Raw genomic sequence first — 55603 nt, forward strand, 5'->3', positions numbered from 1 at the left:
TGCGGCTTCCGTCCGAAGCCGGGTGGCGTCGCCGTATCCGCCACCCAGGATGCCGAATCCGCCGGCCTCGCTGACCGCGCGGGTCAGCCGACTGCCTGCGATCGTATCCATGGGAGCCGACAGGATCGGATGTCTGATCCCGAGGAGCTCCGTCAGCGGCGTGGCGAACGGCATGGGTCCTCCCTCACTGGACAGGAAGACTAGGCGCAAATAACATTCTTCAAAATTGAATTCTATAGAATGCTGCCATCTCAAAAGAGAAACGCGCCATGGAACTCAGCGATCTCCAGACCTTTGCCACTGTGGCCCGCACCGGCGGCATCACCCGCGCCGCCGAGGAGCTGAACACGGTGCAGTCCAACGTCACTCAGCGCGTGAAGGCGCTGGAGGCGGAGATCGGCACGGCGCTGTTCGAACGCCACAGCCGCGGCATGACGCTGACCGGCGCCGGCAAGCGTCTCTTGCCTTACGCGCAACGGATGGCCGCGCTCTCGCGCGAGGCCGCATTGGCCGCGCGGGATGATGGCGAGCCCAAGGGACCGCTTGCGATCGGCTCGATGGAAACGACCGCGGCGGTGCGGCTGCCGCCCCTGCTCGCCGATTTCCACCGCCGCTTTCCCGCCGTGCGGCTTTCCTTGCGCACCGCGCCGACCGCCGACCTCGTCGCAGCCGTGCTCGACGGCGCGCTCGACGGTGCCTTCGTCGCCGGCCCGATCGCGCATGCCGACCTCATCGTGACGAGCGCGTTCCGCGAAGAGCTGGTGCTCGTGAGCGCGCGGCGCTGGGCTTCGCTTGCCGAGCTGCGCGCCGGCACGCCGGAATCCGGTCCGACCGCGCTGGTGTTCCGCACCGGCTGCACCTACCGCCAGCGGCTCGAACAAGTGTTCGTCGAGTTCGGCTGGCCGTCGGCCGCGCGCTTCGAGCTCGGCACGCTCGACGGCATGATCGGCTGCGTTGCCGCCGACATGGGCGTGACGTTGCTGCCGCGCGCGGTCGTCGAGCGCAGCGCGATGAATGGCAGCATCGCGATCCACGCGCTGAGCCCGGCGCACGCGCGCGTCGAGACAGTGTTCATTCAGCGTCGCGCCGGACATCAAACCAGCGCACTGAGCGGTTTTGCCGACTGCCTGAAGAAGGACGAGGCCGTCATCGCAGCCTGACGCGGTGACGCCGCATAGAGCGGAACGGCTTCAGGTTGAACCGATCGGTGCGGCTCGTTCACCTCTCCCGCAGGCGGGAGAGGTCGACGCGAAGCGTCGGGTGAGGATTTTCTCCTCTTGGGGACTGTCCCATTGTGGAGGCACCCTCTCCCCAGCCCTCTCCCGCAAGCGGGAGAGGGAGCGCACCCTTCGTTGCAGCAATCGGGCTTCATCCCATCTAGAGCCGAATATCCTCATAAGATTCGATCCGCCGCGGGCCGACCGCGGTCGCCTCGTGCGAATCCGCATCAGCGAGATTGCCGAAGTCGAGCTTGGTCAGTTTCGCGAGGTCCGCGATCGAGACCTGAAACACGCTGACGTCCTCCTCCGACATCCGCTCGCGCAGGTCCATCTCCTGGATGCGGTCGATCTCTATGACCAGCTTTCGCTGGCTCATCAGGAAGGCCGCCGCCTTGAGCGCGTCGTCGTCCTCGTTGCGCCGGATCAGGATCTTCCAGAAATATTTCGGGATCTGGACGCCGCCGAAGCTCGGATCCTTGTGCGGCCGGCCCGCTGGATTGGGCAGATCGGACCCGTCGGCGTCCGGCCCGTCGAACACAGGGCCGTTCATGACGATGCCCTTCTCCTCGCCTTCGAGCAGGACGTCGCGGGTATAGTCCTCCAGTCCCGCCCAGAGCTGCTTGCCCTGGTTGAACGAGAAGAACTGCGGCGCGCAATTGGTGAAGTGGAAGGAATCGTCACCATGCTGCTTGGCCGCGGCGACGGTGTCGCCCCAGGTGGCATCCAGGCGGCGTACGAGATGACCGCGGTCGAACGGATTCTTGCTGCGATCCGCCTCGAACGTGGCCTGCTTGCGGTAGAACTCGTCGCCGATCTGGGCATCGTCGTCGATGCGCGGGTCGCGCAGCCAGGAATCGCCCTCGCGCTTGCCGACGTCCTGCTGCTTGCCGCCGTCGATATTGACGCAACTGAAGAAGGCCAGCCGACGATCCTTGTTCATGACCACGCTGTAGTTGAAATATTTCAGCTCGGATTGCTTGGAACTTCCCTTGAGCATCGCGATCCTGGATTTGAGAGAGGCAGGAATCTTCGGCAAGGGCACCGAGAATTTGCCGGTGCCGAGGAAATTCGCCTTGTATCCTGGACGCGATTTCAGCGTGCTCTGATCGATATGCACGGCTTCTATCGGCAGGCCGTTGTTCGCGCTGATGTGCGGCAGCAGGCCGGCCGGGCGGGCTATCAAAGGCGCGCCGCCATTTGCCATGCCGCCGTTCGGCGCCCCTCCGTTGCCTCCCGCAGGTCCCGGCGCGGGTGCGAACGGCGCGAACGGGATGTCCTTCTTGAACATCGGCAACGGCACGCGGATCGGGACCACCAGCGAGGTCCCATCGAGGGACTGCTCGACCCAGACATTGGCGCTGAAAGCAGGCGCGGCAGCCGGCGCCCGGACCTTCGCAGTCTCATGCCGGATCGGCGGCTCCTCCTCGTCCAGCACCGGCTTGATCAGGCGATGGGAGCCGACGGCAACCTTGAGATCGGCGACGATCGCGCTGATGCGGATGCCTTCGTTGGCGATCCAGTCGATCAGGGATTCGTCCATCGACGGCTTCCACACCTTGCCGTCCTTGGTCAGGGTATGACCCTGCGCATTCTTCCGGGGAACACCGCTGTGGTGCAATGCGACCACCTGCCAGAAGCGGTTGAACGCCGGCGAGCCCGACGACCCCGCCGTCGTGTCGGTGTTGTACCAGAGGAAGTCGCCGACATATTTGAGCAGCTTGTTCTCGCGGACGCAGACCTGCTTCATCTGCCCGCTGGGATGCTGGATGATGGTGAGGTACTCGCCGGGGTCCGCCTTGCCGGGCGCGGCGCTGAGCGGCAGCCATCCGAAGTCCTCGAGCTCCTGCCCGCCGGACAGCGAGGTCGGCGCCACTGCCACCACCGAAAAATCCAGCCTGTCGTTGGTGTAGAAGAATCTGCCCGGCTCGAATCCGAACCGCACCGGCGCGCGCTCGTGTCCCGAAATGTCGAGCTCGTAGTTGAAGTCGCCGATCGAATTGGCCGCATCGGCCGGCTTGCCGAAGACATGATTGTTGGTCAGCAGCAGGCCCGGCCCGATCAGAAAGCCCGAGCCATAGCCGAGCAGGTTCGACTTGAGATCCCTGAGCTGGATGCGGCAGACCGAGCGCGAGGCGGCGGTCCCCTTGGCGAGATAATTGATGCTGTCGAGATCATTGCCCTGGATGATCCGCTCCAGGCCGATCTCGGCCTTCTCCATGTCCTGGGTCTCGGCGAGCAGCTGGCGCTGGCGCACGCGCATCTTTTCGACCGACATCTCGATCGGACCGTCGCCCAATTTCCGGTTCAAGGCTTCGGGTGAGAACTCGGCTTGCTTGAATCGCCTTTCTGAGCCCGCGATCAGGCTTGGCTTGATGAGCATCGTGACCTCTCAAATGACTGGGCGAATATGGGACGCGGTCGGGGCGCCAGAAAATTTGCGCCAAGATCGCAGCGCGGGCCGGATTGCGGGCCGCGGCCGATCGTTTTGGAAAATCGCGGGCATATACCCCGCACCACTCTAAACCTGCACATTCATTGGCACGCAACCACAGGCATCATGCCATGGTCTGGGCGTCATCAGTGTGAGATTTGCCACAAATCATGGATGTGGCCGCCCGTCGCAATTTCGCGCGTCGTGGGGCCGTCGGACGATCTACGCCCTGCGCTGCCACCGCCGCAGTGCCACGACGGCCCAGATCGCCTCGACCAGGCCGAACGGCCAGGCACCCTGGAGAAAACCATAGGCCGAGCCGAGCGCGCAGGACGCGGCGAACAGCAGCACGAACCAGTGGCTGCGATCTTCCAGGGCGTAAGTGACCAGCATCGCCGAGACGGCGAACAGGCCGAATAATGTCAGCGCATCCATTGTTTCGGGTTCACTCCGCGGCGTGACGCGTGATATGCGCTTCGCATGCCGGCTATTATCCTGCCTCTCGTCGATGCTGCAACCCACTGGCCCGCGCGCGGCGCGCTGGTCGGGCTCGACTTGGGCACCAAGACCATCGGCGTTGCCGTGTCCGACCCGGACCGGAGACTGGCGACCGGCGTCGAGACGGTCCAGCGCACGCAATTCAAGCGGGACGCGGCCCGGCTGCTCACGATCGCGGCGGAGCGTAAAGCGACCGGATTCGTGCTCGGCCTGCCCATCAACATGGACGGCAGCGAGGGCCCGCGCGCGCAATCCACCCGCGCCTTCGCCCGCAATCTCGCCGGTCTGACCGCGCTTCCCATCGGCCTGTGGGACGAGCGCCTCTCGACCGCGGCGGTCGAGCGCGAGCTGATCGGCATGGACGTCAGCCGCGCCAAGCGCGCCGAGGTGATCGACGAGCACGCTGCCATCTTCATCCTGCAAGGCGCGCTCGACCGTCTCGCCAATCTCCGCACCGGTTGACCCATGCCGGTCGTCATCGCGGCGCTGCTGCCGGTCTTCATCCTCATCGTGCTCGGCGTCGTGCTGAAGCGCAGCCTGATGCGGCTCGACACGCAATGGCACGGGCTGGAGCGGCTGACCTATTTCGTGCTGTTCCCGATGCTGCTGATCCAGACCCTGGTGAAGGCCGACCTTTCCAAGGTACCGGTGGCCGGCGTCGGCGGCGCGCTTCTCTTGGCGGCGCTGGCGATGTCGCTGCTGTGCCTCGCGCTGCGCCCCGCCCTGGCGCGGCTCGGCGTCGACGGCCCCGCCTTCACCTCGATCTTCCAGGGCGCGACGCGCTGGCAGACCTTCGTGGCGCTGTCGATCGCCGCCAATTTGTTCGGCGATGTCGGGCTGGCGCTCGCCTCCGTGGCGATGGTGGCGATCATCCCCCTCGTGAACGTGTTCAGCGTCTCGGTGCTCGCTCGCTATGCATCGCCCGAAAGGCAATCCGCCCGCGCCATCGTCATGACCTTGGTGCGCAATCCCCTGATCTGGGCCTGCATCATCGGCCTCTCCGTCAATGTCAGCCACTTGCCGCTGCCGAGGTTATGGCACGAGGTGGCGGATGCGCTCGGCAGTTCCTCGCTCGCCATCGGCCTGCTCGTTACCGGCGCCGGGCTGCATCTGGAAGGTCTGTTGCGCCCCAGCGCCGGCGCTGCCATCGGCGTCGTGCTCAAGCTGGTGCTGATGCCTGCGTTGGCCTTGGGGCTCGGCGTCTGGTTCGGGCTTTCCGGCAACAGCCTTGCGATCGTCGCGATCTGCTCGGCGGTGCCGACCTCGTCGAGCGCCTATGTCCTCGCCCGCCAGATGGGCGGTGACGCCCCATTGCTGGCGCAGATCATCACGCTGCAGACCATCTGTGCGGCGATCACGATGCCGGTTGCGATCGCGCTGGCGGCCTGATCAAGCGCCCAGCCACATCGTCAGCACCACAGCGGTCAGGTTGTTCAGCGCGTGCAGCACGATCGTCAGCCAGAGCGAATTGGCACGATAGCGCATGTAACCGAACCAGAGGCCGATGGCGAGGACCTCGGCGAGGAAGTAAAGGTCGTATTGCAGGTGGACGATGGTCCACACCAGCGACGACAGCAGGATCGCGCCCGGCACGCCCAGGAAGCTCGCCGACCAGCCGCGAAACAGAAAGCCGCGCGCCAACACCTCTTCCGACATCGGCGCGGCCACGCTGAAGGCGAACAGCAGCAGCAGCGCCGCGCCCTTGTCGCGGCCCGATTTCAGCAGATCGGTCATGAAGCCCGGCGTCGCCTCGCGGCCGAGCGCGCGCGACATCGTCTCCCAGACCAGCACCAGCAGGATGAGGCCGACCGCGCCGAGCAGCAGCTGCTTCCAGGACGGCCAGTGCAGCGCGAGATAGTCGACGAAGGACGCCTTCTTGATGGCGATGGCGAGCCACACCGCCAGAAGTGTCGCCGGCAGGCCCATGATGACCGAGAGCGCAAGCGTTTGCGGCTCGCGGCCGACGACCTGGATCGAGGCGAGCTCCATCGGCAGGCCGCGCTGCGCTGCCACCAGGACGACGGCGCCTATCTGTCCGACGAACATCGCGACGAAAATGAACACGCCCCACAGCGCCGTGCCCCAGAACTTCCAGACGGACGGCGGCGCCGGCGTGATGGTCGGCGGCGGATGGTCGGGATTGAGGGAATCCATCAGGATGCTTTCGTTGGAATTTCACCGTCATTCCCGGGCGATGCACAGCATCGAACCCGGAATGACAGAATGAATGATCACGGCAGCGCCCGCTCCAGCAGCGTGCGGACCTCGCCGCTGTCCAGCTCCACGGCGCCGTACATGCTGGCATGATTGGCCGCGAGACGCGTCACCGCGAACAATTCGGCACTGCGCGGCGAGACGCCGTTCAACGCCGCGGCCGCGGCCAGCAGCGCCAGCTTCTCGACGGCAAGCCGCGCGACGCGCTCGCCGTCGGCACGCCGGAAAGTCTTGCCGATGAAAGCGACCGTCTCGCTTGCCCCCGGCAGACCCTTGCTCTCGGTCGCCAGCGACTGCAGCACCGCCATCGCGGCCTCCGGCTCGCGCGAGAGCGCGCGAAGCACGTCGAGGCACATCACGTTGCCCGAGCCTTCCCAGATCGCGTTGACCGGCGATTCCCGATAATGCCGCGCCAAAATGCCGTCCTCGACATAGCCGTTGCCGCCGAGGCATTCCATGGCCTCATAGAGGAACGGCGGCGCGCTCTTGCAGGTCCAGTATTTGATCGCCGGCGTCAGCAGCCGCATATAGGCAGCCTCCGCCGCATCATGCGGCGTGCGATCGAAGGCGCGGCAGAGCCGCATCACCAGGGCCGTGCTCGCCTCGACATGCAGCGCCATGTCCGACAGCACCGCCTGCATCAGCGGCTGATCGGCCAGATGCTTCTGGAACACGCTGCGGTGACGGGCGTGATGCAGCGCATGCGCCAGCCCCGAGCGCATCAGGCCGACCGAGGCGATCGCGCAATCCTGCCGCGTCAGCTGCACCATCTGGATGATGGTGCGGATGCCCTTGCCCGCCTCGCCGACGGCTTGCGCATAGGCGCCTGTGAATTCGACCTCGGAGGAGGCATTGGAGCGGTTGCCGAGCTTGTCCTTCAGCCGCTGGAACTGGATCGCGTTGACCGATCCATCCGGTGCAAAGCGCGGCATGAAGAAGCAGGTCAGGCCCTGCTCGGCCTGCGCCAGCACCAGGAAGGCGTCGCACATCGGTGCCGACATGAACCATTTGTGGCCGGTGATGCGATAGGCCTCGCCATCGCGCACCGCGCGGCTCATATTGGAGCGCACGTCGGTGCCGCCCTGCTTCTCGGTCATGCCCATGCCGAGCGTCATGCCGCGCTTGCCCCACCACGGTGCGAAGCTCGGGTCGTAGCTCCTGGTCGACAGCACCGGCATCACCTTGCCGAGCAGGTCCGGCTGCGTCGCCAGCGCACCGACGGAGGCACGCGTCATCGTGATCGGGCAGAGGTGGCCGGTCTCGACCTGGGCTGCCATGTAGAATTTCGCCGCACGAATGACTTCGGCGGCATCGCCCGCCGGTTTGCCGTTCGCAGTCCATGTCGAATTATGGACGCCGGCCTGGGCGCTGTGCGCCATCAGCTCGTGATAGGCCGGGTGAAACTCGACCTGGTCGCGGCGATTGCCCTTGGCGTCGAAGCTGCGCAGCTTCGGCGTGTTCTCGTTCGCGAGGCGCCCGCGATCGGCCATCGCGGCCGAGCCCCATTGCCTGCCAAACTCGGACAGCTCGCGTTCCGCCGCCGCGCCGCCATTGGCCTTGACCGCCTCGACCAGCGGCCGGTCCACGGCGAACAGGTCGATATCCTCGAACGGCGGTGACTGGTTGAAGACCTCGTGGGTCGCAAAGCTCGGCTGGGTCATTTTGCTTCCATAGAATCTATCTCGGCTCGGGCGGTGCCACCTCTCCCATTGGGAGAGGTCGCGCCGGAGGCGCGGGTGAGGGGCTACGCTCAATCGAGGGACCTGATCCCCTCACCCGGCGCTTCGCGCCGACCTCTCCCCTTGGGAGAGGTAACCCTGCTCGCAGGTGCTTCCGTTTCAATCGAACTCTACCTCGTCTGCGGCTGGATCGGGAAATCATAGGCCGCCCCGCCGGCTCCAGGCAGGGAAAAGTGCCACCACTCCTTCGAATAGTTCACAAAGCCTTGCCTGGCCATCGCCGTCACCAGCCGCTTGCGCCAGCTGCGTTGTTCGGCCGTGATCGACGGTGCCGCGGTATGGCCCTTCGTGTCGGTGCAGTCGTAGCCGGTCCCCATATCGACACTGCCTTCGGGTGCGCGCGCTTCGACCGGCGCGGTGCAATCGGCATAGGTTCTCGACGGATCGTACTTGGCGGAATTGTCAGCCTTCAGATCGACCAGCGTCAGATCGAGCGCCGCGCCGGTGGAATGTTGCGAACGGCTCGCGATGTAGCCGAGCCGGAACAGCTCGGTCTTGGGGATCTTCGGATTGTAGCGCCGCTCGGCGGCGGTCTCGTGACCGTTCTGCGACCACTTGACCATGTCGATCGAGGCCCGCGCCGGCCGGTAGCAATCGAACATCTTGAGCGAGAGATTCTGTGCGGCGAGCTCCTGCTGCACCGCCTTCAGCCGCAGCCCGACCTCGCGCTTCACCACGCATTCACCGGCATTGTAGCCGGCCAGCGGCCGGCCGACGAAATTGTTCGAGGTGGCGTAGCGGATGTCCTGGATGATGCTGGGGTCGAGGTCGCGCAGATAGACGAAATCGCCGGGCAAGCTCTGCGCCCGCGCCGGCGCGAGCACCGATATCGCAAGCAGCATAGCGAGCGCCGCGATTCCTGTCCTTGCGGTCATTGCACCGGATCCGAGTTGACCAGAAGTTTCGTGATCGCGGTGTCCGTGTATTTGTTACCGGCCCAGACGTCGTCGATGATGAACTGCATCCAATGGGCCGTCACCGGCGGTCGCAATGTCAGCAGTTGCGCCGACAGCCTGTCCTCGAGAATGAAGACCTGCGACTCGCCGCCGGAGAACAGCACCCGGATCTGACGAACCCTGTTGTTCTTGGAAAAGATGTCGGAGTTCTTCTGGTAGCCGTTCTGCACATGGATCGACTTGACGCGCCGCTGCGTTTCGAACTCGACCGTGATCCATTCGCCGATGCCGTTGCCGGCTGCACCCTCGACCCAGGCCGTCCCCGTCGAGGCATCGAACAGGTTGGTCGCGCCGTATGAATTGCCGAATTGCGGCTTCAGCATCGAGCTGACGCAATAGGTCTCGAAGCCGCTGCGGGCGCAGCTTTCACCCGCCGCGGACGGACGCGGCGGCCGCATCGTCGCGCGCTCCGCGGCCGCAGGCTTTGCCGGCGGCTTCACCAGCATGCCTGCCACGCGCGGCATCGCGGGTGACGCCTCCCAAAGATAGATGCGTCCGCCGAGCGTCTGGTCGTAATAGGCCGGCGTCTGCTCATGCGGTGCCGGTTGGCCGCCAACGTCCGTCGCGGTCAGCGCCAACGCCGCCACGCGCTCGCGCACCTCGACCGCGAGATCGCCGAGATGCAGCTCGGGCCGCTTCAGCTGCTCGACGAAGATCCGCGTGAACACCGAATTGTTCGCGGTATCGCTGCCGCCGAGCTGGTCGAGCGCGGTCTGGCCGATCCCGGCCGAATAGAGCGTGAAGATGCCGCGCGCCGGCCGCGCATCCGCGAGCCCCCGCGTATTGCCGATCGAACGGCCGGCGGCGCGCGGAAACGGATTGTCGCGGCAGGCGTCGATGACAACGAAGGCGACCCGCACCGACTTTGCCTGGAGCTCCGCGATCAAGTCGGGCTCGGCGATCGAGGCCCCGCGCACCCGCGCTTCAGCGCCTTCGCTCACGGTCGGAACATCGCTCGGCACCAGGTAGTTCACCCCCGCGATCGCCACACCGTGCCCCGCATAGAACACGGCCGCCGTGTCGCCCGGCTCGAGCCGCGCCGTGAAATCGGCGAGGCGGTCGATCATGGCCTGGCGGCCGAGATTGGTCCCCAGCACGATGTCGAATTGGAGTGCCCGCAGCGCGTCGGCGACGCTGGTCGCGTCATTGGCCGCCTTCTTCAATTGACGGTCCGCCGGCAAGTTCGGATAGAGGTCGTTGCCGATCACGAGTGCGACGCGCTTCTCCGCCAGCGCCGGTGTCGCCATGCCGACGAGGCACAGGGCCGCCAGCGCAGCGACATTGCGCGCCAGTCGATTAAAATACCGCATGCTCGTCATGATCCGGCCCGTGACGCGACGAAGAACACAAGTCTAGCGCAAAGCGGCAGCTCCGAACACAGGCCGGCGGCGGCGTGTTGCCCGTAAAGCACCGTGGATAAGTCCGCAGGCCGGATTTGAAGCTTGCTCCCCCCGTCATCCCCCCCTATAGCTCTGCTTTTAATGACATCGAAATCCACCTTCGTCCTCGGCCACCGGCATTTGCTGGGCATCGAGGGCCTGTCCGCTGCCGACATTACCGGCCTGCTCGACCTGTCCGAAGAATATGTCGAGCTCAACCGCCAGGTTGACAAGAAGCGCACCGTCCTGCGGGGACGGACGCAGGTGAACCTCTTCTTCGAGGCCTCCACCCGGACCCAATCATCGTTCGAGCTCGCGGGAAAGCGGCTCGGCGCGGACGTCATGAACATGTCGGTCTCCTCCTCCTCGATGAAGAAGGGCGAGACCCTGATCGACACCGCGATGACGCTGAACGCGATGCATCCGGACATCCTGGTGATGCGCCATCACGCCTCCGGCGCGGTGGAACTGCTGGCACGCAAGGTTGACGGTTCCGTGATCAATGCCGGCGACGGCGCGCACGAGCATCCGACCCAGGCCCTGCTCGACGCGCTCACCATCCGCCGCAACAAGGGCCGGATCGAAGGGCTGGTGGTCGCGATCTGCGGCGACGTGCTGCATTCGCGCGTCGCCCGCTCCAACATCATCCTGCTCAACACGATGGGCGCCCGCGTCCGCGTGGTCGGCCCGACCACGCTGCTGCCGCCCGGCATCGAGCGGATGGGCGTCGAGGTCGCGCGCGACATGCGCGAGGGGCTCAACGGCGCTGATATCGTCATGATGCTGCGGCTGCAGCGCGAGCGCATGAACGGCTCCTTCGTGCCGTCGTCGTCGGAATATTTCCACTATTTCGGGCTCGACCAGAAGAAACTCGCCTACGCCAAGCCGGACGCGCTCGTGATGCATCCCGGCCCGATGAACCGCGGCGTCGAGATCGACTCGATCGTGGCCGACGGCGCGCAGTCCCTGATCCGCGAACAGGTGGAGATGGGCGTCGCCGTGCGCATGGCGGTGCTGGAAGCGCTCGCCCGTAACCTGCCGAACGCGTGATGCCGATGCTGATCGATCGCCGCCCCGTCCTGCTTGCCAACGCCCGCGTCGTCGATCCCTCCAGGGATTTCGACGGTGTCGGCGACGTCCTGATCGCCGACGGCACCATCCGCGAGACCCGCCGCGGCATCGGCGCGGCCGGCGTCCCCGAGGGCACCGACATCGTCAATTGCGCCGGCAAGATCGTCGCGCCCGGCCTCATCGACATGCGCGCCTTCGTCGGCGAGCCCGGCTTCAGCCATCGCGAGACCTTTGCCACCGCGAGCCAGGCGGCCGCGACCGGCGGCATCACCACCATCATCTGCCAGCCCGACACCTTGCCGGTGATCGACAATTCGGCGACCGTCGACTTCGTGATGCGCCGCGCCCGCGACACCGCGATCGTCAACATCCAGCCGATGGCGGCGCTCACCAAGGGCATGCTCGGCCAGGAGATGACCGAGTTCGGCCTGCTCAAGGCCGCGGGCGCCGTCGCCTTCAGCGATGCGGCCCGAAGCGTGACCAATGCGCAGGTGATGCGCCGCGCGCTGACCTACGCACGCGATTTCGATGCGCTGATCGTGCATTTCACCGAGGACCCCGATCTCGTCGGCGAAGGCGTGATGAACGAAGGCGAGTTCGCCTCGCGCCTCGGCCTGATGGGTATCCCGAATGCTGCCGAGGCCGTGATGCTCGAACGCGACATGCGCCTCGTCGCGCTGACCGGGGGCCGCTATCACGCGGCCTCGCTGAGCTGCATCGACTCCCTCGACATCCTCCAGCGCGCCCGCGACGCCGGGCTCGCCGTCAGCGCCTCGGTCTCCATCAACCACCTGGCGCTGAACGAGAACGACATCGGTCCCTACCGGTCGTTCCTGAAGTTGTCGCCGCCGCTGCGCAGCGAGGACGACCGCCGGGCATTGGTGGCGGCCGTCGCCTCCGGCCTGCTCGAGGTCATCATGTCCGACCACAATCCGCAGGACGTCGAGGTCAAGCGGCTGCCGTTCGCCGAGGCCGCGCCCGGCGCCGTCGGTCTCGAGACCATGCTGCCGGCGGGCCTGCGGCTCGTGCACAATGGCGAGCTGGACCTGAAAACGCTGATCCGGGCGATGTCGACCCGCCCGGCCGAGCTGCTCGGCCTGCCTGGCGGAACCCTGCGCGCCGGCAGCCCGGCCGACGTCATCGTGATCGACCCCGATGTGCCATGGGTGGTCGATCCCGCCGACCTCAAATCGCCCTGCAAGAACACCCCGTTCGACGAGGCCCGCTTTACAGGCCGCGTGGTGCGCACCATCGTCGGCGGCCGGACGGTGTACGAGCATGTCTGACCTGCGCGATCCCGCGACTTTGAAATCCAGCCTTTGGAGAGGCCGCCATGGGGCTTGAAGCATTCCTGCCGGTGGCCTTCGTCATCGGCTACCTCCTCGGCTCGATTCCGTTCGGCCTGGTTCTGACCCGGCTCGCCGGCACGCAGGATATCCGCTCGATCGGCTCCGGCAGCATCGGCGCCACCAATGTGCTGCGCACCGGGCGCAAGAGTCTTGCCGCCGGCACCCTGCTGCTCGACGCGCTCAAGGGCACCGCGGCCGTCGTGATCGCCGGCTATATCGCAGGTCCCAACGCCGCCATGGTGGCCGGGCTCGGCGCCTTCCTCGGCCATCTCTTCCCGATCTGGCTGAAGTTCAAGGGCGGCAAGGGCGTCGCGACCTATATCGGCGTCCTGCTCGGCTTGTTCTGGCCCGGCATGGTGGTGTTCTGCCTGCTCTGGCTGGCGACCGCCTTCACCACCCGCTACTCCTCGCTCTCGGCACTGGTGGCGGCGTTCATCACGCCGATATTCCTGTGGTGGTTCGGCCACCTCGCGCTCGCAGCATTGTTCGCGGTGCTGACGCTGCTGTTGTTCTATGCGCATCGCGAGAACATCAAGCGCCTGCAGGCCGGCCAGGAAAGCCGGATCGGCGAGAAGGCGTAAGCCGCGTCAAGCAAGGCAACCAAAGCCAGGGCATCTACGGATACCGAAGCCCCCTCTCTGCATTATATCTCGAATCCTGTTCGCAACTCGTCGCCGACTCGCAAGGCGAGGTAGCGAACGGGTTCCATGCCTGTCATCCTGACGGGCCAAATGGCGTGACGCGGTTGCTCAGAATGGGCGAGACGAACGACGGCATGCACGAGGAGTCCGGCCCGCAGGGCACTGCGGCAAGCCGGCTGCTGTCGACGACCAATATCTGGTCCGATGCGCCCACACCGCCTCCTGCGCCAGCGCCCGTTGCCGTTCCGCCGGCGGCGCCCTCACTTGCCCCCGTCGCACCAAGTCCTGTTGCGGTCGAGCTCCGACCTGCGGCCGCCCCGGCTGCATCAGTGCAGGCGCGCCCGGCCCGATGGCCGCCGCGGCAATTGTCGCTGGCGCTGCAGGGCGGCGGCACCTTTGCCGCCTTCACCTGGGGCGTGCTGGAGCGGCTGCTGGAAGAGCCGATCGAGATCGACACCATCAGCGGCGCCAGTGCCGGCGCCATCAATGCGCTGCTGCTCGCCTCCGGCCTCGCGGAGGGCGGCCGCGAAGCGGCCCGGTTACGGCTGAACCGGTTCTGGCTTCGCCTGATGCACGAGGCCTCGTTCCGCTCTCTGATGCTGCTCGGCGGCTTCTCGCCGGCGGGAAGCTCGGTCGCATTCGGTCCGACCCTGCGCTCGGGCCAGTTCGATCCGTTCGATCTCGATCCGCTGCGGCTGGCGCTGTCGCGCGACATTCATTTCGCGGCGCTGCAAGATCCAGGAGCACCAAAGCTGCTGATTGCGGCGACGCGGATCCGCGACGGCCAGCAGCAGATCTTCCGCAACGACTCCATCACCGCCGACGTCGCGCTGGCCTCGACCTGCCCGCCCCTGGTTCATTGCGCCGTCGAGATCGACGGCGAGGCCTATTGGGACGGCGGCTTCGGCGGCAATCCGCCCTTGCTGCGGCTGGCGCAGGAGACGACGACGGCCGACGTCCTGCTGGTCCAGGTCACCCCCGCGCGTGACAGCTACGTGCCCATCACCCTCGCCGCGATCGACCGCCGGCTCGACCAGATCGCGGCCAACGCCGCCCTCAATGCCGAGATGGCGGCGGTCGCATGGGCCCAGTCGCACGCAGCCCCTTCGCTGCGGCTCACCCGGATCGCGGCTGAAGACTCCGTCGACGGCCTGGCGCAGCGTTCATCGACCGACCTCGGCCGCGGCTTCATCCGGCTGCTGCACCGGAGCGGTCGCGCCGCCGCCGAGCGCTGGCTCGGGCAAGATGCAAACGCCGGCGTAGCGCCTCCGGCGTCCGCAAAGGCCCTGGCTGCCTCCGAACCCGCGCTAACCTGACTTCGCCAGCGCCTGCTCCAGGAACCATGCCGTCGCGAGCGCCCGCGCATCGCTGCCGAAGCGCGCGATCACCTGCACGCCAACAGGCAGGCCGCCGACCTTCAGCACCGGCACATTGACGCAAGGATTGCCCATCAGCGTCCAGAGCCGGTTGTAACGGGGATCGCCTGTGGTCGCGAGCTCCTTGGCGGGCGCGGTGCCCGGCGCCGAATAGGTCAAGAGCACGTCGACGCCCTCGAACACTTCGCCGAGCTCGCGGCGGCCGCGGCGGCTGATCCGGCGCGCCTCGTCGTATTCGTTCGGCGTCAGATGGGTCGTCGCATCGAGGCTGGCCCGCAGCATCGGCGCGATCTCGTCGTGACGCTCCGAGAACTCCCAGGCCAGTGCGCGATGCGCCTCGAAATCCTGGACGATGGGGTGGATGCGCCAGGCCTCCTGCACGGCCTCAGGCAGATCGATGGTCTGCACGCTGGCGCCGGCCTTTCCGGCCGCCTTGATCGCAGCCTGCAAGCCCTGTTCGGCCGCCGGCTCCACGCCGCCGGCGAACTCCTGCCTGACCACGCCGATGCGCGGCGCCTTCGCCGGAACGATGCCGGAAAATTCGGTGCGACCGGTCATGGCCAAAAGTCCGCGCGCGAGATCCTCCGCGCGGGCGCCGAACAGGCCGACCGTGTCGAGCGCCCACGAATAGCACTTCACGCCAACCGTCGGCAGCATGCGGAACGACGGCTTGATCGCGGCGGTCCCGCAATAGGCCGCCGGCCGGATCACCGAGCCGCCGGTCTGGGTGCCCAGCGCCAGCGGGATCATGCCGGCGCCGACCGCCGCCGCCGAGCCCGCGGAGGAGCCGCCAGGCGAATGGCCGGGATTGTGCGGATTGAGCGTCGGCGTCGGATCGCGCGAGGCGAATGCGGTGGTGGTGGTCTTGCCGATGATGGTGGCCCCTGCCCGCTTCAGCATCATCACCACAGGCGCGTCGCTGCGCGGCTGCCAGCCGCGATAGATCTCCGAGCCCATCTCGGTCGGCATGTCAGCGGTGTCGATGATGTCCTTGATGCCGACCGCGATGCCGCGCAGCGGACCGGAGCCTTGCGCCTTCGCCGACTTGTCGTGGCGGACGAAGGCGTGGACGTCGTTCTCCCTGGCTTCGATCGCCGCATGCGCCTCGGCGATGGCGGCATCGGGCGACACCTCGCCCGCTTCAATGCGGCGCTGGAGGTCGGCGAGTGAAATCATGGCAAGATCCTTCTTATTGGCCTTGCTTTTAGCATCGGGCCGAGACCGCGCAAGCGCACGTCGCTGTTGCGCAACGCCCTCAGGTTGTTCCATGCTGCGCCTGCAAGGAGCCGCCGTGGACGCCATCAATCCGAGCGTGGAGCTGACCGAGGCTGAGCGGATCGACCGCCTGCGGCTGATCCGTTCCGACAACGTCGGCCCGCGCACCTTCCGCTCGCTGGTCGATCATTTCGGCAGCGCGCGCGCCGCCCTGGAGCGGCTGCCTGATCTCGCGCGCCGCGGCGGTGCGCAGCGATCGGGCCGCATCTGCAGCGCGGACGAAGCCAAGGCCGAGCTGGCCGCAAGCCGCAAATTCGGCATCGCCTGGCGCGCGCCCGGCGAGGACGGCTATCCGGCCCGGCTGGCGATGATCGACGACGCGCCGCCGCTGCTCGCCGTGCGCGGCGACGCCAAGACCCTGGTGCGGCCGATGATCGCCATCGTCGGCTCGCGCAACGCCTCCGGCGCCGGGCTGAAATTCGCGGGCCTGCTCGCGCGCGAGCTCGGCGAAGCCGGCTTCGTCGTCATCTCCGGGCTCGCGCGCGGCGTCGACCAGGCCGCGCATCGCGCCAGTGTCGACAGCGGCACCGTCGCCGTCCTCGCCGGCGGCCATGATTGCATCTATCCGCCCGAGCATGGCGAGCTGCTCGCGGCGATGCTCGATCACGAAGGCGCCGCGATCTCCGAGATGCCGCTCGGCCATGAGCCGCGTGCCCGCGACTTCCCGCGCCGCAACCGGCTGATCTCGGGCGCTTCGCTCGGCGTCGTCGTGGTCGAGGCGGCGCACCGCTCGGGCTCGCTGATCACCGCGCGCATGGCGGCCGAACAGGGCCGCGAGGTGTTCGCCGTGCCGGGCTCCCCACTCGATCCGCGCGCCGCCGGCGCCAACGACCTGATCAAGCAGGGCGCGACCCTCGTCACCGAACCCGCCGACATCATCAACGCCGTGCAGCCGATCATGGAGCGGCCGTTAATGATTGACGCGGGCGAGCCCGACAGCGAGCCGTTCGAGAGCGATCCGCAAGGCCACGACCGCGACCAGATCACCGGCCTGCTCGGCCCGGCCCCGATCTCGATCGACGATCTCGTGCGGATGTCCGGCGCCTCGCCCGCGATCGTGCGCACGGTGCTGCTGGAGCTGGAGCTGGCCGGAAAGCTCGAACGCCACGGCGGCGGGTTGGTATCGCTGCTGTAGAGCTGGGCCTTTTGGCCAAATGGATTCCGGGCTCCCTCGCTCCACTCGGGCCCCGGAATGCCCGGGAAGATCGTCGGATGTCCGCTAGCCGTTGTTGCGCCGATCGAACTGCGTACGTGCAGTCTCGATCTGCGTCAGGTGGTCCATCGCCCACTGCCCTAGCGCTTTCACCGGCTCCTGAAGCCCACGGCCGAGATCAGTCAGCTCGTAGTCGACGCGGGGCGGTATGGTCGGAAAGATCGTACGCGTGACGAGGCCGTCGCGCTCGAGACCTCGCAGCGTCAAGGTCAGCATGCGCTGCGAGATGCCGTTGATCATGCGCTTCAGCTCGTTGAAGCGCTTCGGCCCGTCGCTCAGCATCATGATGACGAACACGCTCCATTTGTCGCCGACGCGGGACAGGACCGAGGCCACGCCGCGACAATCGGCATGATCGGGATCGGGCCGTGGCGGAGCAGGCAAATCGGCGTGCGTCGGTTTCAGTAATGTGCCCATGGCTCAAAAAAGTGCGTTCTTGCGGGGATTTCGGCGGTCACTCATGTAGTTCGAGTTACAAATCTATACCATGGGTGACCCAAATGAAACTGCTCCATCTCGACTCCAGCGTCCTCGGCCCGCACTCCGTCTCCAGGCAGGTCTCCGCCGCCATCGTCGACCGGCTGCGCCAGGCGACGCCTTCGCTCGACGTGGTCTATCGCGACCTGACCCTGACCCCGCTGGCCCACCTCTCCGGCTCGCACCTCGCCGCCGCGCAAGGCGCCCCCGCGCCGGCAGAGCTTGCACCCGACCTGGCCGCAAGCGCGGCCGCGCTCGACGAGTTCCTTTCTGCCGACATCGTCGTGATCGGCGCCCCCATGTACAATTTCACCATTCCGAGCCAGCTCAAGGCTTGGATCGACCGCATCCTCGTGGCGGGGAAGACATTTAAGTATGGCGCCGCGGGGCCCGAGGGTCTTGCCGGCGGCAAGCGCGTGATCGTGGCGATCTCGCGCGGAGGCTATTACGGCGCGGAGACGCCGTACGCGGCCGGCGAACACCTCGAAAGCTATTTGCGCTGGGTGTTCGGCTTCATCGGCATCGCCAGCGTCGAGTTCATCCCGGCCGACGGCATCCAGGTCGGCCCGGACCACCGCGAAAAGGCGATCGCCGGTGCGCTCCAGTCGGCAACGACTTTGCGCGCAGCCTAGCGCTGGGGCACGCGGACCGTCCGGCGCAACACGCATCTTGCGCCGGACGGAAGAAAGGTTCGTTGGCGGAAGCGATCAGCCCCGGTAGATCGGCGCGCCGCTTGGAGAGGCCACCGCGCCGCCATCGACGAAGATCTCCTGGCCCTGCACATGCGCGGCATCGTCGGAGGCGAGGAACAGCACCGTCTTCGCAACGTGATCGGTCTCGCCGATGCGCCCGAGAGGCGTCGACAGCGCGATCCGCCTCTCGAACGCCTGCTCGGCTTCCGGAGTCGCGGTCGCGGGTCCCCAGATCGGCGTGCGGATCGCGCCGGGCGCCACGACATTGACGCGAATGCCGCGCGGCGACAGCTCCGAAGCCATGATCCGCGCCATCGCCCGCACCCCGGCCTTGGCGGCGCCGTAGGCGGAGTAGCCGGGAATGCCGAGCACGGAGATCACCGAGCCGTTGAGGACGATCGAGGCGTTGTCGTTGAGATAGGGCAGTGCCGACTGCACCGTGAAGAACACGCCGGTCAGATTTGTGCTGATGACCTTCTCGAAGACTTCGGGCGCCGCCGAGCCCAGCGGCGTGCCGCCGGCGATGCCGGCATTGGCGAACACGATGTCGAACTTGCCGAATGTCTCGGCGCCCTGCCTGATCGCGGCTTCCGTCGCGGCGATGTCGGTGGCATCGGCGGCGAGCGCGAGCGCGTTCGGCCCGAGCTGCTTCGCCGCAATTTCCAATGTCTCTTTGTTGCGCCCGGTGATTACCACCTTGGCGCCCTCGGCCACGAACAGCTTTGCGGTCGCAAGGCCAATGCCGCTATTGCCGCCGGTGATCAGGGCCGTCTTGTTCGTCAGTCTCACGCTCGCCTCCAATGGTTGCATCATAAAACTAGGTTGCCATCTAGGGCATATGGTTTTATGATGCAACCACACAAGCGCGTGATCGGCGTTCGAATCGTGCGAACGCGACAGGACCGGAACGATGGTGAAACGAACGAGCTTCGAGGGCGATTCCTGCCCGATCGCGCGCTCGCTGGAGGCGATCGGCGATCGGTGGTCGCTGCTGATCATCCGCGAGGCGCTGTTCGGCGTCCGCCGCTTCGGCGAATTCCAGAGCAAGCTCGGCATGGCTAAGAACATACTGTCCGTGCGGCTGCGTTCGCTGGTCGATCACGGCATTCTCGCCACCGCCCCCGCCTCGGACGGCAGCGCCTATCAGGAATATGTGCTGACGCCGAAGGGCCGCGGCACCTTCCCGATCCTGGTGGCGCTGCGGCAATGGAGCGAGGAGTTCGACGATCGCCCCGAGGAGATCGCGACCATCCTGGTCGATCGCGAGAAGGGCCGCCCGGTGAAGAAGCTGGAAATGCGCGCGGCGGATGGGCGCCTGCTCTCGCCGGCGGAGACGATGCTGAAGCCGCGGCCGTCGCGACGGCGGTCGGCGTAACGGCGCGCGAAGGCTCAGGTCTCGTGCCCCTGACGCAGCGCAGCGTCCCTTCGACGATGCGCTGCAGAGCCGGGGCCCATGTTGCGGCGAGACGTGAGGCTTGCTGGGTCCCGGCTCTGCGCAGCAACGCCAAGAGCGTTACAGCGCGTCCGGGACAAGAGAGAGATGGCCGGCGCCGCTACGACAGCTTGCGCTTGCTCCGCAGCCTCAGATGCTCGTCGGCCTCGAGCTTGGTCATGCCCAGCAGATAATGCAGCACGGCGAGCTTGTGCTGCTCGGCGAGCTTGCGTAGCGCCCCGACCTGCTCGGCGATGAAGGCGACGGCCTCGTCCGCGCCGCCCTCTCCCGGTTCCTCGTGACGCGAGCCTCGCGGCGCGCCGACAGGGGCGCGCGCCCGTTTCTTCCCCGGCCTAGTCACCAGACCCCACCCGAATCCATGCCCCAGGCGACATTACGCCGACATCGGCCGCAACTCCAAGGTGGTGTTTTGCAACTTTTTCGATATGAAACTTTTCCCATTCGGCGCACCTTCGGCACCCGTCGATTTGACAGCGGAGGCCTCACCACCCATGTTCGGGTCGAAACGGCCGACCCGAATCCTTTCGTTTTCGGCCCCAGATTTTCCCGTAAGTTACTGGAACTACATGAATATCGTCATTGTGGAGTCGCCGGCGAAAGCCAAGACGATCAACAAATATTTGGGCTCGTCCTATGAGGTTCTGGCCTCGTTCGGCCATGTCCGCGACCTGCCCGCGAAGAACGGTTCCGTCGATCCCGATGCCAATTTCAAGATGATCTGGGAGGTCGACCCCAAGGCGGCCGGCCGGCTCAACGACATCGCCAAGTCCCTGAAGAACGCCGACCGCCTGATTCTCGCCACCGACCCTGATCGCGAGGGTGAGGCCATCTCCTGGCACGTGCTGGAGGTACTGAAGGAAAAGCGCGCGCTGAAGGATCAGAAGATCGAGCGGGTGGTGTTCAACGCCATCACCAAGCAGGCGGTCTCGGACGCCATGAAGCATCCGCGCCAGATCGACGGAGCGCTGGTCGACGCCTATATGGCGCGCCGCGCCCTGGATTACCTCGTCGGCTTCACCCTCTCCCCGGTGCTGTGGCGCAAGCTGCCGGGCGCCCGCTCCGCCGGCCGCGTGCAGTCGGTGGCGCTGCGCCTCGTCTGCGACCGCGAGCTCGAGATCGAGAAGTTCGTCGCGCGCGAATATTGGTCGCTGATCGCCACCCTGCTCACCCCGCGCGGCGATGCGTTCGAGGCCCGCCTCGTCGGCGCCGACGGCAAGAAGATCCAGCGCCTTGATATCGGCACCGGCGCGGAAGCCGAAGACTTCAAGAAGGCGCTGGAAGCGGCGATCTACGCCGTCACCGCGGTCGATGCCAAGCCGGCCCGGCGCAATCCGCAGGCGCCCTTCACCACCTCGACGCTGCAGCAGGAAGCCAGCCGCAAATACGGCTTTGCGCCGGCGCACACGATGCGGATCGCGCAGCGGCTCTATGAAGGCATCGACATCGGCGGCGAGACCACCGGACTCATTACTTATATGCGTACCGACGGCGTGCAGATCGATCCGTCCGCGATCACCCAGGCGCGCAAGGTGATCGGCGAGGATTACGGCAACGCCTATGTGCCGGATGCCCCGCGCCAGTACCAGGCCAAGGCCAAGAACGCGCAGGAAGCCCACGAGGCGATCCGCCCGACCGACATGTCGCGCCGCCCCGCGAGCATGAGCCGCAGGCTCGATGCCGATCAGGCGAAGCTCTATGAGCTGATCTGGAAGCGCACCATCGCGAGCCAAATGGAATCGGCCGAGCTCGAGCGCACCACCGTCGACATCACGGCGAAGGCAGGCTCCCGCATGCTGGAGCTGCGCGCCACCGGCCAGGTCGTCAAGTTCGACGGCTTCCTGGCGCTCTACCAGGAAGGCCGCGACGACGAGGAGGACGAGGATTCACGCCGCCTGCCCGCGATGAGCCCGAACGACGCCCTGAAACGGCAGTCGCTCTCCGTCACCCAGCATTTCACCGAGCCGCCGCCGCGCTTCTCGGAAGCCTCGCTGGTCAAGCGCATGGAAGAGCTCGGCATCGGCCGTCCCTCGACCTATGCCTCGATCCTGCAGGTCCTGAAGGATCGCGGCTACGTCAAGCTGGAGAAGAAGCGCCTGCACGGCGAGGACAAGGGCCGCGTCGTGATCGCGTTCCTGGAGAGCTTCTTCAGCCGCTACGTCGAGTACGACTTCACCGCGGGCCTCGAGGAGCAGCTCGATCGCATCTCCAACAACGAGATCTCCTGGCAGCAGGTGCTGAAGGATTTCTGGACCGGCTTCATCGGCGCCGTCGACGAGATCAAGGATCTGCGCGTGGCGCAGGTGCTCGACGTGCTCGACGAGATGCTGGGGCCGCACATCTATCCGCCCCGCGCCGACGGCGGCGATATCAGGCAGTGCCCGAATTGCGGCACCGGCCGGCTCAATCTGAAGGCCGGCAAGTTCGGCGCCTTCGTCGGCTGCTCGAACTATCCGGAGTGCCGCTACACCCGCCAGCTCGCCGCCGATGGCGAGGCCAGCGCCGACCGTTCGCTCGGCCAGGACCCCGATACGGGTCGCGATGTCTGGGTCAAGGCCGGCCGGTTCGGACCCTACATTCAGCTCGGCGAGCCGAAGGATTATGAGGAAGGCGAGAAGCCCAAGCGCGCCGGCATCCCGAAAGGCACCTCGCCTGCCGATGTCGATCTCGAACTCGCGCTGAAGCTGTTGTCGCTGCCGCGCGAGATCGGCAAGCATCCGGAAACCGGCCAGCCCATCACCGCCGGGCTCGGCCGCTTCGGGCCGTTCGTCAAGCACGAGAAGACCTACGCCAGCCTCGAGGCGGGCGACGAGGTGTTCGACATCGGCCTCAACCGCGCGGTGACGCTGATCGCCGAAAAGGTCGCCAAGGGCCCGAGCCGGCGCTTCGGCGCCGATCCCGGCAAGGCGCTCGGCGACCATCCCACTCTCGGCACCGTCACCGTGAAGAGCGGACGCTACGGCGCCTACGTCACCGCCGGCGGCGTCAACGCAACGATCCCTGCCGAATTCGAAAAGGACACCGTCACGCTCGCCCAGGCCATCACCCTGATCGACGAGCGCGCGGCCAAAGGCGGCGGCAAGAGCGGCGGCAAGGCCAAAGCCAAGAAGGCGGCAAAGCCGGCCAAGGCCAAAAAGACTGCAGAGAAGGCCGCGGACGGCGAGGACACCCCGCCAAAGCCGAAGAAACCGGCCGCGAAGAAGGCAGCCAAATCGAAAACCGAATCCACCAGCAAGGCGCGCGCCGCCGTGCCGTCGACGGCAAAAACGTCGCCGACCAAGGCCGCCGCCGCCAAATTATCGACCAGCAAGGCTCCGGCCAAGAAGAGTGCCGGCAAGACTTAGGTAGCAAGACTTGAGATCAAGAATTAGAGGTTAAGTGAAACGCAAGAATGACCATGGCTTTCCCGACCGGCAAGCCATCGTCGCCTTCATCAAGGCAAATCATGGAAAGGCCGGAACCCGCGAAATCGCACGCGAGTTCGGCCTGAAGAACGCCGATCGCGCCGAGCTCAGGCGCATGCTGCGCGAGCTCGCCGACGACGGGATCGTCAAGAAGAAGCGCCACAAGGTGTCCGAGCCAGACGCGCTGCCACCGACGCTGCTCGCCGACATTACCGGACGCGACGCCGACGGCGAATTGATCGCCTCCCCCGCCGAATGGGACGAGGTCGAAAGCGGCGAGCCGCCGAAGATCCTGATCGAGATGCCGCGCCGGCCCAGGCCCGGCACCGCCGCCGGCGTCGGCGACCGTGCGTTGCTGCGCGTCGAGCCGACCGGCGAGGACGAAGGCCCGGCCTGGCGCGGCCGCATCATCAAGGTCATCGACAAGGCCAAAAGCCGCATCCTCGGCGTATTCCGCGAGCTTCCCGAAGGTGGCGGGCGGCTCGTGCCCGTCGACAAGAAGTTCGCCGACCGCGAGCTGAACATCGCCAAGACCGATACAGGTGGCGCACAGGATGGCGACCTCGTCAGTGTCGACATCGTCCGCTCGCGCGGCTTTGGTCTGGCCTCGGGCCGGGTCAAGGAGAAGCTCGGCTCGGTCAAGTCGGAGAAGGCGATCAGCCTGATCGCGATCTACGCTCACGACATCCCGCTGCAATTCTCTTCCGCCGCGGAGCGCGAAGCGGAAGCCGCCGAGCCCGCCAACCTGAAGGGCCGCGAGGACTGGCGCGACGTGCCGCTCGTCACCATCGATCCGCCGGATGCGAAGGATCACGACGACGCGGTGCATGCGCAACCCGATGACGATCCCAACAACAAGGGCGGCTTCATCGTCAATGTCGCCATTGCCGATGTCAGCTTCTACGTGCGGCCCGGCTCGGCGCTCGACCGCGACGCGCTCGATCGCGGCAACTCGGTCTATTTCCCCGACCGCGTCGTGCCGATGCTGCCGGAGCGCATCTCCAACAATCTCTGCTCGCTGGTGCCGGGCGAGCCGCGCGGCGCGCTCGCGGTGCGCATGGTGCTCGGCCCCGACGGCCGCAAGCGCTCGCACAGCTTCCACCGCATCCTGATGCGCTCGGCGGCGAAGCTCGCTTACGCGCAGGCCCAGTCCGCGATCGACGGCCGGCCCGACGACACTACCGGCCCCCTGCTCGATCCGATACTGAGGCCGCTCTACGCCGCCTATGCCTGCGCCAAGCGCGCGCGTGACGAGCGCGATCCGCTCAATCTCGATCTGCCCGAGCGCAAGATCCTGCTCAAGAGCGACGGCACGGTCGATCGCGTCGTGGTGCCGGAGCGACTCGACGCGCACAAGCTGATCGAGGAGTTCATGATCCTCGCCAACGTCGCGGCCGCGGAAATGCTGGAGAAGAAATCGCTCCCGCTGATCTACCGCGTGCACGACGAGCCGACGCTGGAGAAGGTCCACGCGCTCTCCGAGTTCCTGGAGACGCTCGACATTCCCTTCACCAAGTCAGGCGCGCTGCGCCCGACCCTGTTCAACCGCGTGCTGGCCCAGCTCGAAGGCCACGATTATTACCCGCTGGTCAGCGAGGTGGTGCTGCGCGCGCAGGCGCAGGCGGAATATTCCTCGGAGAATTACGGGCACTTCGGCCTGAACCTGCGCCGCTACGCGCATTTCACCTCGCCGATCCGCCGCTACGCCGACCTCGTCGTGCACCGCGCGCTGGTCCGCGCGCTGGGCTTGGGCGAAGGCGCCCTGCCCGACAGCGAGACGCCGGAAAGCTTGGGCGAGGTCGCCGCGCATATTTCGCTGACCGAGCGGCGCGCCATGAAGGCGGAGCGCGAGACGGTCGACCGCCTGATCGCGCATCACCTCGCCGACCGCATCGGCGCCAGCTTCCAGGGCCGCGTCTCCGGCGTCACCCGCGCCGGCCTGTTCGTGAAGCTGAGCGAGACCGGCGCCGACGGATTGATTCCGATCCGATCCCTCGGCACGGAATATTTCAACTATGACGAGAGCCGTCACGCGCTGGTCGGCACGCGCAGCGGCACCATGTACCAGCTCGGGGACGTCGTCGATGTCCGCCTGATCGAGGCCGCTCCCATCGCGGGCGCGCTGCGCTTCGAGCTGCTGTCATCCTCCAGCGAGACCGCGCCACGCCAGCGCCGGCCGCTCGGTGCGCAGCGCAAATCTTCCAAGCCCCATCCCGGACGCAGTCCGGAGAGAAAACGCAAGCCGGCGAAGCCGAAATCCGGCAAGCCTGGAAAGGGCAAGGGAAAGAACAAGGGAAAGAACAAGGGCAAAGGCAAGAAGGGCAAGGCATGGTGACGATGAGCACGGCCCCGAAAATCTGGACGCGCGAGACCGGTCTCGTCGAGAAGCGCGACCTCTTTGCGGCGATGCGGCGCGGCTTTCGCGGCCGCTGCCCGCGCTGCGGCGAGGGCAAGCTGTTCCGCGCTTTCCTGAAGACGGCGGACAATTGCGCCGCATGCGGTCTCGATTTCACGCCGCACCGCGCCGACGATCTGCCCGCCTATCTGGTCATCGTCATCGTCGGCCACATCGTGGTGCCGGCCGTCTTGTGGATCGAGACCAATTACACCACGCCGGTCTGGATCAGCTTCGCCGCCTATCTGCCCTTCACCTTCGTCGCCTCGCTCGCGCTGCTGCAGCCGGTGAAGGGAGCTGTGGTCGGCCTGCAATGGGCTCTGCGCATGCACGGGTTTGACGACAACCCTCCGGATGGTATTCCGCCGGTGTAGGCAAAAATAATCAAGAAGCGTTTTGGGTGAGGACATGACGGACACGTCGCAAGCGGACGAAAAGGCAAGAATTCACGAGGGCAAGGAAGCCGACCACCATCCCTATTTCCGTCCGAAGGATGCCGCGACGCTGATCCTGGTCGATCGCAGCGGCGCGATCCCGAAAGTGCTGGTCGGCAAGCGCCACGACAAGGTGGTGTTCATGCCCGGGAAGTTCGTCTTTCCCGGCGGCCGCGTCGACAAGGCCGACTATCGCGTGCCCTGTGCGGCGCCCATCACGCCCGAGCTGGAGGCCAATCTCGCCAAGGGCAGCCCGAAGACGCCGGCCTCGCGCGCGAAATCGCTGGCGATCGCCGCGATCCGCGAAGCCTGCGAGGAGACCGGCCTTTGTCTCGGTCGCAAGGCAGAGGTGAAGGCGAAGCTCGAAGGTCCGTGGAAGCCGTTCGCCGATGCCGGCCTCTTGCCCGATCCGTCCAGCCTGTTCCTGATCGCCCGCGCGATCACCCCGCCCGGCCGCGTCAAGCGCTTCGACACGCGCTTCTTCACCGCGGATGCCTCGGCGATCACGCACCGCATCGACGGTGTGATCCATGCCGAGGCCGAGCTGGTCGAATTGGTCTGGGTCGAGCTCGGCTCGAAGCCGCTCGCCGACCTGCATCCGATGACGCGCAACGTGCTCAACGAGCTCGACAGCCGCCTTGCCACCGGCCCGCTCCGCCACGACGCACCGGTGCCGTTCTTCCATTTCTATGGCGGCAAGATGCAGAAGGATGTTTTGGGCTGAGCCGCTCTCGGCGTCATTCCCGAAGCGTTGCAAGTTTCTTCTTGGCAGCCGTCGAGCGCACGCCTCGTCCTTCGAGACGACCGCTTCGCGGTCTCCTCAGGATGAGGCTAGGCTGCATTCTTGCCTGTTGAATCTGGCGCCGCGACTTCAGTCCTCATCCTGAGGGCCCGCCAACGGCGGGCGTCTCGAAGGATGGCCGCAGGCGACGGCTGAAACGACGAGATTGTGCTGAGCGCACATCGAAAAACAAAATAATCTTCCCGCCGCCCGCCGATGGCGGAGCTCCGCCGCGTCCCTATGTCTTCCCCAGCGTCACCAAGAACGGACACCGGGCGATGGCACAACGGCAACTCAAGCTTGGCGCGTTCATGCGCCCGATCAGCATCCACACCGGCGCCTGGCGCTATCCCGGGGCCTGGCCCGACGCCAATTTCAACTTCCCGCACATCAAGCAGCTGATCCGAAAGCTCGAGGCCGGCAAGTTCGACGCCTTCTTCATGGCCGATCACCTCGCCGTCCTCAACATGCCGATCGACGCGCTCAAGCGCAGCCACACCGTGACCTCGTTCGAGCCGTTCACGCTGCTGTCGGCGCTCTCGGCCGTCACCGAACGCATCGGCCTGATCGCGACAGGCTCGACCACCTTCGACGAGCCCTATCACGTCGCGCGCCGCTTCGCCTCGCTCGATCACATCAGCGGTGGCCGCGCGGGGTGGAATATCGTCACGACGTCAAACCCGGACGCCGCACTCAACTTCGGCCTCGACGATCACATGGAGCACGCCGAGCGCTACAAGCGCGCCCGTGAATTCTACGACGTCGTCACCGGCCTGTGGGATTCCTTCGCCGACGATGCCTTCGTGCGCGACGTCGAGAGCGGGCTGTTCTTCGATCCCGCCAGGATGCACACGCTCGACCACAACGGCAAATATCTGAAGGTGCGCGGTCCTCTTAACATCGCCCGTCCCGTGCAGGGCTGGCCCGTGATCGTGCAGGCCGGCGCCTCCGAGGACGGCAAGCAGCTCGCGGCCGAAACGGCGGAAGCCGTGTTCACCGGCGGCGGCAGCCTTGCCGACGGGCAGAAGCTCTATGCCGACATCAAGGGCCGCATGGAGAAGATCGGCCGCGACCCCGAGCATCTGAAGATTCTTCCCGGCGCCTTCGTCGTGGTCGGCGACAGCGTCGATGAAGCCAGGGAGAAGCGCGCTTTGCTCGACAGCCGCGTGCATTACGACAGCGCCATCGCCTCGCTCTCGGTCATTCTCGGCACCGACGCCTCGACCTTCGATCCCGACGGGCCCCTGCCCGAGATTCCCGAGACCAATGCCAGCAAAAGCGGCCGCCAGCGCATGGTCGATCTCGCCAGGCGCGACAAGCTCACCGTGCGCCAGCTCGCCCAGCGCGTCGGCGGCTATGGCGGGCTCTCGTTTGTCGGCACCGCCAAGACCATCGCCGACCAGATGGAGGAATGGCTGGTCGGGCGCGGCTGCGACGGCTTCAACATCATGTTCCCGTTCCTGCCCGCCGGCCTCGACGATTTCGTCGACAAGGTGGTCCCCGAGCTGCAGCGGCGCGGGATTTTCCGCAAGGAGTATGAAGGGGCCACTTTGAGGGAGAATCTGGGCCTGCCTCGGCCGAAAAACCGCTTCTTCGAGGCCTGATCGGCCCGATTTGGGTGGTTTTCGGGATTAGAGCCCCTGTCGGGGCTCTAGGTTGTTGTTTTTGACGCGTTTTCTTCACGCGAACCGGTGCCCACTTCGCTCGAAAACGCTTCGAAAACTTGACATCGAGCGGTTTCTGGCTAGGTTGCCGGCCAACGCGGGCCGTTTGGCCGGCTCCAGATTCCCCGATATTCTGAGGTTCAGAACATGGCCAAAGCGGTCACCATCAAGGTCAAGCTCGTGTCCTCGGCCGACACCGGCTTCTACTACGTCGCCAAGAAGAATTCGCGCACCATGACCGACAAGCTGGTCAAGAAGAAGTACGATCCGGTCGCGCGCAAGCACGTCGAATTCCGCGAAGCCAAGATCAAGTAAGATCGCGGTACACGCTGAAGATGATTGCGGGGCCCTTTCGGGCCCCGTTTTCGTTGGGGTCGCAGGCGGCGCTATCTCACCGCGAACGGCGCCTGATAAGGCCGCCCGAAGGGCACCCCGTTGATCACGGTCTGGACCGGCTTGAGATGGGCCTTGCCGTCCCTCTTGTTGTTGCGGGTGTCGACGAAGCTGACCGGCCCCTCCGCCAGCTCCATGATGGCGACGTCGCCGGGCGCACCGACTTGCAGCGTGCCGATCTTCGGCGCGCGATCGATGATCTTCGCCGGAGCCATGGTGGCCATCGCGACCACCTGCTCGAGCGTGAAGCCGAGCGTCATGAACTTGCTCATCACGTTGGGCAGGAACGGAATGCCCGGCGAATTGCCGGAGAAGACGTGGATGTCCGAGGAGATGGTGTCCGGCGCGCAGCCGCCGGCGATCGCGACCTCCGCCACGGTGAAATCGAAGCTGCCGCCGCCATGGCCGACGTCGAACATGACGCCGCGCTGCTTGGCGGCGAGCGCCGCGGGCAGCAGCTTGCCGTCCTGAACGATGTTGGTGAAGACGTTGGACATGTTCGGGGCGCCCGAATAGGCGTGCGTCAGCACGTCGCCCGGCCGGAGCAAGTCGAGGATCTGCGTCATCAGCTCCTTGGACTCGACGCCGCCGATATGCACCATCATCTTCGCCGGCCAGCCGCACATCTCGCACGCCTGGATGGCGCGCTTCAGCGGCTCGAGCCCGTGCTTGTAGATCACGTTCTCCGACATCCGCACTTTGACCCCGAGCAGGAAATCGCGGTTCTCGGCGAGTGCCATTGCGCAGGCTTCGGTCTGGGCGACGTCGATATTGTACAGCTCGGCGGCCGGGAACGCCGACAGGCCGTTGTTGGCGATGTGGACGAACGCGTACATCCGCGCCCGCGTCTGGGCCACGATGAAGCGGCGCAACGCCGCGAGATTGTTGACCCCGGCATCGCCCGCCGAGACGACGGTCGACGTGGCCTGGAATTGCACGAGTTCGTCGGCCGGAATCCCAATCGCCGAGCCGTAGGGATAGACGTGACAATGCAGATCGATGAGACCGGGCATCACCAGCTTGCCCGACGCATCGATGCTCTTCAGCGCCCGCTCGGCGGGGATCGCCTCTTGGACCGTCTCGATCATGCCCCAGCGGATGCCGATATCGCGCCTGGCGCGCAGCGACTGGCTGGGGTCGAGCACCTCGCCGCCGCGGATCACCAGGTCGTATTTATCGTTCGGGCCCATCGCGGCCCGCACCGGCGCGGCGAGACCGACGGCGGCGGCGGATGTCGAAAGTGCCAGGAAATCACGGCGTGACAACGCGGACATGATGGTCCCCCCTATGTTGTTGTTTGTGGCTTCGACGAACGGCTCCGCCTCCGGCGCCAACGCAGGCATTCAGAATGAAAGGATTGGAGCTGGAGTCACGTCGGCCAGAGATAGCGATCCTACGATCGCATCCAGGCCCTGGCGAGCTGCGAAATTTTTCCAGAACCGCATGAACCTTACGGGACCAGCGCAGACTAAAGTGGCTGCATCCGCTGGGCCGAACACGCTTGGCTTGCCGGCGGCTGACATGCCAATTGGCCTTTACACTGTCCGCAGCACCGGCGCCGGCGGCTGCGACGGCCTGACCAGCGCGAACGCCACCTGCACGATGCCGCCGGCAAGGCCGAGCGCCACACCGATGCGCCAGGCCATGGTGTAGGAGCCGAGCGCGTCGTAGAGCACGCCGCCGCCGTAGGCACCGAGGAAGCTGCCGATCTGGTGGCTCATGAAGGCGAGGCCCTGGATCATCGCCTGCCAGCGCAGGCCGAACATCTCGGCGACGGCGCCCGCGACCAGCGGGCCGACGCCCATCCACAGGAAGCCCATGATCGCGCCGAACAGCAGCGTCGAGAACGGCGTCGCCGGCAGCGTGAAGTACCAGGCGAGCGCCAGCGAGCGCAGGATATAGATGCCGCCCAGCAGTGCGAGCTTGTTCCAGCGCTGGCCGGCCCAGCCGAAGAACAACGAACCCAGCACGTTGAAGCCGCCGATCATGCCGAGCGTCTGCGCGCTGAGCATCGGATCGAGGCCGCATATCGCCAGATAGGACGGCAGATGCGTGGTGAGGAACACGAGCTGCATGCCGCAGACCAGATAGGCGCAGGTCATCACCACGAAGGACGCATTGCCGAACGCGGTTTTTGCCGCGGTCACCGCGCTGGCTTCGTCGATCTCGTCGGCGGCCGGCTTCGGCAGCGGCACCTGGTCGACACGCCCGGCGTACCACGCCGCCGGGATCATCAGCACGGACATGACGACGAAGCCGGCAAGGCCGACGCGCCAGCCAAAGCCCTCGTTCAGCATCTGCCCGATCGGCGCCGACAGCAGTGCGCCGAGCGAGCCCGCGCCGGAGACGATGCCGAGCACCGTCGAGCGCACCGTCGCAGGGACCGCGCGTGCCGCCACCGACATCGCGATCGCGGCCGCGGTGCAGGCCAGCGACGTCCCGATCAGCACGCCGGCGCCGATCATGATGCTGACCATCCCGTTCGCGGTCGCCATCAGCGCGAGGCCGACGATGTACAGCAATGCGCCGACGATCATGACTGGCCGGAAGCCGTAGCGCGCCGTCATCGCGCCGGCGAGCGGCTGCAGAAAGCCCCAGGCGAGGTTCTGCACCGCCAGCGCCAGCGTGAAATCCGAGATCGAGATGTGGATATCGCGCGTCAGCGGCTGCATGAAGATGCCGAGGCTCTGCCGCAGCCCCATGCTCAGCGTCAGCATGATCGAAGCGCCGATCAAGATCGGCAAGGTCGGACGCAGGACCTGCAGCAGGGGCATTCTTCTTCTCCCTTTTGGGCACGGCGCACATGCCGTCGTCCGCTTTTGCCGCCGATTTTGGTTACACAGACCTGTGTACTTAGGCTATGATCGGTAGGTGCTGTCAAGCGAACAGGACGCATTCTGCCGCATGGCTCCCCCGCCCACCCCACAGACGATGAAAGAGCGGATCCTAGAGACAGCCGACAAGCTGTTCTATCTGCAAGGCATTCGCGCGATCGGCGTCGACACCATCGCGGCCGAAATCGGCATCAGCAAGCGCACGCTGTACAACCACTTCCCGTCCAAGGACGCGCTGATCGTGGCCTATCTCGAGCGCCGTTTCGTGCACGCATCGCCCTCCGACAAGCCGCCGGCCGAGCAAATCCTCGCCACCTTCGATTCGCTGGAGCGGCGTTTTGCGGCCAAGGATTTTCGCGGCTGCCCGTTCGTGAACGCGGTCGCCGAGCTCGGCCCGGCCGACCGCGCCGTGAAGAAGATCGCCGTCGCCTTCAAGGAAAGCCGCCGCCTCTGGTTTCGCGACCGCCTGAACGAGCTCGGCGTGGCTGATGCGGACGCGCTCGCGACCCAGCTCGTGTTGCTCGTCGACGGCTCCATCGCCCAGGACCTCGTCCGTGACGACCCGGCGATGGCGCGCGCCGCGAAGGAAGCGGCGAAGGTGCTGTTACGGAATGCGGGGGTGGATGTGGGTCGTGATGCCGAGGCGGTGAAGGGCAAGCGGCCGCGGCAGTAACAACCGTCGCCGTCTCGCTCGGTGTCATCACCCGCGAAGGCGGGTGATCCAGTATTCCAGAGACAGTTGTGATTAAACCCAGAAGCCGCGGCGTACTGGATTCCCCGCCTACGCGGGGAATGACAGCGGTGTCTGTAGGGCTACCGCCATCCTGCCAAAATGCCCCTGTTTTGCCCGACACGTCAAACGGCGCGACCGCCCGCGCAAGGCCATTTCGCCACCCGCCTAACCCATTGATTCCGCTATCCCCGCCTACTGTGCATGGGGTTGTTTTCGCACTTTTTGTGTCGCGGCGGCCCTCAGGCGGCCTGCGACACCACCCGGTTGCGGCCGTCGTGCTTGGCCCGATACAGCGCGGTGTCGGCGCGCTTGAGCACGTCGGCGACCGCCTCGCCCTTTCGCTCCAGCGTGGTGAGGCCGATCGAGATCGTGACCTCGATGCGCTTGGCGCCCTTGTGGATCGCGAACGGCTCGCCCGCGATCGAGCGGCGGAGCCGCTCGGCGACCATGCCTGCGACGTGGAGATCGGTCTCCGGCATCACGATGACGAACTCCTCGCCGCCGTAGCGGCAGGCAAGGTCAATGCCGCGGATCGACTTGCGCACCCGCACCGCGAATTCGCGCAGCACGTCGTCGCCGGCGTCGTGGCCGTAATTGTCGTTGATCGACTTGAAGAAGTCGATGTCCAGGATCATCAGCGCCAGCGGCTTGCCGCGGGTCGAGGCCTGCTCGGCGAGCGTTGCCAGATGGCTCTCCATGTAGCGGCGATTGTGCAGGCCGGTGAGCGCGTCGGTGATCGCCATCTCGATCGAGTTCTGCACGTTGTCGCGCAAATGATCGGTGTAGCGGCGGCGGCGGATCTGGGTGCGGGCGCGGGCCAGCAGCTCGGTCTTGTCGATCGGGCGCAGCAAATAGTCGTTGACGCCGATCTCGAGGCCGCGCAGCAGCCGCGTCGAGTTCTCGGGGTCGGCGATCGCCAGGATCGGCACGTGGCGCGTACGCTCCAGCGAGCGCGCCTGGCTGCAGAGGCGGAGGCCGTCGAAATTGTTGAGGTCGAGCGAGACGATCAGGAGATCGTAATTGCCCTCGGCGGCGTGGAATAGCGCCTCCGTCGGATTGGGCTCGACGTCGATGGTGTGCTCGGCGGCGAGGATCGTCGCCAGCCGCTCATAGGAGGACTGGCGGTCGTCGACCAGGAGGATGCGGCCGCCCTTGCCGGTGTCGGCGACGGCGCTGCGCTCGGGCGCCTGCATGCCGATCTCGAGCGAGGTGATGGCGCGCATGCGCAGCTCGTCGGTCATCATCTTCAGCCGCGTCAGCGAGCGCACGCGCGCGATCAGCACGACGTCGGAGACGGGCTTGGTCAGGAAGTCGTCGGCGCCGGCCTCGAGCCCGCGATTGCGGTCGGAGGGACTGTCGAGCGCCGTGACCATGACGACGGGAATGTGATGCGTGGCCGGATCGGATTTGAGGCGGCGGCAGACCTCGAAGCCGTCCATGTCGGGCATCATCACGTCGAGCAGGATGATGTCGCATTCGGCGCGATGGCAGATCGCCAGCGCCTCGGTGCCGTTCGAGGCGGTCATCACGTCGAAATATTCGGCGGAAAGGCGGGCCTCTAGCAGCTTGACGTTGGCAGGGACGTCATCGACGACCAGGATACGCGCAGACACTGTGAACTCACTTCCTATCCGATAAAACGCCGGACCGTCTCAATGAATTTGCCGACCGAGATCGGCTTGGACAAATAGGCCTCGCAGCCGCCCTCGCGGATGCGCTCTTCGTCGCCCTTCATCGCGAACGCCGTGACCGCGACGACGGGAATGGCACGCAGCTCCGGATCGTCCTTGATCCAGCGCGTCACCTCCAGCCCGGAGACCTGCGGCAGCTGGATATCCATCAGCACGAGGTCGGGCCGCATCTTGCGAACGAGATCGAGCGCCTCGTAACCGTTGCTGGTGCCCGAAGTCTGATAGCCATGCGCCTCCAACAGGTCGCGGAAGAGCTTCATGTTGAGCTCGTTGTCTTCCACGATCAGGACGGTCTTGGCCATCCCGCCCTCCTGATTGGTCCGCAGGACCGATACATGTGACGCCTCAGACGCCGCTTTCCGGCGTTTCGAAAACTGGATTCAAACTAGCCTCAGATTCGCTTGAGTTTCGTTAAACCCGAGGGTCGACTTTCTGCGATGTGGTTTCCAGTTGCTTGTCTGGGGTCGGAAGACTCAGGGGCGAGACTCGGGCATGATGCAAAGTAGACACCGAAAGTTAACGGAAAGGCAAACCTTCCCCGTGAAAAAGCCTGTTCACAACCCCCGCGAAGTCGCTGAAATCGTTGCGATTCAGGCTCTGTCCTTCGTCGCGAGCGAGCCCGAGCGGCTGGGCCTGTTCCTGGCCGAGACAGGGGTCGGTCCCGAGACCCTGCGCAATGCCGCCGCGGACCCCAATTTCCTGCTCAGCGTGCTCGATTTCGTGATGCGCGATGACGCCACAGTGAAGGCCTTCGCCGGCTCGGTCGAGCTGCACCCGACCAACGTTGCCGCAGCGCGGCAGGTCCTCGGCGACTCGCTCGGCGATCCCTCCTGGGAGCGCGACGTGCCGTGACCGTCCCCGACCCGGCCGGGCCCCGCTGCTTCTGCCGGGATTGTCTGGCCGATCTGGACATAGCGGTGCGGCGCTGCTCGGCCTGCGGTTCCCCCCGTCTCGTCCGCCACCGCGCGCTGTCCACGCTGACCATCGCCCATATCGACTGCGACGCCTTTTACGCGACGGTCGAGAAGCGGGACAACCCCGACATCGCCGACAAGCCCGTCATCATCGGCGGGGGCAAGCGCGGCGTGGTATCGGCCGCCTGCTACATCGCGCGCACCTATGGCGTGCGCTCGGCGATGCCCATGTTCAAGGCGCTCGAGGCCTGCCCGCATGCGACCGTGATCCCGCCCGACATGGCGAAATATGTCCGGGTCGGCCGCGAGGTGCGCCAGGCCATGCAGGCGCTGACGCCGCTGGTCGAGCCGCTGTCGATCGACGAGGCCTTCCTCGATCTCTCCGGCACCGAGCGTGTGCACGGCATGGCCCCGGCCAAGGTGCTGGCGCGCTTTGCCCGCGAGGTCGAGCGCGACATCGGCATCTCCGTCTCGGTCGGCCTGTCCTGCAACAAGTTCGTGGCCAAGATCGCCTCCGACCTCGACAAGCCCAGGGGCTTTGCCGCGCTCGACCAGGAGGAAGCGCGCATGATGCTGGCGGACAAGCCGGTCGGGTTCATCTTCGGCGTCGGCCCCGCCACGCAGGAGCGCCTCGTGCAGCGCGGCTTCCGCGTCATCGCCGACCTGCAGAAGGCCGACGAGATCGAGCTGATGCGGCAGTTTCCGAGCGACGGCCGCAGGCTGTGGCGGCTCGCGCGCGGCATCGACGACCGCCGCGTCGAGCCTGACCGCGGCGCCAAGACCATCTCCAGCGAAACCACGTTCGAGACCGACATCCGCGATTTCGCCGAGCTGGAGAGGATCCTGTGGCGGCTGTGCGAGAAGACTTCCTCGCGGCTGAAGAGCAGCGAGCTCGCGGGCTCGACCGTCACGCTGAAATTGAAGACCGCCGACTTTCGTCAGCGCACGCGCTCGCAGTCGATCGCCGCCCCGACGCAGCTGGCCGCGAAGATCTTCTCGATCTGCCGCGAGATGCTGGCGAAGGAGATCGACGGCACCGCTTTCCGCCTTATGGGCGCCGGCGTCAGCGCGCTGCGCGAGGGCTCGCCTGCCGACGACACCGACATGCTCGACCGCCGCGCCGCCCACGCCGAGCGCGCGGTGGACAGCCTGCGCAAGAAGTTCGGCAGCGCCGCGGTGATCCGTGGCATCGCATATGACGGGCCGGAGAAGGCGCAGGAGTGATGGCGGGTGAACGCGATCTCCAGGTGCTGCTGCGAGGTATGAAGCCGGAGCTGCGGCCGGGCATCTTCGTGTTCTGTACGATCCCTGCAAATGAGCGCATTCCGGCGGCGATCAGCCCCCTGCTGACGTTTCGCGAGCAGGAAGGCACAACGCTGGTGATCCCTCGTGAAGAGGCTGAAGCCGCGGGACTGCGCTATGCGTTCGCTTCGCGGCTGATCACCCTGACGGTTCACTCCGCGCTCGACGCTGTCGGCTTCCTGGCGGCGATCACGGCGCGCCTCGCCGAAGCCGGCATCAGCGTGAATGCCGTTTCGGCGTTCCATCATGACCATCTCTTCGTGCCCGTTAACAGGGTGGACGAAGCGATGGCGGTCCTACAACAGCTGTCAGCAGAGTAGGATCTGCTACCCATCCTACAGTCAGATCAATCCGCGACCGCAATCGCCTCGATCTCGATCAGCCATTCCGGCGCGGCGAGCGCGGAGACGCCGACAAGCGTGGACGCCGGCGGCTCCATGCCTTCGAAGAAGGCCGAGCGGGCCTTGCCGATGATCGGCCGCAGCTCCGGCTTGTAGTTCACCACGAAGGTCGTGATCTTGACGATGTTGGAATAGCTCGCGCCGGCCGCCTTCAACGCGTGGCCGAGGTTCTGCATCACCTGCGTGGTCTGAGCGGCGATATCCCCCTCGCCGACAATCCGTCCCTCCTCGTCCACCGAGACCTGGCCCGAGATGTAGATGGTGCGCGCGCCTGAGGCGGTGACGACGTGGGAATAAGCGGGATTGTGGTGCAGGCCGCTGGGGCGGAGATGGTCGAGCTTGGGCATGGTGCTTGCCTCCCTGAGGTTTTTGGTTGGGAGAGAGCGTAGCTGGGGAGTGTGACGAGAGCTAGTCTGCCGCTACCAAGATCAACGCGGCGAAGAGAGATCTCGTAGGGTGGGCAAAGGCGCACTTGCGCCGTGCCCACCATCTCTCAATGACTATCGAGAGAATGCGTGGGCACGCTACGCTTTGCCCACCCTACGGCACTACGGCACTGGTCGCGCAGGAAGGGCTCTGCCCTCAATTGCAGGGCTTGCTGTCCTTGACGTCAAACTTGCCCATCGCGCCGGAAATGACGAAGTCGTTGTAGTCGAGCACGAGCTGGCGCGAGACGCCGTTCTCGTAGAGCTCGAACGCCATCGCATAGACCGGCGTCTGCTCGCCCTCCTTCTGCTGGGCGTCGCGGTCGAAATAGCTGACGGTGACCGGCCAGCGCTTCAGCGACTTCATGTGCTCGTCCGACGTCGAGGGATCGGCGGAGGTGGCGCGGTCGGCGGGAACCGGCTGGCCGATCACGGTCAGCGTGTTGTAGACCTTCTGACCGTCGTCGGAGCCGTCATAGACCGAGAGCTCGAGCAGCGATTTGCCGTCCCTGGCGGCGGCGATGATGCGCTGGATCTGCTCGGTGGGAAACACGATGCTGCCGTCGAGGGTAAAACTCTTCGGCGCCGGCAGCTTCAGCTTGACGTTGATGTGGTCGCCGTCGCGCTCGGCCATGCCGTCGACCCGGCCGGCATCGGCCTCGTTCATGCGCGTCTCGATCTTGAAGCGGTAGCTCTTGCCGGCGGCGTCCTCCCAGGAATTGGAACGGAGGTCGCTGAGCGTAACCTTGCCCTCGCCGCTGTCGAGCTCGGAGACCTGGCGGAATTCGGAGGTGTAGCCCTCGCACGCGCTGCCGGTGAAGTTGTAGAGGATGCGGCCGCGCGCGCTGTTGACCGAGTTGGAGCGCGATTTCACCAGGCTGAGATCATAGAGCGCCTGGTGCGGCAGGAACGGACCGTTGGCGGCTAGCGCGCCCTCGCCAAGGCCGAAACTGGCCGCCGCGAGCGCCATCACACCGAGCGAAGTCCGGAAAAGGTGCACCATGTCTATTCCTTGGGGGCGCGTCCCTGCGAAGCGCAGATTCGACATTTTAATGACCGTTCCATTGCGTCGCAACTGAGGCCGTTTCACGTAAAGTTGCCTCCTTGGCGCTGAACCTGCTGTCCGATCTCAACAAATACAGGCCCCTTGCGGTTGCTTGCATGTGGCGGCCCGATGGGCGAAACAGGGCGCGCCCGGCTACCTTTGCGGACGCGCCGGGGCGAATGATTTTTTGGACAAAGAGGTCGGACATGGCGGGCACGGTCGAGCAGAAGCTGGCGGAACAGGGCATCAAGCTGCACGAGGCCCCTACGCCCGTCGCCAATTACGTCCCGTTCGTGCGCACCGGCAATCTGCTGTTCGTCTCTGGCCAGGTCTGTTTCGATCCCGCCGGCAAGCTGATCGCCAAGGGCAAGCTGGGTGCGGGCGTCTCCATCGAGGACGGCGCCGCGGCCGCCCGCGGCTGCGCGGTGAACCTGCTGGCCCAGGTCAAGGCGGCGCTCGGCGATCTCGACAAGGTGGTGCGCGTGGTGCGGCTCGGCGGCTTCATCAACTCGGCGCCGGACTTCCTGGACGGGCCGAAGGTGCTCAACGGCGCCTCCGACCTGATGGTCGCCGCCTTCGGCGACAAGGGCCGCCATGCCCGCACCACCGTCGGCGTCGCCTCGCTGCCCGCCGATGCCGCGGTCGAGGTCGACGGCGTGTTCGAGGTCGCCTGACGCGACATGCGCGCGCCCGATTGGCTGACAGCCCGGCCGGTCGCCCATCGCGGCCTGCATGACATCTCCCGTGGCATCGTCGAAAACATGCCCGGCGCGGTGCAGGCCGCGATCGCGGGCGATTTCGCGATCGAGGTCGACATCCAGCTCTCCGCCGACGGCGAGGCCATGGTACATCACGACCATGCCCTCGGCCGTCTCACCGAGGCCACCGGCGAGGTGATCTCGAAGACCGCGGCCGAGCTGAAGGCCGTCAGGTTCAAGGACACGCCCGAGCGGATGATGTCGTTGTCCGACCTCTGCACCCTGGTCGCCGGCCGCGTGCCGCTGGTGATCGAGGTGAAGAGCCATTTTGGCGGCGACCGCAAGCTGGTGAAGCGGATGGCCGAGGTGCTGGCGTCCTATGACGGACCGGCCGTCGGCATGTCCTTCGACCCGGACCAGGTGTTGGCGCTGCGCGAGCTGTTGCCCTCCCGCCCGCGCGGCATCGTCGCGCAGCGGACCTATGAGGACGATTATTGGGCCAGGCTGACGCGGGAGCAGCGCGACAGCATGCTGTACCTGCGCCACGGCTTTCGGACCCAACCCCACTTCGTGGCGTTTCGGATCGACGACCTCCCGGCCCCCGCCCCCTGGATCGCCCGCAACATCTTCGGCTGCGCCCTGCTCGGCTGGACCGTCCGCACGGCGGAGCAGCGGACCCGGGTCGGGCAATGCGCGGACCAGATGATCTTTGAGGGATTCGTGCCGTAGGGCCTCGCTCGTGTCCCGGACAAGCGGCAGCGCGTCAGCGTTGCCGCGCAGAGCCGGGACCCAGGAGCGGCTCGCTGCGCGGCGAGATGGGCCCCGGATCTGCAGCGCACCGCTAAAGGAGCGCTGCGCTGCGTCCGGGGCACGCTCCCATCCCCGCCCTCTTGAAGTCGCTGCTGCAATGCACGATCTTGGGGGTCGATGGCATCATCCGAAATCACGCTCGAGGCCGTACCTTCGATTGACAACGTGTCACCGGAGGATTGGAACGCCTGCGCCAATCCCGGCGGAGGGTGCCATCAGGCCAGCAACGGAACCTCATCTTCCCTTTCAGGCGATTCCCTCGGCCTCTCAAGACCGGCCTATAACCCGTTCGTCTCCCACGCCTTTCTTTCCGCAATTGAGAAATCGGGTTCGGCGACCATCCGCACCGGCTGGGGCCCGCGGCATCTCGTGGCCAAGGTGGACGGCCGCGTCGCCGGAATCGTGCCCTGCTATCTGAAATCGCATTCCCAGGGCGAGTACGTGTTCGACCGCGGCTGGGCCGACGCCTATGAGCGCGCCGGCGGGCGCTATTATCCGAAGCTCCAGGTCTCGGTTCCCTTCACCCCGGCGACGGGCCCGCGGCTCCTGGTCCGCGATGGCGTCGACCGCGAGCGGATCATGGACGCATTGGCGAGCGGCCTCGTGGCGCTGTGCGGTGTCAGCAAGGCCTCCTCGGTCCACGTCACCTTCGCGCGCGAGGACGAATGGAAGCTGCTCGCCGAGCACGGCTTCCTGCAGCGCACCGACCAGCAGTTCCATTGGCACAATGAGGGCTTTGCCAGCTTCGACGATTTCCTGGCGACGCTGAATTCGCGCCACCGCAAATCGATCAAGCGCGAGCGGCGCGATGCGCTGGCCGCCGGCGTCACCATCCACTGGCTCACCGGCAAGGATATCACCGAGGAGGCCTGGGACGCCTTCTTCGAATTCTACATGGAGACGGGCTCACGCAAATGGGGCCGGCCTTATCTGACGCGGGAATTCTTCTCGTTGATCGGTGAGACCATGAGCCAGGACGTGCTGCTGGTGATGGCCCGCCGCAACGACCGCTGGATCGCCGGCGCGATCAACTTCATCGGCTCGGACACGCTGTTCGGCCGCAACTGGGGCGCAGTCGAGCATCATCCGTTCCTGCATTTCGAGGTCTGCTATTATCAGGCGATCGACTTCGCCATCAAACGCGGCCTCAGGCATGTCGAGGCCGGCGCACAAGGCGAGCACAAGATCGCCCGCGGCTACCTGCCGCGCACCACCCATTCCGCCCACTTCATCGCCGATCCGGGCCTGCGCCGCGCCATCGACGATTACCTCAAGCGCGAGCGCGCCTATGTCGCGGAAGCCGGACGCGAGCTCGCCGAGCTCGGCCCGTTCCGCAAAGGCGCCGACGAGGCGCCTTGACGGTTTGCCGCCGCTGGTGACAGTAAGCGCAATTCCAGGCGCAAAGTTCTCGGGAGCCGCCAATATGACCACCTACGACACCAACAACATTTTTGCGAAAATCCTGCGCGGCGAGCTGCCTTGCTACAAGGTCTACGAGGACGAGCACGTGTTCGCCTTCCTCGACATCATGCCGCGCGTCCCCGGTCACACGCTGGTGATCCCGAAGGCCCCTGCCCGCAACATCCTCGACATCGAGCCCGACGATTATGCCCATGTCGCCCGCGGCGCGCACAAGATCGCGGCCGCCGCCATGAAGGCCTTCAAGGCCGACGGCATCACCGTGCAGCAGTTCAACGAGCCCGCCGGCGGACAGGTGGTGTTTCACCTGCACATGCACGTCATGCCGCGCCACGACGGCGTCGCCATGCTGCCGCCCGCCAGCCGCAAGGAAGACGACAAGGTGCTGCAGGAGAATGCGGCGAAGCTGATCGCGGCGTTGAAGGCCGGGTAGCCCCACAGACTCCGTCATTGCGAGGAGCCCTTGCGACGAAGCAATCCAGAATCCCTCCGCGGAGGCAGTCTGGATTGCTTCGTCGCTTCGCTCCTCGCAATGACGCCGGAGAGAGCGTGACTACTCCATCTCGAAATCGCCCTTCTGCGGCGGCGCCAGCGGGGTGAACTCGCACCGATCCGGCTTGATGTCGATCAGCGGCGTGTTGTCGAGGCAGTCGAGACCGCGCACCAAAATGGCGTTGCCCTCGATGCCGACCAGCTTCACGATCGAGGTGCCGATCGGGTTCGGCCGCACCGGCGAGCGCAGCGAGAAGGTGCCGCGGGTCTTGTCGTTGTTCTTCGGGCTCTGCAGGATGATGTCGCGGCGGGACTGGTCGAGCCAGTAGAGCACCTCGAGATTGCTGTAGAAGTCGACGCCCTTGATGGCCGGCACGAACGGCTCGAAGATCTCGAGACGGCAGATCGGGCCATCCTGGCGGCCCTGCCGCGGCGTCTCCATCCGCGAGGTCCAGGGCGTGCGGATGCGGCCGATGAAGATCAGGCCGGCATCCTGCGCGGGCGGCAGCTCGATGGCGACCTCGCCCTCGCGGAGCTCGTTCTTGCGAACCATATTTCTAATTCCTTGCTGTCGAGCCGTGTTTTAGCCTAACCACCACTTGCCGGCCAGCATGAAGACTTCGCCGGTCACGACGCCCGCAAAGATCGAGCGGCGCGTCAGCAGGAACACGACGAGACCGGCGGCCACCGCGCCGTAGCGCAGGATATCAGGCACGCCGGCGAGCGCGCCCGGCGGCTCGACCACGATCTGGGCGATCACGCCGGCAAGGATCGCGGTGGCGACCGCCCGCACCCAGACCAGCAGCTCGGAGCCTTCGTCAATGCCGCCGCCGAACCACAGGCCCAGCATGCGCCAGATCTGGTTGGGAATGACGCCGGCGACGAACAGCACCGCCAGCGCATGCCAGTCGCCGATCAGCTGCGCCGAGCTCATGCGCGCACCTCCCGCCACCAATGCACGCCATAGGCGATCGTGCCGGCCACCACCCCGCTGAGCAGGATATCGACGCCGGAGCTCAGCTTCGCGGCCAGCGGATACAGCAAGACGCCGAGCACGAGCGCGACCACATCGGCAATTTCGCGGCTGTTGCGCGCGGTCGAGAACAGGAACGACAGCGGCGTCAGCAGCAGGATCGCCGCGCCGAGCGTCTGCGTCAGGTTGGCGGCGAGGAAATAGCCGACCGTGTTGGCAACGAGACAGACCGAGACGAGGCCGCAGCCGAGCCCGTGAACGAAGGCGATGCGCCGCTCACGCGGCACCTGCGGCAGGAAGCGGTGGCACTCGACCCACAGCGTGACCGCGGTGAGATGCGCGGCAAAGACCAGCTCGCGCCGTCTGGTCGTCGGCGTGCGCATCAGCGGCAGCACCGAGACCACCATCGGAAACAGCCTGATGGCGCTGACGGTGACGGCGATCGCCGACTGGATGATGGTAGCGCCGGAGCCGAGCGTGGTGATCAGGATGATCTGCGCCGGCCCCGCCCAGACGAACAGCGTCGAGGCGAGCGCCCAGAGCAGGCTGAAATGGGAGTCGTGCGCAAGCGCGCCGATGCCGAGATAGGTCACGAACAGCACGATGGTGAGGATCGTCTGCGTGATCGAGCGCAGGCCCCAGCCGAAGGCGAGCCAGGAGCTATTCCATTGCGGGGAATCGAGCGGGGGAAGCGCCACGGAAGGATTGGCCGGGTTGCGGAATCGGGCCTGCATAACGGGCAATGGGAGCATCCGCGTCAAGGAAGCCCGCGGCGGGGCTGGCATGCGCGACCCACCCACCGCCGTCATTCCGGGGCGCGCCACTTGGCGCGAGCCCGGAATGTCAAGCGGAGTTACCCGCTCACACCCCTGTTCCTCAGCACGAAGCACGCCCCGCCCGCCTTCCTGATCCGGTTGCACAGATCATCCGCCTCGCTGCGCGTCTCAGTGCCGATGCGCACCTGGTAGAACGCGCGCGTGCCGCGGCTGCGCATCACCGAGGACAGCAGGCTCGGGTCGCGGTCGCCGATCACCGCGCTGAGCCGCGTGACGGCACGCGAGTACATCGCCAGCGCCCTGTTGCGGTCGAAGCCGGCGGCGAGCTGGACGCCCCAGGCCTTGGCGGCCGCAAGCTCCACGTGCTGCTCGAGCTCGGCAACGAAGGCATTCGGTGCGCGCTTCAATAGCGCCATCAGATCGCGGCAGCTCGTCGGCGGTGAGCTCGGTGGTCCCTTGCCGGTCGCTCCTGCCTTGGCCCAGGCATCGACGCTGGTGCCGGTAATGGCGTAGACGTAGTTGCGGGTCTGCTCCGGCATTCCGCCGGTGCCGGCGAGCCATTCCCGCACGCGCCGCGGGCCGGCATTGTAGGCCGCGGCGGCAAGGCCGAGATTGCCGAACTGGCTGCGCAGCTCGCTCAGAAATTCCGCCGACTTCGGCAGCGCCTGCACCGGATTGAACGGATCGAGCAACCCGCGCTCGCTCGCGGTGCCCGGCATGAACTGCGCGATGCCCCGAGCGTGCTCGCCGCTGCGCGTCATGGGGCCGACCGCATCGGCCTGGAAGCGGCTTTCCTGCCAGATCACCCGGGCGAAGAATTCCAGTGGGAGATCGGCATCGCGCGCCGCCGCCTCCATGATCAGGCAGATCGACTCCCGCGTGTCGCTCTCGCGGGCGTCTTTCCGCGTCTCCGGCGGCTTCGCGGGTTCCTCGGCCTTCGGAGGCACGTCCGGGGCCGGCGTCTCCTCTGCCAGCGCCGGCGACAGCACGAGGGCTTGGCACAAGACAGCGATAACCCGAGCTATTCGCATGGCATCGACGTGACAGGACAAATCGGACCTTGACTTGGAACCCCAGCCAACTAGCAACACACGGCAATATCAACGCAGGTCCGGCCGGATGGTGACAATCTTTTTTGATCTCGACGGCACCCTCACGGACCCCAAGCCTGGGATCACGCGCTCGATCCAGTACGCGCTGGCGCGGCTCGATGTCGCGGTGCCGAGCGAAGACGAGCTGACCTGGTGCATCGGACCGCCGCTGCATGCCAGCCTGAAGAAGCTCACCGGAACCGACGAGCTCGCCGACCGCGCCCTGCTGCTCTATCGCGAGCGCTTCAGCGATATCGGCCTTTTCGAAAACGAGGCCTATGCCGGCATCGTGGACACGCTGACGACGCTCGCCGCGACCAACCGGCGCATGTTCGTCGCGACCAGCAAGCCCGCGGTCTACGCCAGGCGCATCGTCGATCATTTCGGCCTGAAATCCTACTTCGAGCACGTGTTCGGCTCCGAGCTCGACGGCACGCGCGTCGACAAGCGCGACCTGCTGCGCTACGCGCTGGACGAGACGAAGGTCGATGCCGCCAGCGCGATCATGATCGGCGACCGCAGCCATGACGTGGTTGGCGCCCGCACCAACGGCATGACCGCGATCGGCGTGCTCTACGGCTATGGCAGCGAGGCCGAGCTGAAGGACGCCGGCGCGCATCACATCTGCGCCGCGCATCCAGAGCTGCTCGGCCATTGCGTCGCTTAGGCGCTGGCCGCTTCCACGGAAGCCAGCATGCCGGTTCTGTCGTGGCAGTTCAGATATTCGAAGAACTGCTCGTCCGCCGCGGCCACCGTGACCTCGTGATACAGTCGCAGCCTGGCTGACGGTCCAAGTGTCGACAGATACTTCATCGCCGCGCCAAAGATCCTGACATGGGTCGGATGCGACTCCGCCCAGCGCTCCAGGGCCGCCAGACTCTTCCACCAGCTCTGGCCATAAGACTTCTCGCTCATGCTGCCGTCGGCCGAGATCAAGCGCATGTAGCGGTTGGCATAGCAGCCGATCGCGAGACCGTCGTCGCGCAGGAAATCCATGCCCTCGCGCAGCACCGGCTCGACGTCATCGAGATAAAGCTTTCGTTCGGACGCTTCGGTATCGCTCCAGTCCTGCCCGGAACGGATCAGGCAGAGGTTGTCGTGCGCCACGACCCGCAGCCGAGCGCCGTCGCGGACCAGCTTCGGCGTGCCGCCGGGCGCCATCGCGTCGGTTTGCGACAGCGGGATGCGGTCGCGCATGCCACCCCAATAGGCGTGCTCCTGCACCTCGCCGCTCATGCCCTCGGCAATCACCGCGACGCCCTCAGTCCGATCGGGCGACGAGAACAGCGTCTCGTGCCGCGCCACGGTCGGACGCAGCACCTCAATGAACGTGCCGATGCCCTCGCGCTGCCGCCCGGTCCAGGCTTCGCGCGCCGGTTCGAACCAGGCGTCGAAGCGCACGATGTCGTCCCAATAGCCGACGAAGACGATGGTCTCGTATCCGGCCTGATCGACATAGCGCGCGCGGTCCCAATGCGAAGGCCCGTCTGCGGCAGCGAACTTCGCCGCGATCTCCGCAAGCGCCTCCGCCGCGGCCGCCGACGCAGAACCGTGATGCTGCACGCCGAAATAGGCCATCGCGACCCGGCTCACGCCCGGCTTGTAGCGCGCCACGAAAGACGGATAAGGCGGCTGGTAATCGTCCGGCACGCGCTTGTGGCGCGTGCGCGTGGTTTCGAGATGCAGAGGAATTGCGGATTCCATGGCCGTACCCTCCCCTCGATCACTTTGATCAGCTTGCCGCCGCGGCGATGTCCGTGGGCTCGACGGTATCGGCCGGCAACGCGAACTGCTCGACGCGCTTGTAGGGCTTCTTGTTCAGTAGCAGCCGCGTCACGTCCGGGCGCGAATAGTGCCCGGCCGGGTCTGCCGCGTTCTTGGCGACGCCGATGGCGCCGAGGTCGATCTCGGCGATCAGGAGCCCCTCCTGATCCGGCGCCAGCTTGTCGCCGATCTGGCTGCCGTCGGGGCCGTAGATCGCGGCAAAGCCGCCGCCCGCATGCAGCAGAGCGTGCTTGTCCGGCCGGTCGCAGAGCTCGTCGATCATGGCCTGCGACACCGTCGCGCAAGGCGCCAGCACGAAGCAGGAGCCCTCCACGGCATAGACGCGCGAGGCGGCGTTGTTGACCTCGGCCCCTAACGCCGGCGCGAAGGGATCGTAGAGCGAGAAGCTCGGCCAGGCCGCGACATGCACCTGCTCGTTCTGGGCATACATCGCGTATTTCGACAGCGGCTGCAGATGCTCCCAGCAGCACAGCGCGCCGAGCCGGCCGATGTCGGGCCGTGCGTGCACGGCAAGGTCGCTGCCGTCGCCCTCGCCATAGACGGTGCGCTCGGCATGGGTCGGCCGCAGCTTGCGGCGCTTGGCGATGGTCTCGCCGTCGGGTCCGATCAGCCATTGCGCCAGATAGAGGCTGCCGCCATCGCGCTCGGACAGGCCGATCACGGCGGTGAGCTTGGCCTTGCGCACGGCATCGCGTAGCCGTTCGGCCTGCGGGCTGTCATAGGCCAGCGAATTGTCGAAATAGCGCTGCACGAAGCCGCGGCCGATCGCCCAGGCCGGCGAGTCCATCCAGATGTGCCAGGGGTAGCCGGGGATGAAAGCCTCCGGGAAGGCGATCAGCCTGGCCCCCTTCTCGGCGGCCTCCCTGATCAGCGCGACCGACTTGTCGACCGAGGCGTCGAGGTCGAGCCAGGCCGGCGCCGCCTGCACCACCGCCACCTTGTATTTCGGATGTTCGATGCCCATTGCCGCCTCCTGGCCGGTTGATCGGAAGCCATCTCCGATGCAGTCTATTGGACCAAAGCGGGCGATCGAGCGCTCGACCGCGGCGGAACAAAAACTCGACCGGACGGAATTCCTGCCGGGTACGGGATTTGCCTCCGGTCAGGCTGGGTCCTTCCATTGGCGGTTTTGCTGGACGGGACAAGGGAGGCTTTCCAGATGCCAATCCAGTTCACGACGGACGGCAGCCCGGCCCATCGGCGGCTCGCGCTCTGGCAGGATATCGTCTGTGACGTCTTTGTCGGGCTCGACTGCAGGTCCGATCTCGGCAGTGCCTTTCGCGGCTCGGTCACGCAAGCTGCGCTCGGCAAGGCCGTATGCTCCGAGGTTTGTTCCGACCGCCAGCACGTGTTCCGTACACCCTCGCGCATTGCTCGCTCGGATCAGGATTTCGTCCTGGTCGCGCTCGGCCATCGCGGCGACGGCGGCGTGGTGCAGGACGGCCGCGAGACCGTGATCCATCCCGGCGAGTTCGCGCTCTACGACACCACGCGCCCCTATGAGCTGAAGTTCAACGATCCTTTCACGCAGTCCATCTTCAAGGTGCCGCGGGAGATGTTGCAGCGTCGGTTAGGTGCCACCGAGACGCTGACCGCGATGTCGTTCGGCGGCGACGCGCCGCTCGAGCGGCTCGCCTATGATTTCATCTTCCGGCTTTGCCAGAGCGCCGACCGGCTCGCGTCCGACGGCGCCGCCGCATTGTCGGAGCAGGCCGTCGATCTGCTCGCGATGGCGCTGAGCGAACGGCTCCGGAAGACGTCGCTACCGTCCTCGACCCACCGCTCTGCATTGCTCTACCGGCTCAAGGCGCACGTCCGCGCCCATCTCGCCGACCCCGATCTCTCGCTCGCGGACACCGCAGCCGCGCTCGGCATCTCGCCGCGCTACGTCAATGATCTGCTCGCCGACGAGGAGACCTCGTTCCAGCGTTTCGTCCTTGCCGAACGCCTCGCCCAATGCCGGCGCGACCTTGCCTCGCCCCTTCTCGGTCACCGCCATATCAGCGAGATTGCCTTTGCCTGGGGCTTCAACGACCTCTCGCATTTCGGCCGCGCCTTCCGCGGGCATTTCGGCATGTCGCCGCGCGACTTCCGGCACAGCCAGTTGCGGCACTGATCCAAGCAAGTCCGGTATGTGAGGGCGTGATAGGACAAGGCGCCTGCTTGCGCTAACGTCGGGACCAGGGCCGCACACGTCAATCAGCAATCAGCCGAGGAGCATATCGATGGAATACCGACGCTTGGGCCGGTCAGGCCTCATGGTGCCCGCTCTCAGCCTTGGCACCGGCACCTTCGGCGGCGTCGGCCGCCTCGCGGCGTGGGGGAGCACGGACGCGACCGAGGCGCGGCGCCTCCTGGACATCTGCCTCGAAGCCGGCGTGTCGATGTTCGACACCGCGAACGTCTATTCGCTCGGCGAATCCGAGCGCGTGCTCGGCGAAGCCATCAAGGGCCGCCGCGACAAGGTGCTGATCTCGACCAAGGCCACCTTCCGCCTCGGCGACGGTCCCAACGACATCGGCTCGTCGCGGCAGCACCTGCTCGCCGCCATCGACGGTTCGCTGCGCCGGCTCGGCACCGACTACATCGATCTGTTTCAGCTCCACGGCTTCGACGCCTTCACGCCGCCCGAGGAGGTGCTCTCGACGCTCGATGTGCTGGTGCGTGCCGGCAAGATCCGCTACGTCGGCGTTTCGAATTTCTCGGGCTGGCACCTGATGAAGTCGCTCGCACTTGCCGATAAGCACGGCTTTCCGCGCTACGTCGCCAACCAGACCTATTATTCACTGATCGGGCGCGACTACGAATGGGAGCTGATGCCGCTCGGCCTCGACCAGGGCCTGGGCGCGGTGGTCTGGTCGCCGCTCGGATGGGGACGCCTCACCGGCAAGATCCGCCGGGGTCAGCCGAAGCCCGAGGTGAGTCGCCTGCCCAAGACCGCCGAGTTCGGCCCGCCCGTGCCCGACGAGCACGTCTACCGCGTCGTCGAGGCGATCGACGAGGTCGCGAAGGAAACGGGAAAGAGCGTGTCGCAGATCGCGCTGAACTGGCTGCTGCAGCGGCCCACGGTATCGACGCTGATCATCGGCGCGCGCAACGAGGCGCAGCTCCGCGAAAATCTCGGCGCGGTCGGCTGGTCGCTGACCAAGGACCAGGTCGCAAAGCTCGATGCGGCGAGCAGGGTGACGCTGCCCTATCCCTATTGGCACCAGAGGACGACGTTCATCGACCGCAACCCGCCGGCGGTCTAGAACCCCTTGAGCTGCGTCAAGCGCGCTAGCCTCGGCCGTGGCATTCTGTGGCTATCGCGAGGCCCCGATGCGTCGATTTGCCATGAAGGCTCTATTCACGGCCCTCGGTCTGAGCCGCGCCGCACCGGCGTGGCTGGCCGTTGGCGTTCTGTGGAGCACAGCGAGTCAAGCCCTGGACGCCGAGCAGCGGCGCGCTGAAGCCATGCTGCTGCGGATGTGCGCGGAGTGCCATGCGGTCGGCAGGAGCGGCGCGAGCCCAAATGAGCTGGCGCCGCCTTTCCGGACGCTGGGCGAGAACAAACTTTACGATCCCGACTTCGCGCAGCGCCTCCAGGACGGCTACAGCAGCATTCACCGCGCCATGCCGACCGCCCGATTCGACCGCGACGACGCCGAGGCCGTGGTAAGCTATCTCAGGGCGATTCAGGAGCCGCGGAAGCCGAAATAGGCGCTGAACCGGCTGCCGCTCTGGCCGGAACCATCCCGGGCCGGACCAAGTTGCGACCAGCAACCGCATCTCAACCCAACACGCGTCACGATGTCGTCCACCACGATCGAGCATATCGACGGCCTGCCGCAGCCGCAGCGCAACCAGGCGGTGCTGACGATCGCGCTCGGCATCGTCATGGCGGTGGTCGACAGCGCCATCGCCAATGTCGCACTGCCGACGATCGCGGCCGACCTGGACGCGAGCCCGGCCTTCTCGATCTGGATCGTCAACGGCTACCAGCTCGCGATCACGATCTCGCTGCTGCCGCTGGCCTCGCTCGGCGAGATCGTTGGCTATCGCCGCGTCTATCTGGCCGGGCTGGTGCTGTTCACGCTGGCGTCCGCATTGTGTGCACTGGCGCACACGCTGCCGCTGCTGACGGCCGCGCGCATCCTCCAGGGCTTTGGCGCTGCCGGCATCATGAGCGTCAACGCAGCGTTGGTGCGCTTCACCTATCCGCGCCATCTGCTCGGCCGCGGCATCGGGCTCAACGCGCTCGTGGTCGCTTTCTCGGCCGCGGCCGGCCCGACGCTCGCCGCAGGCATCCTCGCGGTCGGAAGCTGGCCCTGGCTGTTCGCCATCAACGTGCCGCTCGGCGCGGTGACGCTGCTGATCGGCTTGCGCAGCCTGCCGCATACCAGGCCCGCCGGCCGTTCCTTCGACTGGCAAAGCGCGGGACTGTCCGCGATCACGTTCGGCGTCGGCATCGCAGCCATCGACAGCGTCGGTCATGGCGAGCCGGCGATCGTCTGCCTGATCCAGTTCGCCATCGCCATCGTCGCCGGCGCGCTCTTGATCTGGCGCGAGACCCACATGACCTCGCCGCTGCTGCCGGTCGATCTGCTGCGCATCCCGGTGTTCGCGCTGTCGATTGCGACCTCGATCGCCTCGTTCTGCGGTCAGATGCTCGCCTTCGTCGCGATCCCCTTCTACCTCCAGAGCCGTTTCGGCTATTCGGCGGTGCATATGGGGCTCCTGATCACGCCATGGCCAATCGCGATAGCGTTCGCGGCGCCGCTCGCGGGCCGCCTGGTCGAGCGCTATCCGGCCGGCCTGCTCGGCGGCATCGGGCTCTCGCTGTTCGCCTGCGGCCTTGCCACGCTCGCCTTGCTCCCGGCAGATCCGACGCCGTTCGACGTGATCTGGCGCATGGCACTCGCGGGCGCCGGCTTCGGCCTGTTCCAGACCCCCAACAACCGCACCATGATCGCCGCCGCCCCGCGCGAGCGCGCCGGCGGGGCCAGCGGCATGCTGGGCACGGCGCGCCTGCTCGGCCAGACCACCGGCGCAGCGCTGGTGGCGCTGCTGCTCGGCCGCTATCCGCTCGAAGGCACACGATATGCCCTGCTCGCCGGCGTCGGATTTGCGCTCTGCGGCGCGGTCCTGAGCATGCTGCGGCTGTCCCCGGCCGGCGCGCGCGGCGCCGAGCATGTCCGAGTGCAGGACGATCAGCGCCTGCGCGGCGACTGAGACCGGTTCACTGGCCCGATGTCGCACACATAAAAAAGGCCGGCTTCTCAGCCGGCCTTTCGATTCATATCGCTCGAGATCAAGCCTTGACCAGCGGACCCTTGGTCGGCCCCTTCGAGCCGCCGGGACCGCCCGGCTTGGACTTGCCCGGCGGGCGCTTGCGGGCGCCGGGCAGCTTCTCCTGCTTCGGCGTGACCGGCCCCTCGACGAATTCGAAGCCGATCTTCTCCTTGGTCTCGTCGGCCTCGTCCTTGACCAGAACGACGCGGACGTGACCGCCGCCCTTGAGCTTGCCGAACAGCACTTCGTCGGCCAGCGGCTTCTTGATGTGCTCCTGGATCACGCGGGCCATGGGCCGCGCGCCCATCTGCTCGTCGTAACCATGCTGAACCAGCCAGGCCTTGGCGGGCTCGGACAGCTCGATGGTGACATCGCGGTCGCCGAGCTGGGCTTCGAGCTGCAGCACGAACTTCTCGACCACGGTGCCGATCACCTCGACGCTGAGATGGCCGAACGAGACGATGGCATCGAGACGGTTGCGGAATTCCGGCGCGAACTGCCGGTTGATCGCCTCGTGGTCGTCGCCTTCCCGCTTCGAGCGCGTGAAGCCGAACGCCTGCTTGGCGAGATCGGACGCGCCCGCATTCGTGGTCATGATCAGGATCACGTTGCGGAAGTTGACCTGCTTGCCGTTATGGTCGGTGAGCCGGCCGTGGTCCATGATCTGGAGCAGCACGTTGTAGAGATCGGGATGCGCCTTCTCGATCTCGTCGAGCAGCACCACGCAATGCGGATGCTGGTCGACGCCGTCGGTCAAGAGGCCGCCCTGGTCGAAGCCGACATAGCCGGGAGGCGCGCCGATCAGGCGCGACACGGTGTGCCGCTCCATGTATTCGGACATGTCGAAGCGCAGCAGCTCGACGCCGAGGCTCGCCGCGAGTTGCTTGGCGACCTCGGTCTTGCCGACGCCGGTGGGACCAGAGAACAGGTAGCAGCCGATCGGCTTCTCCGGCTCGCGCAAGCCGGCGCGCGCCAGCTTGATCGAAGCGGCGAGCGACTCGATCGCCTTGTCCTGACCGAACACGGTGCGCTTCAGCGTCGTCTCGAGATGCTTGAGCACCTCGGCATCGTCCTTCGACACGCTCTTCGGCGGGATCCGCGCCATCGAGGCGATCGTGGTCTCGATCTCCTTGATGCCGATGGTCTTCTTGCGCTTGTTCTCGGCCACCAGCATCTGAGCCGCACCGGACTCGTCGATCACGTCGATCGCCTTGTCGGGCAGCTTGCGGTCGTGGATGTAGCGCGAGGAGAGCTGAACGGCGGCTTCGATCGCCTCATTGGTGTACTTCAGCCGGTGATAGTCCTCGAAGTACGGCTTGAGGCCCTTGAGGATCGCGATCGCGTCCTCGACCGTCGGCTCGTTGATGTCGATCTTCTGGAAGCGCCGCACCAGCGCGCGGTCCTTCTCGAAGTGCTGGCGATATTCCTTGTAGGTGGTCGAGCCCATGCAGCGGATCGTGCCCGAAGCGAGCGCGGGCTTGAGCAGGTTCGAGGCATCCATCGCCCCGCCCGATGTCGCACCCGCACCGATCACGGTGTGGATTTCGTCGATGAACAGGATGGCGTTGGGATGCGCCTCGAGCTCCTTCAGCACCTGCTTCAGGCGCTCTTCGAAGTCGCCGCGATAGCGCGTGCCCGCGAGCAGCGTGCCCATGTCGAGCGAGAACACCGTCGCCGCCGCCAGCACCTCCGGCACTTCGCTGTCGACGATGCGCTTGGCGAGGCCTTCGGCGATGGCGGTCTTGCCGACGCCGGCTTCGCCGACGAACAGCGGGTTGTTCTTCTGCCGGCGGCACAGCACCTGGATCGCGCGGTTGATCTCGGAATTGCGTCCGATCACCGGATCGATCTTGCCGTCGCGCGCCTTCTTGTTGAGGTTGACGCAATAGGTCTCGAGCGCCTCGCCCTTCTTCTTGGCGTCCTCGTTGCCCTTGGCCTCGGTCTCCTCATCGACGCCGCGAACCGGGCGCGCTTCGGACACGCCCGGCCGCTTGGCGATGCCGTGGCTGATGTAGTTGACGGCGTCATAGCGCGTCATGTCCTGCTCCTGCAGGAAATACGCGGCATGGCTCTCGCGCTCGGCGAAGATCGCGATCAGCACGTTGGCGCCGGTCACCTCCTCGCGACCGGAGGACTGCACGTGGATGACCGCGCGCTGAATCACGCGCTGGAAACCGGCGGTCGGCTTGGCGTCGTCGGCGCCATCGGTCACCAGATTCTCGAATTCGGTCTCGAGATAATTGACGAGGCTCGTACGGAGCTTGTCGAGATCGACGCTACAGGCGCGCATGACGGCGGCTGCATCGGAATCGTCGATCAGGGAGAGCAAGAGATGCTCGAGCGTCGCGTATTGGTGATGACGCTCATTTGCGATCGCCAGCGCACGATGCAGGGATTGTTCAAGGCTTTGGGAAAAAGTCGGCATTCGCGTCCTCTATGGCCCCCACCATCATGGTCGTGATCGCCCGGTCAGGCAACAACAACCTTTGTCACATATAGTTATACAAGATCGCGGCGAAAGACCGGTTCCGCGACTCGGGCGACTCACACTTGAGGCATTTTTCGATGCAAAACCCGTTCCTATCGGGCGGGAGCGGGGCCGGCGCGGAATTCCGTAGTTTTGCCGACTGCGACACACGTGGTGCGCACCGGCGTCACGCGACGCTCATACGGCAACCGACACGAGGGCCGGCATCAAACGCACCGTCTACTTCTTTTCCATCACGCATTGCAGAGGATGCTGGTGCTTGCGGGCGAAATCCATCACCTGCGTCACCTTGGTCTCGGCGATCTCGTAGGTGAACACACCGCACTCCCCGATGCCGTGATGGTGGACGTGAAGCATGATCTTGGTCGCGGCCTCGACATCCTTGTTGAAGAACTTCTCCAGCACGTGGACGACGAATTCCATCGGCGTGTAGTCGTCGTTCAGGATCAGCACGCGGTAGAGGTTCGGCCGCTTGGTCTTGGGCTTGACCTTGGTGATGACCGACGTGTTCGGCCCCGACGGGCTGCCCGAACGGTTCTCGTCATGGCTCATGCGAGGAGCGGAGGCAGCGGCTGGCGCGGACAGGTCGAGTCTGGAAGTCAATTGCGGCATGGCTCAGGCGTTCAAATTCCCCACGGAAGCGAATGGCGGTCACCGCGCGACCCCGCCCTTCGGAGCCTGGCGCAGGCGCGCCGCCTTGTTGGATCGCCGCTCCCGACAGATCCGGTCGGGGCCGGATCGTTCGCCAGCAATATGGGCCCGCCCCCGGCTCGCCGCAAGCGTGCAAAGGTCCGACCGATGGCCGCGCAAGTCCCGATTCCCGGTCCGGGCGATCCGGACCAAGGTTAATCAATCCGGACCGATTTGACAAAAATTTATGCCCTTACCGCTTAGAATCTGTTGACCAGGAACCAAGCCATTTAACACGATTACGACGTTTCCCCCGGGATACCCCGGTCTTCTACGGTGGGATTTACCAGGCATTCAGTGGCGTGGCGCGAAATCGGGCAAAACCACCGATTTCGGGGCTCGTCATGTTTCGCTCGCCGCTCGTCCGCCTGATTGGTCGACACCTCGCCCGCTTCGCGGCGGCCGAGCAAGGCAATATCGCCATGATCTTCGCGATTGCCCTGGTCCCGGTGCTGAGCTTCATCGGGGCCGCAATAGACTATAGCCGCGCCGTCCAGGCCCGCACGTCAATGCAGGCAGCCCTCGACTCCGCGGCTCTGATGCTCTCCAAGGACCTGTCGAACGGCACCATCACCACGTCGCAGCTTGGCACGAAGGCGCAGGCCTATTTCAACGCTCTGTTTACGGCTACGTCCGCCCTGCCCTCGGTCAGCGTCGCGGCCAGCTATACGGCCAGCACCAGCATGGGCTCGACGATCCAGCTCACCGGAGCT

General features: G+C 66.0%; 55 protein-coding genes (2 of these 55 cut by a window edge). 30 read left to right on the forward strand and 25 right to left on the reverse strand.

The window, feature by feature from the left end:
• Window positions 1–174, reverse strand: partial view of a nitronate monooxygenase family protein gene (locus DCM80_RS30785; RefSeq protein WP_257195094.1) — the 5' end (the start) only. Its footprint begins 867 nt before the window's first position; the window shows 174 of its 1041 coding nt (coding positions 1–174); its start codon is at window positions 172–174; its stop codon lies beyond the left edge, outside the window.
• Window positions 175–269: 95 nt separating this feature from the next.
• Here DCM80_RS30785 and DCM80_RS30790 point away from each other — a divergent pair, with 95 nt between their 5' ends.
• On the forward strand, window positions 270–1160 hold the full coding sequence (locus tag DCM80_RS30790) for a LysR family transcriptional regulator (RefSeq protein ID WP_257195095.1): 891 nt from the start codon (window positions 270–272) through the stop codon (window positions 1158–1160).
• A gap of 217 nt (window positions 1161–1377) precedes the next feature.
• On the opposite strand, the gene DCM80_RS30795 is transcribed toward DCM80_RS30790, so the two are convergent.
• Complete coding sequence (locus DCM80_RS30795) at window positions 1378–3528, reverse strand: DNA/RNA non-specific endonuclease (RefSeq protein WP_257195096.1); 2151 nt, start codon at window positions 3526–3528, stop codon at window positions 1378–1380.
• Window positions 3529–3873: 345 nt separating this feature from the next.
• Complete coding sequence (locus DCM80_RS30800) at window positions 3874–4086, reverse strand: hypothetical protein (protein WP_257195097.1); 213 nt, start codon at window positions 4084–4086, stop codon at window positions 3874–3876.
• 45 nt (window positions 4087–4131) lie between these two features.
• Here DCM80_RS30800 and ruvX point away from each other — a divergent pair, with 45 nt between their 5' ends.
• Together ruvX and DCM80_RS30810 are read left to right on the forward strand one after the other, a co-directional pair.
• Window positions 4132–4611: a Holliday junction resolvase RuvX gene (gene ruvX / locus DCM80_RS30805; protein ID WP_257195098.1), complete on the forward strand. Its 480-nt coding sequence runs from the start codon at window positions 4132–4134 to the stop codon at window positions 4609–4611.
• Between the two features lie 3 nt (window positions 4612–4614).
• Window positions 4615–5538 carry an AEC family transporter gene (locus tag DCM80_RS30810; protein WP_257195099.1) on the forward strand — a complete coding sequence of 308 codons (924 nt, stop codon included), beginning with the start codon at window positions 4615–4617 and terminating at the stop codon, window positions 5536–5538.
• Here DCM80_RS30810 and DCM80_RS30815 read toward each other — a convergent pair whose 3' ends face one another.
• The 4 genes from DCM80_RS30815 to DCM80_RS30830 form a co-directional block, all read right to left on the reverse strand.
• Window positions 5539–6303, reverse strand: a complete 765-nt coding sequence (locus tag DCM80_RS30815) for a CPBP family intramembrane glutamic endopeptidase (protein ID WP_257195100.1) — start codon at window positions 6301–6303, stop codon at window positions 5539–5541.
• 77 nt (window positions 6304–6380) lie between these two features.
• Window positions 6381–8024, reverse strand: coding sequence for an acyl-CoA dehydrogenase family protein (locus tag DCM80_RS30820; protein ID WP_257195101.1), 1644 nt, complete (start codon window positions 8022–8024; stop codon window positions 6381–6383).
• A 188-nt stretch (window positions 8025–8212) separates the two neighbouring features.
• The gene (locus DCM80_RS30825; protein ID WP_257195102.1) at window positions 8213–8977 is read right to left on the reverse strand and encodes a M15 family metallopeptidase; all 765 of its coding nucleotides are present in this window, start codon (window positions 8975–8977) and stop codon (window positions 8213–8215) included.
• Window positions 8974–10368, reverse strand: coding sequence for a caspase family protein (locus DCM80_RS30830; RefSeq protein WP_257195103.1), 1395 nt, complete (start codon window positions 10366–10368; stop codon window positions 8974–8976). Before DCM80_RS30830 ends, DCM80_RS30825 begins: the two co-directional genes overlap by 4 nt.
• Before the next feature lie 171 nt (window positions 10369–10539).
• On the opposite strand from DCM80_RS30830, the gene DCM80_RS30835 reads away from it, so the two are divergent.
• The 4 genes from DCM80_RS30835 to DCM80_RS30850 all read left to right on the forward strand — a co-directional run bounded on the left by DCM80_RS30835 (window position 10540) and on the right by DCM80_RS30850 (window position 14814).
• Window positions 10540–11487 (forward strand): aspartate carbamoyltransferase catalytic subunit, encoded by a 948-nt coding sequence (locus tag DCM80_RS30835; protein WP_028135931.1) that lies wholly within the window; start codon window positions 10540–10542, stop codon window positions 11485–11487.
• Between the two features lie 5 nt (window positions 11488–11492).
• Window positions 11493–12794 (forward strand): dihydroorotase, encoded by a 1302-nt coding sequence (locus DCM80_RS30840; protein WP_028135930.1) that lies wholly within the window; start codon window positions 11493–11495, stop codon window positions 12792–12794.
• 47 nt (window positions 12795–12841) lie between these two features.
• Window positions 12842–13438, forward strand: a complete 597-nt coding sequence (gene plsY / locus DCM80_RS30845) for a glycerol-3-phosphate 1-O-acyltransferase PlsY (protein ID WP_257195104.1) — start codon at window positions 12842–12844, stop codon at window positions 13436–13438.
• A 173-nt stretch (window positions 13439–13611) separates the two neighbouring features.
• Window positions 13612–14814, forward strand: coding sequence for a patatin-like phospholipase family protein (locus DCM80_RS30850; RefSeq protein ID WP_257195105.1), 1203 nt, complete (start codon window positions 13612–13614; stop codon window positions 14812–14814).
• Here DCM80_RS30850 and DCM80_RS30855 read toward each other — a convergent pair.
• The gene (locus DCM80_RS30855) at window positions 14806–16050 is read right to left on the reverse strand and encodes an amidase (protein WP_257195106.1); all 1245 of its coding nucleotides are present in this window, start codon (window positions 16048–16050) and stop codon (window positions 14806–14808) included. The genes DCM80_RS30850 and DCM80_RS30855 overlap by 9 nt on opposite strands.
• Before the next feature lie 91 nt (window positions 16051–16141).
• Between DCM80_RS30855 and dprA the strand changes: the two genes are divergently transcribed.
• On the forward strand, window positions 16142–17284 hold the full coding sequence (gene dprA / locus DCM80_RS30860) for a DNA-processing protein DprA (RefSeq protein WP_257195107.1): 1143 nt from the start codon (window positions 16142–16144) through the stop codon (window positions 17282–17284).
• Window positions 17285–17368: 84 nt separating this feature from the next.
• Here dprA and DCM80_RS30865 read toward each other — a convergent pair whose 3' ends face one another.
• Window positions 17369–17779, reverse strand: coding sequence for a helix-turn-helix domain-containing protein (locus DCM80_RS30865; protein ID WP_257195108.1), 411 nt, complete (start codon window positions 17777–17779; stop codon window positions 17369–17371).
• A gap of 83 nt (window positions 17780–17862) precedes the next feature.
• On the opposite strand from DCM80_RS30865, the gene DCM80_RS30870 reads away from it, so the two are divergent.
• Window positions 17863–18471: an FMN-dependent NADH-azoreductase gene (locus tag DCM80_RS30870; RefSeq protein ID WP_257195109.1), complete on the forward strand. Its 609-nt coding sequence runs from the start codon at window positions 17863–17865 to the stop codon at window positions 18469–18471.
• A 75-nt stretch (window positions 18472–18546) separates the two neighbouring features.
• Here DCM80_RS30870 and DCM80_RS30875 read toward each other — a convergent pair whose 3' ends face one another.
• Window positions 18547–19320: an SDR family oxidoreductase gene (locus tag DCM80_RS30875; RefSeq protein ID WP_257195110.1), complete on the reverse strand. Its 774-nt coding sequence runs from the start codon at window positions 19318–19320 to the stop codon at window positions 18547–18549.
• 121 nt (window positions 19321–19441) lie between these two features.
• Here DCM80_RS30875 and DCM80_RS30880 point away from each other — a divergent pair, with 121 nt between their 5' ends.
• Complete coding sequence (locus DCM80_RS30880; protein ID WP_257195111.1) at window positions 19442–19906, forward strand: helix-turn-helix domain-containing protein; 465 nt, start codon at window positions 19442–19444, stop codon at window positions 19904–19906.
• 178 nt (window positions 19907–20084) lie between these two features.
• On the opposite strand, the gene DCM80_RS30885 is transcribed toward DCM80_RS30880, so the two are convergent.
• The gene (locus DCM80_RS30885) at window positions 20085–20324 is read right to left on the reverse strand and encodes a hypothetical protein (protein ID WP_028135921.1); all 240 of its coding nucleotides are present in this window, start codon (window positions 20322–20324) and stop codon (window positions 20085–20087) included.
• A gap of 226 nt (window positions 20325–20550) precedes the next feature.
• On the opposite strand from DCM80_RS30885, the gene topA reads away from it, so the two are divergent.
• The 6 genes from topA (at window position 20551) to rpmG (ending at window position 28974) form a co-directional block, all read left to right on the forward strand.
• Window positions 20551–23325 (forward strand): type I DNA topoisomerase, encoded by a 2775-nt coding sequence (gene topA / locus DCM80_RS30890; RefSeq protein ID WP_257195112.1) that lies wholly within the window; start codon window positions 20551–20553, stop codon window positions 23323–23325.
• A gap of 34 nt (window positions 23326–23359) precedes the next feature.
• Window positions 23360–25720, forward strand: coding sequence for a ribonuclease R (gene rnr, locus DCM80_RS30895; protein ID WP_257195113.1), 2361 nt, complete (start codon window positions 23360–23362; stop codon window positions 25718–25720).
• On the forward strand, window positions 25714–26154 hold the full coding sequence (locus DCM80_RS30900) for a DUF983 domain-containing protein (protein WP_257195114.1): 441 nt from the start codon (window positions 25714–25716) through the stop codon (window positions 26152–26154). Before rnr ends, DCM80_RS30900 begins: the two co-directional genes overlap by 7 nt.
• Before the next feature lie 34 nt (window positions 26155–26188).
• A complete protein-coding gene (locus tag DCM80_RS30905; RefSeq protein ID WP_257195115.1) occupies window positions 26189–26938 on the forward strand; it encodes an NUDIX hydrolase in 750 nt (249 codons plus the stop codon).
• Window positions 26939–27273: 335 nt separating this feature from the next.
• On the forward strand, window positions 27274–28599 hold the full coding sequence (locus DCM80_RS30910; protein ID WP_257195116.1) for an LLM class flavin-dependent oxidoreductase: 1326 nt from the start codon (window positions 27274–27276) through the stop codon (window positions 28597–28599).
• Between the two features lie 207 nt (window positions 28600–28806).
• On the forward strand, window positions 28807–28974 hold the full coding sequence (rpmG, locus tag DCM80_RS30915) for a 50S ribosomal protein L33 (protein ID WP_007603295.1): 168 nt from the start codon (window positions 28807–28809) through the stop codon (window positions 28972–28974).
• Window positions 28975–29045: 71 nt separating this feature from the next.
• Here the strand turns inward: rpmG and DCM80_RS30920 are convergent, their stop codons facing one another.
• Both DCM80_RS30920 and DCM80_RS30925 read right to left on the reverse strand, forming a co-directional pair.
• Entirely contained in the window at window positions 29046–30326 is a 1281-nt protein-coding gene (locus DCM80_RS30920; RefSeq protein ID WP_257195117.1) for an amidohydrolase/deacetylase family metallohydrolase, read from the reverse strand.
• Window positions 30327–30587: 261 nt separating this feature from the next.
• Window positions 30588–31826: an MFS transporter gene (locus tag DCM80_RS30925; protein ID WP_257195118.1), complete on the reverse strand. Its 1239-nt coding sequence runs from the start codon at window positions 31824–31826 to the stop codon at window positions 30588–30590.
• A 130-nt stretch (window positions 31827–31956) separates the two neighbouring features.
• Here DCM80_RS30925 and DCM80_RS30930 point away from each other — a divergent pair, with 130 nt between their 5' ends.
• The gene (locus DCM80_RS30930) at window positions 31957–32559 is read left to right on the forward strand and encodes a TetR/AcrR family transcriptional regulator (RefSeq protein ID WP_257195119.1); all 603 of its coding nucleotides are present in this window, start codon (window positions 31957–31959) and stop codon (window positions 32557–32559) included.
• A gap of 299 nt (window positions 32560–32858) precedes the next feature.
• On the opposite strand, the gene DCM80_RS30935 is transcribed toward DCM80_RS30930, so the two are convergent.
• Both DCM80_RS30935 and DCM80_RS30940 read right to left on the reverse strand, forming a co-directional pair.
• A complete protein-coding gene (locus DCM80_RS30935; protein ID WP_257180155.1) occupies window positions 32859–34232 on the reverse strand; it encodes a PleD family two-component system response regulator in 1374 nt (457 codons plus the stop codon).
• A gap of 14 nt (window positions 34233–34246) precedes the next feature.
• On the reverse strand, window positions 34247–34612 hold the full coding sequence (locus DCM80_RS30940) for a response regulator (RefSeq protein WP_008566616.1): 366 nt from the start codon (window positions 34610–34612) through the stop codon (window positions 34247–34249).
• A gap of 238 nt (window positions 34613–34850) precedes the next feature.
• Between DCM80_RS30940 and DCM80_RS30945 the strand changes: the two genes are divergently transcribed.
• The 3 genes from DCM80_RS30945 to DCM80_RS30955 are packed head-to-tail and all read left to right on the forward strand — an operon-like array spanning window position 34851 to window position 36846.
• On the forward strand, window positions 34851–35162 hold the full coding sequence (locus tag DCM80_RS30945) for a DUF3572 domain-containing protein (protein WP_028135907.1): 312 nt from the start codon (window positions 34851–34853) through the stop codon (window positions 35160–35162).
• Window positions 35159–36448 (forward strand): DNA polymerase IV, encoded by a 1290-nt coding sequence (locus DCM80_RS30950; protein WP_257195120.1) that lies wholly within the window; start codon window positions 35159–35161, stop codon window positions 36446–36448. Before DCM80_RS30945 ends, DCM80_RS30950 begins: the two co-directional genes overlap by 4 nt.
• The gene (locus tag DCM80_RS30955; protein WP_257195121.1) at window positions 36448–36846 is read left to right on the forward strand and encodes an ACT domain-containing protein; all 399 of its coding nucleotides are present in this window, start codon (window positions 36448–36450) and stop codon (window positions 36844–36846) included. The genes DCM80_RS30950 and DCM80_RS30955 overlap by 1 nt, the downstream gene beginning before the upstream one ends.
• Window positions 36847–36872: 26 nt before the next feature.
• Here DCM80_RS30955 and DCM80_RS30960 read toward each other — a convergent pair whose 3' ends face one another.
• Together DCM80_RS30960 and DCM80_RS30965 are read right to left on the reverse strand one after the other, a co-directional pair.
• On the reverse strand, window positions 36873–37274 hold the full coding sequence (locus tag DCM80_RS30960; RefSeq protein ID WP_135163700.1) for a RidA family protein: 402 nt from the start codon (window positions 37272–37274) through the stop codon (window positions 36873–36875).
• Window positions 37275–37509: 235 nt separating this feature from the next.
• Window positions 37510–38355, reverse strand: a complete 846-nt coding sequence (locus DCM80_RS30965) for a cell envelope integrity EipB family protein (RefSeq protein WP_257195122.1) — start codon at window positions 38353–38355, stop codon at window positions 37510–37512.
• Between the two features lie 248 nt (window positions 38356–38603).
• Between DCM80_RS30965 and DCM80_RS30970 the strand changes: the two genes are divergently transcribed.
• The 4 genes from DCM80_RS30970 to DCM80_RS30985 all read left to right on the forward strand — a co-directional run bounded on the left by DCM80_RS30970 (window position 38604) and on the right by DCM80_RS30985 (window position 41757).
• Window positions 38604–39071, forward strand: a complete 468-nt coding sequence (locus tag DCM80_RS30970; protein ID WP_018321130.1) for a RidA family protein — start codon at window positions 38604–38606, stop codon at window positions 39069–39071.
• Window positions 39072–39077: 6 nt separating this feature from the next.
• The gene (locus DCM80_RS30975; RefSeq protein WP_257195123.1) at window positions 39078–39824 is read left to right on the forward strand and encodes a glycerophosphodiester phosphodiesterase; all 747 of its coding nucleotides are present in this window, start codon (window positions 39078–39080) and stop codon (window positions 39822–39824) included.
• A 198-nt stretch (window positions 39825–40022) separates the two neighbouring features.
• Window positions 40023–41264 (forward strand): GNAT family N-acetyltransferase, encoded by a 1242-nt coding sequence (locus tag DCM80_RS30980; protein WP_257195124.1) that lies wholly within the window; start codon window positions 40023–40025, stop codon window positions 41262–41264.
• Window positions 41265–41328: 64 nt separating this feature from the next.
• A complete protein-coding gene (locus DCM80_RS30985; protein WP_257195125.1) occupies window positions 41329–41757 on the forward strand; it encodes an HIT family protein in 429 nt (142 codons plus the stop codon).
• A 120-nt stretch (window positions 41758–41877) separates the two neighbouring features.
• On the opposite strand, the gene tsaA is transcribed toward DCM80_RS30985, so the two are convergent.
• The 4 genes from tsaA to DCM80_RS31005 form a co-directional block, all read right to left on the reverse strand.
• A complete protein-coding gene (gene tsaA, locus DCM80_RS30990) occupies window positions 41878–42369 on the reverse strand; it encodes a tRNA (N6-threonylcarbamoyladenosine(37)-N6)-methyltransferase TrmO (protein ID WP_257195126.1) in 492 nt (163 codons plus the stop codon).
• Window positions 42370–42399: 30 nt separating this feature from the next.
• Window positions 42400–42750, reverse strand: coding sequence for an AzlD domain-containing protein (locus DCM80_RS30995; RefSeq protein ID WP_028135897.1), 351 nt, complete (start codon window positions 42748–42750; stop codon window positions 42400–42402).
• Window positions 42747–43487 (reverse strand): AzlC family ABC transporter permease, encoded by a 741-nt coding sequence (locus tag DCM80_RS31000; protein ID WP_257198100.1) that lies wholly within the window; start codon window positions 43485–43487, stop codon window positions 42747–42749. Before DCM80_RS31000 ends, DCM80_RS30995 begins: the two co-directional genes overlap by 4 nt.
• 155 nt (window positions 43488–43642) lie before the next feature.
• The gene (locus DCM80_RS31005) at window positions 43643–44596 is read right to left on the reverse strand and encodes a lytic transglycosylase domain-containing protein (protein WP_257195127.1); all 954 of its coding nucleotides are present in this window, start codon (window positions 44594–44596) and stop codon (window positions 43643–43645) included.
• A gap of 88 nt (window positions 44597–44684) precedes the next feature.
• Here DCM80_RS31005 and DCM80_RS31010 point away from each other — a divergent pair, with 88 nt between their 5' ends.
• Window positions 44685–45323 (forward strand): HAD family hydrolase, encoded by a 639-nt coding sequence (locus DCM80_RS31010; RefSeq protein WP_257195128.1) that lies wholly within the window; start codon window positions 44685–44687, stop codon window positions 45321–45323.
• Here DCM80_RS31010 and DCM80_RS31015 read toward each other — a convergent pair.
• Both DCM80_RS31015 and DCM80_RS31020 read right to left on the reverse strand, forming a co-directional pair.
• Window positions 45320–46360, reverse strand: a complete 1041-nt coding sequence (locus DCM80_RS31015) for a phenylacetaldoxime dehydratase family protein (RefSeq protein WP_257195129.1) — start codon at window positions 46358–46360, stop codon at window positions 45320–45322. The two genes, DCM80_RS31010 and DCM80_RS31015, sit on opposite strands and share 4 nt — an antisense overlap.
• Before the next feature lie 28 nt (window positions 46361–46388).
• Window positions 46389–47405 carry a carbon-nitrogen hydrolase family protein gene (locus tag DCM80_RS31020; protein ID WP_257195130.1) on the reverse strand — a complete coding sequence of 339 codons (1017 nt, stop codon included), beginning with the start codon at window positions 47403–47405 and terminating at the stop codon, window positions 46389–46391.
• Between the two features lie 195 nt (window positions 47406–47600).
• Here DCM80_RS31020 and DCM80_RS31025 point away from each other — a divergent pair, with 195 nt between their 5' ends.
• From DCM80_RS31025 to DCM80_RS31040, 4 genes are all read left to right on the forward strand, one after another.
• Window positions 47601–48557: a helix-turn-helix domain-containing protein gene (locus DCM80_RS31025; RefSeq protein WP_257195131.1), complete on the forward strand. Its 957-nt coding sequence runs from the start codon at window positions 47601–47603 to the stop codon at window positions 48555–48557.
• A 109-nt stretch (window positions 48558–48666) separates the two neighbouring features.
• Complete coding sequence (locus tag DCM80_RS31030) at window positions 48667–49692, forward strand: aldo/keto reductase (protein ID WP_257195132.1); 1026 nt, start codon at window positions 48667–48669, stop codon at window positions 49690–49692.
• Window positions 49693–49759: 67 nt separating this feature from the next.
• Window positions 49760–50140, forward strand: a complete 381-nt coding sequence (locus DCM80_RS31035; protein ID WP_257195133.1) for a c-type cytochrome — start codon at window positions 49760–49762, stop codon at window positions 50138–50140.
• Window positions 50141–50230: 90 nt separating this feature from the next.
• Window positions 50231–51652, forward strand: a complete 1422-nt coding sequence (locus tag DCM80_RS31040) for an MFS transporter (protein ID WP_257195134.1) — start codon at window positions 50231–50233, stop codon at window positions 51650–51652.
• Window positions 51653–51731: 79 nt separating this feature from the next.
• Here DCM80_RS31040 and clpA read toward each other — a convergent pair whose 3' ends face one another.
• Together clpA and clpS are read right to left on the reverse strand one after the other, a co-directional pair.
• Complete coding sequence (clpA, locus tag DCM80_RS31045) at window positions 51732–54137, reverse strand: ATP-dependent Clp protease ATP-binding subunit ClpA (RefSeq protein ID WP_028135887.1); 2406 nt, start codon at window positions 54135–54137, stop codon at window positions 51732–51734.
• Between the two features lie 282 nt (window positions 54138–54419).
• The gene (clpS, locus tag DCM80_RS31050; protein WP_257195135.1) at window positions 54420–54752 is read right to left on the reverse strand and encodes an ATP-dependent Clp protease adapter ClpS; all 333 of its coding nucleotides are present in this window, start codon (window positions 54750–54752) and stop codon (window positions 54420–54422) included.
• A 482-nt stretch (window positions 54753–55234) separates the two neighbouring features.
• Between clpS and DCM80_RS31055 the strand changes: the two genes are divergently transcribed.
• A protein-coding gene (locus DCM80_RS31055; protein WP_257195136.1) for a pilus assembly protein crosses the window boundary here: on the forward strand, window positions 55235–55603 show its start. 984 nt of this gene lie beyond the right edge of the window; the window shows 369 of its 1353 coding nt (coding positions 1–369); the start codon lies at window positions 55235–55237; the stop codon falls past the right edge of the window.

Origin of the sequence: Bradyrhizobium sp. WBOS08 (genome assembly GCF_024585125.1) — a bacterium.
GTDB lineage: Bacteria > Pseudomonadota > Alphaproteobacteria > Rhizobiales > Xanthobacteraceae > Bradyrhizobium > Bradyrhizobium japonicum_B.

Bases quoted from the DNA above. Each gene is read 5' to 3' on its own strand.
- DCM80_RS30800 (WP_257195097.1), bottom strand. From the start codon at position 4,086: ATGGATGCGCTGACATTATTCGGCCTGTTCGCCGTCTCGGCGATGCTG.
- DCM80_RS30815 (WP_257195100.1), bottom strand. From the start codon at position 6,303: ATGGATTCCCTCAATCCCGACCATCCGCCGCCGACCATCACGCCGGCG.
- DCM80_RS30970 (WP_018321130.1), top strand. From the start codon at position 38,604: ATGGCGGGCACGGTCGAGCAGAAGCTGGCGGAACAGGGCATCAAGCTG.
- DCM80_RS30925 (WP_257195118.1), bottom strand. From the start codon at position 31,826: ATGCCCCTGCTGCAGGTCCTGCGTCCGACCTTGCCGATCTTGATCGGC.
- DCM80_RS30880 (WP_257195111.1), top strand. From the start codon at position 19,442: ATGGTGAAACGAACGAGCTTCGAGGGCGATTCCTGCCCGATCGCGCGC.
- DCM80_RS30955 (WP_257195121.1), top strand. From the start codon at position 36,448: ATGGCGGGTGAACGCGATCTCCAGGTGCTGCTGCGAGGTATGAAGCCG.
- DCM80_RS30975 (WP_257195123.1), top strand. From the start codon at position 39,078: ATGCGCGCGCCCGATTGGCTGACAGCCCGGCCGGTCGCCCATCGCGGC.
- DCM80_RS30920 (WP_257195117.1), bottom strand. From the start codon at position 30,326: ATGTCCGCGTTGTCACGCCGTGATTTCCTGGCACTTTCGACATCCGCC.
- DCM80_RS30910 (WP_257195116.1), top strand. From the start codon at position 27,274: ATGGCACAACGGCAACTCAAGCTTGGCGCGTTCATGCGCCCGATCAGC.
- DCM80_RS30940 (WP_008566616.1), bottom strand. From the start codon at position 34,612: ATGGCCAAGACCGTCCTGATCGTGGAAGACAACGAGCTCAACATGAAG.
- tsaA (WP_257195126.1), bottom strand. From the start codon at position 42,369: ATGGTTCGCAAGAACGAGCTCCGCGAGGGCGAGGTCGCCATCGAGCTG.
- dprA (WP_257195107.1), top strand. From the start codon at position 16,142: ATGCTGCGCCTGCAAGGAGCCGCCGTGGACGCCATCAATCCGAGCGTG.
- DCM80_RS30835 (WP_028135931.1), top strand. From the start codon at position 10,540: ATGACATCGAAATCCACCTTCGTCCTCGGCCACCGGCATTTGCTGGGC.
- DCM80_RS30905 (WP_257195115.1), top strand. From the start codon at position 26,189: ATGACGGACACGTCGCAAGCGGACGAAAAGGCAAGAATTCACGAGGGC.
- topA (WP_257195112.1), top strand. From the start codon at position 20,551: ATGAATATCGTCATTGTGGAGTCGCCGGCGAAAGCCAAGACGATCAAC.
- clpA (WP_028135887.1), bottom strand. From the start codon at position 54,137: ATGCCGACTTTTTCCCAAAGCCTTGAACAATCCCTGCATCGTGCGCTG.
- DCM80_RS30790 (WP_257195095.1), top strand. From the start codon at position 270: ATGGAACTCAGCGATCTCCAGACCTTTGCCACTGTGGCCCGCACCGGC.
- DCM80_RS31010 (WP_257195128.1), top strand. From the start codon at position 44,685: ATGGTGACAATCTTTTTTGATCTCGACGGCACCCTCACGGACCCCAAG.
- DCM80_RS30810 (WP_257195099.1), top strand. From the start codon at position 4,615: ATGCCGGTCGTCATCGCGGCGCTGCTGCCGGTCTTCATCCTCATCGTG.
- DCM80_RS31005 (WP_257195127.1), bottom strand. From the start codon at position 44,596: ATGCGAATAGCTCGGGTTATCGCTGTCTTGTGCCAAGCCCTCGTGCTG.
- DCM80_RS31015 (WP_257195129.1), bottom strand. From the start codon at position 46,360: ATGGAATCCGCAATTCCTCTGCATCTCGAAACCACGCGCACGCGCCAC.
- DCM80_RS30825 (WP_257195102.1), bottom strand. From the start codon at position 8,977: ATGACCGCAAGGACAGGAATCGCGGCGCTCGCTATGCTGCTTGCGATA.
- ruvX (WP_257195098.1), top strand. From the start codon at position 4,132: ATGCCGGCTATTATCCTGCCTCTCGTCGATGCTGCAACCCACTGGCCC.
- DCM80_RS31040 (WP_257195134.1), top strand. From the start codon at position 50,231: ATGTCGTCCACCACGATCGAGCATATCGACGGCCTGCCGCAGCCGCAG.
- DCM80_RS30980 (WP_257195124.1), top strand. From the start codon at position 40,023: ATGGCATCATCCGAAATCACGCTCGAGGCCGTACCTTCGATTGACAAC.
- DCM80_RS30995 (WP_028135897.1), bottom strand. From the start codon at position 42,750: ATGAGCTCGGCGCAGCTGATCGGCGACTGGCATGCGCTGGCGGTGCTG.
- DCM80_RS30960 (WP_135163700.1), bottom strand. From the start codon at position 37,274: ATGCCCAAGCTCGACCATCTCCGCCCCAGCGGCCTGCACCACAATCCC.
- DCM80_RS30865 (WP_257195108.1), bottom strand. From the start codon at position 17,779: ATGGGCACATTACTGAAACCGACGCACGCCGATTTGCCTGCTCCGCCA.
- DCM80_RS30965 (WP_257195122.1), bottom strand. From the start codon at position 38,355: ATGGTGCACCTTTTCCGGACTTCGCTCGGTGTGATGGCGCTCGCGGCG.
- clpS (WP_257195135.1), bottom strand. From the start codon at position 54,752: ATGAGCCATGACGAGAACCGTTCGGGCAGCCCGTCGGGGCCGAACACG.
- plsY (WP_257195104.1), top strand. From the start codon at position 12,842: ATGGGGCTTGAAGCATTCCTGCCGGTGGCCTTCGTCATCGGCTACCTC.
- DCM80_RS30930 (WP_257195119.1), top strand. From the start codon at position 31,957: ATGGCTCCCCCGCCCACCCCACAGACGATGAAAGAGCGGATCCTAGAG.
- DCM80_RS30840 (WP_028135930.1), top strand. From the start codon at position 11,493: ATGCTGATCGATCGCCGCCCCGTCCTGCTTGCCAACGCCCGCGTCGTC.
- DCM80_RS31035 (WP_257195133.1), top strand. From the start codon at position 49,760: ATGCGTCGATTTGCCATGAAGGCTCTATTCACGGCCCTCGGTCTGAGC.
- DCM80_RS30830 (WP_257195103.1), bottom strand. From the start codon at position 10,368: ATGCGGTATTTTAATCGACTGGCGCGCAATGTCGCTGCGCTGGCGGCC.
- DCM80_RS31020 (WP_257195130.1), bottom strand. From the start codon at position 47,405: ATGGGCATCGAACATCCGAAATACAAGGTGGCGGTGGTGCAGGCGGCG.
- rpmG (WP_007603295.1), top strand. From the start codon at position 28,807: ATGGCCAAAGCGGTCACCATCAAGGTCAAGCTCGTGTCCTCGGCCGAC.
- DCM80_RS30855 (WP_257195106.1), bottom strand. From the start codon at position 16,050: ATGATTTCACTCGCCGACCTCCAGCGCCGCATTGAAGCGGGCGAGGTG.
- DCM80_RS31030 (WP_257195132.1), top strand. From the start codon at position 48,667: ATGGAATACCGACGCTTGGGCCGGTCAGGCCTCATGGTGCCCGCTCTC.
- DCM80_RS30820 (WP_257195101.1), bottom strand. From the start codon at position 8,024: ATGACCCAGCCGAGCTTTGCGACCCACGAGGTCTTCAACCAGTCACCG.
- DCM80_RS30850 (WP_257195105.1), top strand. From the start codon at position 13,612: ATGGGCGAGACGAACGACGGCATGCACGAGGAGTCCGGCCCGCAGGGC.
- DCM80_RS30900 (WP_257195114.1), top strand. From the start codon at position 25,714: ATGGTGACGATGAGCACGGCCCCGAAAATCTGGACGCGCGAGACCGGT.
- DCM80_RS30985 (WP_257195125.1), top strand. From the start codon at position 41,329: ATGACCACCTACGACACCAACAACATTTTTGCGAAAATCCTGCGCGGC.
- DCM80_RS30870 (WP_257195109.1), top strand. From the start codon at position 17,863: ATGAAACTGCTCCATCTCGACTCCAGCGTCCTCGGCCCGCACTCCGTC.
- DCM80_RS31025 (WP_257195131.1), top strand. From the start codon at position 47,601: ATGCCAATCCAGTTCACGACGGACGGCAGCCCGGCCCATCGGCGGCTC.